Below are 56,193 nucleotides of genomic sequence, written 5' to 3' on the forward strand. Positions count from 1 at the left end.
CACCCTATGGCACTTCGATGCCGCAGAGTGGGCGCCGTCCACAGCATCAATCGCGTCATTCTGACTGCCGGCAGATCACTTCCGGTCAGCACCGATAAACAGACATCCTGAGCCTGCTTCGGCATGTCTCAAAGGTGCCATAAGCGGTCATTCGACCACCTCGTCGGCGATGGCGAGGAGTGCCCGCGGCAGTTCAATCCCGAGCGCCTTGGCCGCCTTCAAATTGACGACAAACTCGAATTGGTGCCGATGCGCGGCAACATGGTGTCGCCGCCGTCTGGACCCAAGAGATCGCGGCCGTGTTCAAGGAACGCGATGTCATCTACCTTGCGGACAACGACAAACCCGGGCGCGACAAAGCTGCCAGGGCGGGACAGGCGCTCACAGGCGTTGCCAGGAGCATTCGCGTTGCGAGCTGCCGGTCTCCGGCCGAGCGATGCGGCCAGCGTGGATATTTCGTTGGGGCAGGATCGTGAGGTGTACCGTGTCGATCATGCCCTGGTTTTTCGAGCCGTTGTTGCCGCGTTCATTCCGGCTCGTGCTGATTGATCCGCCGTGGGAATTTCAAACCTACTCGCGCGCCGGACAAGGCAAGTCGGCGCAGGCACATTACACCGTGATGCCGCTCGACGCGATCAAGGCGCTTCCTGTCCGCGACCTCTGCCAGGACGACGCCATCGTGATGTGTTGGGCCACCATACCTATGCTGCCGGACGCGCTCGCCTGCCTTGAAGCGTGGCGTGTCACGTACAAAAGTAACCTCGTCTGGCGCAAGGTCACGAGGTGCGGGAAGCTGCGTATGGGTTGCGGATTTTGGACGCGATCAATGCACGAGCAGGTGCTGATCGGCACCATCGGAAAGCCGCCACTGATCACGTTTTCCATCGATCTTTGACGGCGTAGCGCGCCAGCACAGCCGCAAGCCGGATGAGCTTTATCAGATGATCGCGGATCGCACGCCGGGTTGGCGGCGCGCCGACATCTTCTCGCGTGAGACGCGCCACGGCTGGCACGCGTGGGGTAGCGAGGCTGGCAAGTACGATGATGAGGTGCGCGGTGCCCCTATCCGTCAGGCTGGCATCAAGCAGCGCCAGGCGGCGCAAAAAGAGGCGATAGGCGAAATGCGATCGGCGGCGGCGGCAATCAATCCCCTGTGCTGATCAGCAAGCGGCATCTTCCCTCCCGTTCCTCTCCGTACAATCTGGTCACATGACCAAATTTAGTCAAGCGACCAATTTTGGGCAAAGATGCTGACATTTTGGGCGTTACGAAGAGGGGAGCGACTGCGGCTATTTGACAGAACTTGGCGCATCACCGAACATCTGGCGCATGAAGACTATGATGACAAAAAGCGAAGTTACGCGCGCACAGATCATCCAGGGAGCGTTGCAAGCTCTGGAGAAGACAGGTGTTCTCGGTACGACCACCAGAAAGATCGCGGCGGAAGCGAATGTCAAACTCGCGACACTGCACTATCATTTCGAGAGCAAGAGCGCGCTCCTCGTCGCGGTGCTTGAAGTGTTGATAGATGAGATTGCAGAACGGCTGCGCGAGGACAGAGCCGGCACGGAGCCCGCATTAGACGAGCGGATCGAAATTCTCATCCGCGGCACTTGGCGCTCAATCACACGGTCGCGCACGCGACAAATCGTCCAGTATGAACTGACGCTCTACGCCCTCCGAGAAGGAGCCCAATGGTTGGCGGATCAACAGTACGAGGCATATCTGCGCCTCTACCGGGACCAACTGGCAAGCAAGTCAGGAAAATCAGAACTGTCACCTCAGGGCTACACAACCCTTGCGCGGTTTATTCTCGCTGGGATCGATGGTCTCATTTTGCAGGAATTGGTCAAGCCGAGCCGTGCTCGTTCGAATCAAGCAATCGAGGCACTCATTTTCGGCACCAAACAGCTTTCTCAACAGCTTTTGTCGTCTGGAGGCAATCGTCAAGTCCTGCTCCGATGACGTGACAGATGGATCGACTCCGGCACGCAACAAACGCACTTACCGACGCTTCGATGACGAAGTCATAGGAGCAAGAAACTGAGCTGCGATGAGAGCGAGGGCGTCGGACCAGGCGGCAGCCCGCAGGGTCGGAGGCGAGCGTAGTCGCAGCACCGCCTTTAAACCCAATCGAAAACGGGGTCTTTGTTCGCGCCCTTGGCGATACTCTGATGCTGTCGCCGCCCGCATTATCAACGAGGAGCAGATTGGTCAGATCGCCAATTCGGACGTTGTGAGATGATGAGGCGTTGACGACGGCGGCCGAGACTCCGCGTTGGGATTTCAGGTGTCCAGCTTTGCTGGCCGTACGTCAGCTTGCGCGGCCGCCAGCGCAGACGGCCATCTCTTGAGTTCTCGCCCACCGAAATTTCCGACATCGGTTTTCGATCGCGACTAGACTTGGCAGCGAAACGATGGACGACCCCGAGAATCCTCGCACCCACGCGACGCACAGATCGCGCCAGCATGATGAGCACCGGGAAGAAAGTCGATTCAGCCCCCGTTTGGACGCCTGCGTCGAAGGGCGGTGGCGCCGACACGACCGCGAGAAAATGGTCCGCCCGAGAGATTTTGCGAAGCTGACGTTTCGGGCTTTTGTCAGCAGTTACAGGTGCCGATGAGGTAGACCTTGACGTTCAGGACTCGGCCGCGGCCCAGCCTTGCCGCATGCCCTTGAGCCCGAACTCATAAACCTCCTCCTCGTTGGGGGAGAAGTCGCGCCACACGCGGGTGGCGGCGGCGAGCGCCGGAACGGCGCGGCCGAAGGCTTCGATCGTCAACCTACCATCATATTCTGCGGCCCTCAGCGCCTTAAAGGTGGGACCCCACGGCACATGGCCCTTCCCCGGGGTGCCGCGGTCATTCTCCGAGATATGGACATGGATCATGTGCCGCTTGATTGTATTTATGGCGGCGACCGGGTCCTTCTCCTCGATATTGGCATGGAATGTATCGTACATCCCTTTGATTGCGGGATGATCGACTTCGTCCAGATAGCTGGCCAACTGATCCATCGTGTTGAGGAAGTAGCATTCGAATCGGTTCACCGCTTCAAGGGCAAAGCTGATGCCATGCTTTCCGGCATGGTCGCCAGCGCGGCGATGAAATTCGATCCCGCGCTTGCGCTCATCCGCCGTGGGCCCCTTTCCGGTGAAGCGACCGAGTTCGGAGTGCATCGGGCCGGCGATGATCGGTCCTCCAAGCGCCTTGGTGCAGTCGATGACCCATTTGGCCCGATCGACCGCAGCCTGCCGCTCCATCTTGTCGTCCGAGAGTGGATCGTGCCCTGCGCCCAACACGCTCGCAGTCGTGACGTCGAGATCCATCTTGGCAAGTTGCTCTCCGAGCCTTGCGTAGGAATCGATCGTTCCTTCGAAGATCGGAACCTCCACGCTATCGTAACCCGCCCTCTTGAGCGCCTTCAGCACAGGCGCGTGTTCGTCGGTGACATGCCCTGTCCAGAGCAGCAGATTGAATCCGTACTTCATTCGTGCCTCCCCATTGAGCTTTCTCACCGCAGGCCAGTTCCGCGGCTCAGCCCCTTGCAGACACCAGCTGCTTCACCATCGCGTTAATCAGGCGCGGCAGGTCATAAGGGAAACGGGCCGTAATCAGGTTGCCGTCGACCACGCAGGGTTCGTCCAGGACCGTAGCGCCAGCGTTTTCGAGGTCGATCTGTATGTTCCACACAGCCGTGGCGCGCTTGCCTTTGAGGATCTTGGCGCTCACCATAACCCATTGGCCATGACAGATGGCGCATGTGGGCTTGCCCGCTTCATACATGGCGCTCACAAGCGCGCGCGCATGTTGGTCCATGCGCAGCGCATCAGGGTTCCAGCATCCGCCCGGCAGGAGCATGGCATCGTAATCCTCCGCCCTAGCTTCATCCGTGTAGCGGTCGATCTTCAGCCAACCTGCGTTTTCCATGAGGCGGATGGCGAGGACATGGGTGGCGCATTGCGGCGGGAAGCGGAGGCCGAGCGTGGGATGAAACTCACCGATGCGGGGCGAGACAACATGAACAGTGGCGCCGTGTTCGGTGAGCCAGCGATGAGCACCCAGAATCTCCACTTCCTCCACGCCATTGGTGCAGCAGATGGCGATGCGCTTGCCCTTGAGCAGACTTGGATTTGTCGGGGGATCAAGCAGGAAGCTCTTGAGCTCGCGGTTCAATTCACCGTCAGCCATCACCAACAATTCCGTCGAAATAGATGGGACCGGCGAAGAGGACATTAGCTGCTGCATGCGGTTGAAGGCAGTGGCTTGGGGAGACGCGCTCATCTTTCATGCTCCTGAACGAGGTTGATTGGCACATTCGCGACTAAAAACATCAGAAAACGATCCGCCTTAGATGCACGGGTCTGCTGGTTGAGGGCGGTTTATCGACACGCATAGAATCCGTGGATGCCTTGAAGGTGCAGGCTCACTCCTTGCGGCGACTCTGCAGCGTGATGAGGCCAGCCAAAGCAGCAGCGATAACCGCAATAGTCCATGTGAAGCTATGCATGTACCAAGGCGTTGCGTTGAGCTGAACTTTGCCTAGCACGGTGTTGGGATCCGGCGGCTTGAGGAAGAATGCGCCGTAGAGATGTGCGACAACGATGGCCGCGAGCAGCACAATGCAGAAGATCATGGCGACGACCATGACCACCGTTACCAGCGAGCGCTTGGGTACACCAGGTTGCGCCAGAGGCAGGAGGTTGTTGACAAGCCCTGCCAGAACGATCAGCCCGCAGCCAACCGTGAAAAGCAAGGTGTTGAACGGCTGAAAAATCATCAGAAGCGCGAACACGCCAAGCCCGATGATGCTGTATTCCAACGTCCGCGCCGCCGTCGGTGTCAGTCCGCCATTGCCTTGCTCGCCATTTCTCATGCGCGCACCGCCTTTCCGTCGTCTGCGAACACGTGGGTTTGTGCGGGATCTGGAACGAGGTGGAGCGCCTCGCCAATCTTCACCCTTTTGTCACGCGGCACGACGACCCGGATGTCGCTGCCCGTCTTGGTGCGCGCGTGAATAAGCGTCTCGGCACCCATTGGCTCAATGAGCTCGGCCATGGCGTCGATCGTGTCCCTGGTGTCCTCGGAGACAACGCTGAAAGCTCGCGGGCGAATTCCCACGGTGACCCTTCCAGTCTTCAGGTTTGCGACCGCGGGATGGACGCTCAGATCGACATCCTGCTCGTCGAAGACCACTTTCGCCTTGCCGTTGCCGTAGCCCTTGAATTGTGCGTCGATCAGGTTCATCTGCGGCGTGCCGATGAAGCTCGCAACAAAGACGTTGGCGGGTTTTGCGAAGACCTCATGTGGGCTTCCCACCTGCTCGATGAGCCCGTCGCGCATGATGGCAATACGGTCTGCCATGGTCAGGGCTTCAAGCTGGTCGTGGGTGACTATGACAGTGGCTTTCGTGAGATTTGACAGCACGGCCTTGATCTGGCCGCGCATGGAGTGACGCAGCTCCACATCGAGCCGCGAGAGAGGTTCGTCGAACAGAAAGCATTTGGGATCCCGAACAATGGCGCGGGCAACAGCGGCGCGTTGCTTCTCGCCCTCCGAAATCTGCCCTGGCAATCGGTCCAGGATATCGCGAAGATGCAAGATGTCAGCCACCTTCCTGACGCGAGCTGCCACTTCCGCGCTCCCAATTGCTTCGCGGTGAAGAGGCATTGCAATGTTCCGCCCAACACTAAGCGCCGGATAGAGCGCATAGAACTGGAAGACCATTGCGATGTCGCGCTTCTCCGGCGGCAGGTGGTTCACGCGCCGCCCTGCAATGACCACGTCCCCTGCGGTGGCGCGTTCGAGGCCGGCAATCGTGCGCAGCGTAGTCGTCTTGCCGCAGCCCGAAGGACCGAGCAGACAAACAGTTTCACCCGCAGCCACGGACAGGTTGGCATCCTTGACGGCAACAAATGTGCCGAACTTCTTGGTGAGGTCGCGTATTTCGATGGTCGACATGATCACTTCCTGACCGTGCCGAACGTGACGCCACGCAGCAGGTGATCCTGCAAAAAGAAGGTGGCAAGGAAAACGGGAACAAGAAACAGGGTTTCAATGGCAGCCAGCAGTGTCCAGTCCGTTCCGCGCCCGCCGGAAGACACGGCCTGGTTCATGGCTACAGGCACGGTGCGTGTATCAGGACCCGTCAGGAGCAGCGCGAACAGGAATTCGTTCCAGGTGAGGATGAGGCCGAAAACAAATGTTGCTGCAAGACCCGCGACAACCTGCGGCAGGCAGATCTTGAAAAACACTTTGATTTCTGACGACCCATCGATACGGGCTGCATCCTCGACATCTGTCGACAACTCATCGAAGAAGCTCTTCATCATCCACACGGTAAATGCGAGATTGAAAGCCGCATAGAGCATGATGATGCCGAGATAGGATCCAGAAAGGCCCACGGCGCGAAACATCAAGATCACCGGAATGATGACGACGATCGCAGGCAGCATACGGGTCGTCAAAATGACGAAGAGATAGGTATCATTGCCCTTGAGCGGATAGCGCGAGAAACCATAGGCGGCCAACGTGCCGATAACGAGGGCAAGCAGGACGGATGCCGACGCGATCACGATGGAGTTGAAGAAGAACCGGTCAAACCCGGTGGACTCCGGCTGGCCACCCGCCGTCATGACGCGGGAAAAGACCGAGGCAAAGTTGTCCAATGTCGGCGTGAAGACAAACTGATCCGGGATGAGACCAAAGAATGAGGTAGGCGAAAGCGTTGGCGGCACTGAAAGCGCCAGCCCCTGCGGCTTGATCGCCGTGAAGATGATGAAGAGGACCGGCAGGAAGTAGATGAAGCTAACAACCGCCACGACCAGCGTGCGGCCCCAGCCCGCCTCCGCGATGCCGCCGACGCTACGAAAGCCGATCCACTCCCAGAAAGAAACTCTGTCTGTCATGGCTCAGGCTTCCCTGTTCTTGGGATTGGCAACGTAGAGATAAAGGTTCGTGAGCACGATCACTATGAAGAGGATGATGTAGGAGATGGCGGCTCCCTCGCTTGTCTTGTTCTGTTCGTTGGCAATGCGGATTAAGTGATAGGAGATCGTCATTGTGTCGTTTCCGCCCTTGGTTAGCACGATCACAAGGTCTGCCAGCTTGAAAGCTTCGATGGTGCGAAACAGCAGCGCCAACATCAGGAGCCCGCGGATATAGGGGAAGGTGATGCTCCAGAAGCGCCGCCAGGCGGAGACCCTGTCGATGGCGGCTGCCTCGTAGAGATATTTCGGCACGGACACGAGGCCCGCCAGCACGAGCAGCATGACGAAGGGCGACCACATCCAGGCGTCGGCAAAAACGATACCGGCCACAGCGCCCGCCTTGCTGTCCATGACGATGAACTGGCCGCCCGCGACGCTATTGATTACATAGCTCAGGATGCCGAAGGTGGGATCATAGTAGTAGGTGAAGAAGACACCTGAGGCCACGACCGACAGCATCATCGGTGTGAGAACCAGAATCAGCAGGTATTTCCGCAGCGGGAACTGCTTGGCAAAAAGCATCGCCAGGAGAAATCCCACGATCATCTGTGCAGAAACTGTGCACACCGCGAACATGGCGGTGTTGATGAGGGCGCTCCAGTTGCCCGGCGCCGCGACCTCGTCGGTCAGAACCTTGATGTAGTTGTTGAGGCCGACGAAACGGATGGATTGCAGGTTCGACTGGTAGGCAAAAAATGAAAGCCCCAGGGACCAAAGCAGCGGAAAGATGTTCATCACGAATAGGACGGCGATGGCGGGCGCGACCAGGAGCCCGCCATAATAGCGACGGCGGTAGGCATTCACCGCGAATGCCGCAGCGACCAAAGCCGACATAGCGCCAACGACCCAGAAGGAACCGGACGCTGGCAGCGTCACCACCGCAAGCGCGGAGACAACAAGTCCCACGAGAACTGCAAGCCGCCAATTGTCGGCCGAAAGCTCAAGAAGAGCCGGTGCAGTCTTGGCAGATCGTATGGTTGACATCAGTTGCATGAAGCTTCCGTGGAAAAGCAATTCCTGTGCGTTGCTGAGCGGCCTCGTGCGATCGCGGTCGGCGTCTGGCCATGTCTTTCAATTGGTCGGGGAAGGAGGACGAAGTCTCTTCCCCGGCCAAGCCTCGCAATTGCGCCGCTCGCAGAGCTCACGCGTCATGTTACTGAATCAGCCCCACCTCCTTGAGCAGGCGCTGCTGGAACTTGGCGATATTGTCCTGAGTCGTCTTGGCATCCTGCCTGCCAGTAATGGCGAGATCATACTGGTCTTGCTGCTGGGTCAGTAACTCGAAGAACTGCGGCACGTGCCACACGTCCTTCTGCCAATCCAGCGAAGGAGCCCAAGCCCTGTTCCAGGGGCGGTAAGTTACGTACTTCGGATCCGAGTACACGGACTTAATGGCAGACTGACCGCCGGCCGCCGCAAACTGGTGCTGGATGTTCGACGACAGCCACCACTTCACGAATTCCACGGCCTCCTTGATTTGTGCGTCGGTCGTCCAGGTGGTCAGCACGAAGGGCTGGCCGCCAATATTGGACCAGCGGACCAGCTTGCCGTCAGCACCTTTGGTTCCCGGCATCATGCCGAACACCAGGTTGTCTGAAACCCTCGAAGTTTTCGGATCAAGTGAGGCTTCGGCAAGGCCAATCCAGTTGACGCTCATGGCCACCTTACCTTGGCGGAACAGCTCATCCGATTTGAAGATGTCCATCGTGCCCGTCTTGGCGAGAGGTGGCATGTATGCGATCAGACTCAGATACTTCTCCAGCGCCTTCACGGCCGCCGGCGAGTTCACAACACCTTCCGCTTTGCTGGTGGGTGCCTGGGTCTCATCCCAGATGTCACCACCCATTTGCCAAATAAAGCCGTTGATCTGCATAGATGAGAAGTCGTAGCTCTTGCCCGCCTGAAACGCGATGCCGTAAAAATCGTCTTCGGCAGGCTTGCCGGCCAGCATCTCGCCCTTCTTGCGGCGAAAGAATTCGCCGACGTTCTTGAAGTCGTCCCAGGTCATGGCGTCGAGCTCTTCGCTCGTGCAGGGAAGTTTCTGGTTGAATTTCGCCATGAAGTTCTTCTGTTCTGCTTCGTGGCAGATAATGTCCTTTCGCGCGAAGTTCACCAGCACATCGGGAAACTGCGGAAAGCCGTAGTAATTTTCCGACTTGTGCGGATAAGTTGAGTAGGAGTTCAGTGCGTTCGGATGGATGTCCTTGAACGTCTTCATGAACTCGGGATCTGCGTTGAGCAGATCGTTGATCTTCCGGAAATAGCCGCCCTCGACGAACGCGCCCAGCCACTGCGAGTCCGACACGATGAAGTTATACTTCTTCTCGCCTGATGTGAGCGACGCATTCACGCGGGTATAGAAGTCTGGCCACGGAATGAAATCCACCTGGAGCTTCACCGTATTGCCGGACTTTGGCTTGTACTGCTCGTCGAAGAACTTCTTCATGATGCGCGTTGGTGGCCAATCCGGCACAGCCATCGTCAGCGTCACATCACCGGCGAAAGCAAATGTCGTTCCCAGCACCAGCGAAGCGGCAAGCCCGGCCGCCATCACTATGCTGTTGATCTCCCTTGTCGCGGTCATCCTGGTTTCCTCCGTTTAGGTTTCATTTTTTCTTTAAATCGCTCGCCTCAGGCCATCGTCCGTCCACTCGAAGCGCGGAAGATGTAGAATTTGCTTGGATCGAGAATAACTGCCGCCTGTTGGCCGGGCTGCAAACCCGAGGCGGCAGATTCCGGCAACACCATGCGCAGCGTTTCACCGCCGGTTTCCACGGATACGATCGTGACGTCCCCCAGCGGCTCAAGCATGGCAATATTGGCCTTGAGGCCTTGCTCACCCTTCCCCGCAAAGCGCACGTCGCTCGGGCGGATGCCGACCACGGCCGCTTCGCCTGCTTCTGCAGCTTGCAGCTTTTTCACGAAAGGTAATGGCCCAATTGCGGATTCGAGGGCGGCGTTGTCTGTGGCCAGTTTGCCCTTGATCATGTTCATGTGGGGCGAGCCGATCTTGCTTGCCACATACAGATCACACGGCGCTTCGAAGAGCTCGTCCGGCGTTCCGATTTGCACCACGCCGCCATCGCGCATCACTGCGATTTCCTCACCCATCGAGAGGGCTTCGAGCTCATCGGGTGTGGCGTAGACGATGGTGAGACCAAACTGGCGGTGAAGGCGCTTCAGTTCCGCCCGCATGTCATGGCGGAGCTTCGCGTCGAGATTGGTCAAAGGCTCGTCCAGCAACAGGATCCTGGGGCGGCGTATTAAGGAGCGACCCAAGGCCACGCGCTGCTGTTCGCCACCCGAAAGCGTATTGGGCTTTCGATTGATCTTCGTGTCGAGCCGGAGCATCGTCGCCGTCTCCTTCACGCGGCGATCGATCTCCTCACGTGGGCGCTTTTCTTCGATCAGCGGATAGGCGAGGTTGTCGTAAACGGTCAGGTGCGGATAGAGCGCGAAGGACTGGAACACCATTGATACGCCCCGCCCCGCAATCGGCTCATGGGTCCAATCCTTGCCAAAAATCTCGACGTGCCCGCGTTCGGGAGCGATGAGACCAGCGATTGTGCGGAGCGTCGTTGTCTTGCCAACGGAGCTCGGCCCAAACAATACGAAGAAACGACCTTCCGCTACCCTGAAGGACAGGTTTTCAAGAGCCCGCACGCGGCCGTATGACTTGCTTACATTTGTCAAACGCAGTGCAGATTTCTCAGACTGCCCCATTGCCATCTCCCAGACCACCGCCGGGCGTGACCTCCGCAAGCACGGTCACTGAGCCGTATTGCTTCGAGAGGTTCGTCGCCTGCAGGACAGGCTCAACTGCCTTCGCTTCGCCGCTTCCGAGCCGCACGACCACTTTTACTCTGTCCGTTGTGACATTCATCGACATCGGGGGCGGCTCAATCGAACGCTGACAGCAGGCGATCGCGAGAGCGTTCTATATGAACGCGCATCGCTTCTTCGGCGGCCGCGGGGTCCGCAGCCGCGAAGGCCGCCAGTATGGCTTCGTGCTCGTCGAGAGCCTCTTCGGTGACACGCGAATGGAACATGAGACGAAAAATGTGAAAGTGGGTGTGCTGGAAAGCGATGGCTTGACGAATGAGTTCGTTCTCAGCGCAGGCCAAGATCTTGTCGTGAAAGTCGGCGTCCTGCCGCGCGAAATTCGAGTACCGCAGGCGTTCGTCCTTGCCTTCCCGGCGGGCCATCATGCCGGCCGCTTCGCGAAGCATCGCCAGCTTCGTGTCGTCCATACGCGCCGCCGCCTTCGCGGCGCCGTAGGGCTCGAGACGCAATCGAAGCTCATAGATTTCGTCAAGCTGGCGCTTCGTGATCTGCGGCGCCGCGCGATAGCCGATCAAGTGCGTCTTCAGCACCAACCCTTCACCCTCGAGCCGACCTAGCGCCTCACGGATAGGCGTTTGCGACACGTTGAATTCGCGGACGAGGCTATCAACGGTGATGCGCGCGCCGGGGGCAATCTTAAGCGACATGAGCTGCGCAAAAATCGCCTCATACACGTCGCCCGCCAGACTGGTGGGGCGATGGATCTGTCCGCTGGCGGCCCCGGTTGCTGAAGGATTGGTGACGTTCATCGATTTCGGTCTGCCTCTTGACACGAGTTGCTTCTAGCAGGATCTTGCCCGATATTCAATCCTATATCATATAGGATTCATGGTAAGGTCGAGCGGGCCAGGCCGTGGGTTGGGCTTGCTCATGGAGCGTACGGCCTTGGAAGAAAACGAATTTCATCATGCCGACGTGCTCGTCGAAGCCGAGCTGACTGGGCACCCGTCGCATGGGCTGCAACGATTACATCATATTCAACGCGGCTTAATGGTCGTGGCGCTCGCAGGTTCAGCGCTCGTGCCTGATATCCGCGGCATGCTCGACGCGGAATTCGTCTGCAAGGGCGATGTCATCCTTGCGATAGATCTGGGCTCCGCTCCGGAATCGGTACCGAGGCTCTCCGGCTATCTGGATCTGGTTCGCGCTGCGCCGCCCATGCAGGCCGGCGCGCCTCTTTGCAGCCCCGGCGACAGCGCGGCCCGCCTTCGCGCCGCGAATGGCTTTGAGAGTGAGCCCCGCCTCTGGAGCGAACTCAACGGTCTCGCACAATTCAATTCGTCCCTCGCCAGAGGATATGCATCATGACCCTGTTCGCCGCCTTGAGGCTGCCCCGCGAGATTCTATTTGGCAAGGGTCAGCGCCACGCGCTTTCCACCGTCGCCGCCAAACATGGGCGTCGAGCGCTCCTATGCACCGACGAGCGGTTCGCCGGCACGGCCGTTTTTTCCGAAATCGTCGCGGGCTTAAAGGCGTCGTCGGTTGAGATTTTTGTTCATGATCGCGTGCAGCCGGACGTGCCGGTCGACACGGTCCGCGTCTGCGTTGAGGAGGCGCGGAGCTTCATGCCCGATGTGGTGATCGGCATCGGCGGCGGCAGCTGTCTCGATCTTGCGAAATGCGCGGCCTTGCTGATCAGCCATGGCGGCAAGCTTCAGGACTACTACGGTGAGTTCAAGGTGCCGGGTCCGATCCTGCCAGTGATCGCCGCGCCGACCACGGCGGGCACCGGTTCGGAAGTGACGCCGGTCGCGGTGATCTCCGATTCTGATCGAATTTTGAAGGTCGGCATTTCGAGCCCGCACCTGATTGCCACCGCTGCGATCTGCGACCCGGAACTGACGATGACGTGTCCGCCGTCCCTGACGGCAATCGCAGGGGCCGACGCCTTGACCCACGCGATCGAGGCCTTCACTGCGGTTAGACGCGGTGTCGCTTCCGACCTGCCGCAGAAACATGTTTTCATCGGCAAGACGGCGCTTACCGATCACTTCGCTCTGCTCGCCATCAAGCTCCTGGGACGCAGTCTCGTGAAAGCCTGCCGCGATGGCGCCGACGAGGACGCGCGGGCGGATGTGATGATGGGCGCTCTGGCGGCCGGCTGCGCGTTCGGAACCGCGGGAACAGCGGCCGCGCACGCGGTGCAATATCCGATCGGCGCCTTAACCCACACGCCGCACGGGCTCGGCGTCGCGACCATGCTGCCTTATGTGATGAATTATAACTGCTCCGCGGCGACAACCGAAATCGCCAAAGTCGGAGTCGCTCTCGGCCTCGAGCGCTCGAGCCGGAGCGACGACGAGATGGCCCGCGCGACGATTGAAGAAATCAGCCGCATATTCGCGGCGATTGGGATCACTCCCACATTGGCCGGTCTCGGACTTCCAGCCGACAAGATTGATTGGACCGCAGAACTCGCCCTCGGCATCGATCGGCTGATCAAGAACAATCCCCGGCCGTTCGACCTTCCCGCGATGAAACGACTGGTGAAAGCCGCCTACGACGGCGATCTCGCCGGCAGCGCCATCTGAGTTCACAGGACCCCTGTCATGAACATGCCCCAGCACACATTCAAGACCGACCTCGAAACTCTCGACCTCCGCGCTTATACGCGCGGCCTCTATATCGACGGCCAATGGCGGCAGGCCGCTGACGGCCGGCTTATCGAGGTGGTCGATCCGTCCACCGAGCGCGTGATCGCCGAGGTTCCCGATGCGGCCATGGTCGACGTCGAGGCAGCGGTGGAGGCCGCCGCCCGGGCGGCGGTCGGCTGGAGGGAGACGCCGCCGCGCAAGCGATCCGAAATTTTGAGGCGCTGCTTCGAATTGATGACCCAGCGTTCGGAAACGCTCGCCGAGCTGATATCGATCGAGAACGGCAAGGCTTTGCGCGATGCGCGCGCTGAGGTCGCCTATGCCGCCGAGTTCTTCCGCTGGAACGCCGAGGAAGCCGTGCGAATCATCGGCGAATTCAGCCTCTCTCCTTCGGGCGCGAACCGAATCATCGTCGACTATCAGCCGATCGGCGTCTGCGTTTTGATCACGCCCTGGAATTTCCCGGCGGCCATGGCGACGCGCAAGATCGCTCCCGCCCTGGCAGCGGGCTGCACGGTTGTTCTCAAGCCCGCGAGCGAGACGCCTCTCACGGCCTACGCGCTCGCTGCGCTGTATGAAGAAGCCGGCGTTCCCCCAGGCGTCGTCAACGTCCTTTCGGTTTCCAATCCTGCTCCGGCCACCACCGCCATGCTGGCGGATCCACGGGTGCGGAAACTGTCGTTCACCGGCTCGACCGGAGTTGGCCGCCACCTCCTCGCCGAAGCGGCCAAGCACGTCATCTCGTGCTCGATGGAACTCGGCGGCAACGCGCCGTTCATCGTCCTCGACGACGCCGATCTCGAGGCTGCGCTCGACGGCGCGATGGTAGCGAAAATGCGCAACGCTGGCGAAGCCTGCACCGCCGCAAATCGCATCTATGTGCAATCCGGCATCCACGACGCCTTCGCCGAAGGGCTTCGAAAGCGCATGACGGCGCTCAAAGTGGGCGCGGGCGTCGAAGCCGCCACCGAATGCGGTCCGATGATCACGAAAAAGGCCGTCGATAAGATCGATCGGCTGGTTCAGAACGCAGTCGCGCGTGGCGCGCGCGTTCTGTGCGGGGGCTCGGTCGGGAGCGGGACGGGATTTTACTATCCTCCGACAGTCCTCTGCGACGTGCCGACCGACGCCGCAATGGCGCAAGAGGAAATCTTCGGTCCTGTGGCGCCGATCTCGCGCTTCGAACGGGAGAGCGAGGCGATCGAGCGGGCTAACGACACGGAATACGGGCTCGCCGCCTACATCTACACTCGTGATCTCGCCCGCGGCATGCGTGTAGCCGCGAAGATTGAAGCTGGTATGATCGCGCTCAATCGCGGCCTCATGTCGGATCCGGCCGCCCCGTTCGGCGGCGTCAAGCAGAGCGGCATTGGACGCGAAGGCGGACAGGGGCATGGCATCGTCGAGTTCATGGAGGCGAAATATCTCGCCGTCACCATGTAGACGGAGGACAGGTGCAGCGCGATCCCTTCAACCGTGACCATGTCGCGCAGTGGGGTAAGAAGCAGAACTGCAGTGGGTCCAGAGCCGTCAGGCTCAGGCCCCTTCGAAGGCAAGAGAGAGGAGATTAGGTGTGCGCACCATCAAGGGACCGGCAATATTCCTGGCTCAGTTCGCCGGCGAAGCTCCTCCTTTTAATACGTTGGACAGCATATCCGCCTGGGCAGCGGGTCTTGGATACAAGGGCGTGCAGATACCTAGCTGGGTTTCCAGCTTTATTGACCTGGAAAAGGCTGCGACGTCGAAAACATATGCGGATGAACTGCGTGGCACAGTCAATCGTCATGGACTCGAGATTTCTGAATTGTCGACGCACCTTCAGGGGCAACTGGTCGCTGTGCATCCGGCCTACTCCAGTGCTTTTGATGGTTTCGCGCCGGTTGCAGTCCATGGCAATTCCTCCGCTCGGACGGCGTGGGCAATTCAACAATTGAAATGGGCCGCAAAAGCCTCCAGCAACCTTGGCCTGAACGCCCATGCAACTTTTTCGGGCGCGTTCGCGTGGCCTTTCATCTACCCCTGGCCGCAACGCCCCGATGGCCTGATCGACGATGCCTTTGGTGAGCTTGGCCGCCGATGGTTACCGATTCTGGATGAGTTCGATCGCAACGGCGTAGACGTTTGCTATGAATTGCATCCGGGCGAGGATCTGCACGACGGGGCAACTTTCGAAATGTTCCTCGATCAAGTAAAGAACCACGTTCGCGCCAACATTCTTTACGACCCAAGCCATTTTGTACTGCAGCAACTCAAGTATCTCGATTTCATCGATATCTACCACCAGCGCATCAAGGCGTTCCACGTCAAGGATGCCGAATTCAATCCAACTGGCAGACAGGGCGTCTACGGAGGATTTCAGTCATGGGTCAACCGCGCCGGACGTTTCCGATCGATCGGAGACGGCCAGGTTGATTTTCGATCAATCTTTTCGAAGCTCACGGCCTACGATTACGCGGGGTGGGCCGTGCTGGAGTGGGAATGCGCGCTGAAGCATCCGGAGGATGGAGCTCGGGAAGGAGCACGGTTGATCTCCGATTACATCATACGGGTAACGGAGCGAGCTTTCGATGACTTTGCAAACTCCGGCATAGACAGGGAAGCAAATCTGAAAATGCTTGGCCTGCGGTCAGATGAGGGCATGTCATGAGAGACGGCGAGACGCGCATCCGATTGGGAATGGTCGGTGGCGGGATCGGAGCCTTCATCGGCTACGTGCACCGAATTGCATCGCGAATTGACGACGATTATGAACTGGTTGCGGGAGCTCTGTCGTCCGATCCTGCCCTGGCTCAAGAATCCGGTAGAAGCCTTGGGCTGGCCGAAGACCGAATATATGCAAGCTTTGCCGAGATGGCGACGAAAGAGGCTGTCCGCGAAGACGGCATTCAGGCCGTCTCAATCGTTACACCCAATCACCTGCATTTTGCGCCGGCCAAGGCATTTCTTGAGGCTGGAATTCATGTGATTTGCGACAAGCCGCTTACGTCAACGCTCGATGAGGCCCGTGCGCTGGCCAAAATCAAGCCCAAGAACGGCGCGAAGTTTCTACTAACGCACAATTACACAGGTTATCCTTTGGTACGACAAGCGCGTGCCATGGTGGCGAATGGTGACCTAGGCAAGATTCGAGTCGTTCAAGTTGAGTATCCGCAAGACTGGCTAACGCGCCCACTTTCAAGCAAGCAGGCGGATTGGCGCACGGATCCTGCTCGTTCAGGACCGGGCGGTGCTATCGGAGACATCGGTACGCACGCCTATAACCTTGCACGATTTGTCACGGGTCTAAAAACGGCGGCTGTCAGTGCGGACCTGTCGACTTTCGTGGAGGGCAGACGGCTCGACGATAACGTGCACATACTGCTACGTTTTGAAGGCAACGCACGCGGGATGCTGTGGGCCAGTCAAGTTGCCGTAGGCTGCGAAAACGGTCTGCAGCTGCGCGTTTACGGCGACAAGGCCGGGCTTGAGTGGCGCCAGGACAATCCGAACCAGATGTGGTTCACCGAATTTGGCAGGCCCAAGCAACTTCTTACGCGAGGCGGCGCCATCTCCGGTGACGCTCCTCCGATTCAGGTTCGACTGCCGAGCGGGCACCCCGAAGGTTATCTCGAGGCGTTCGCCACACTTTACAGCCAGTTTGCTCAGATGATCCGCTCCGGAGACGCTGCCTGTCCCGACCTGCCGTCGCTCGCCGACGGAATTGAAGGAATGGAATTCATCGCCGCCGCCGTCCGATCGAGCCATAATCAGAGCATGTGGACAAGGCTCAGCGACGTGTAAAGCACGAAACCCCGCCTTCAGCCACACGCGCGCCGTTTGGGAGGAAGCCATGGCCGCCATCTATCCCGATCTCGCCGGCAAAGTCGTCCTGGTCACCGGTGGCGCATCCGGAATCGGGGAAGCGATCGTGCGCGGCTTCGCGCGCCAGAGATCGACCGTCGTCTTCTTCGATATCGCGGACGAGGCGGGCATGAGTCTCGCGCGGGAGCTTTCCAGCCAAGGACTTGCCGCTCACTTTGCACATGTCGACGTCACGGATATCCCTGCGCTGCGCGCGGGCATCGCTGAATCCTGCAAGGTCCACGGGCTGATCACGATCCTCATCAACAACGCGGCGCATGACGAACGGCACCCGGCCGATCAGGTGACGCCGGAGTATTGGGACGACCGGATCGCGGTGAACCTCAAGTACCAATTCTTCGCAGCACAAGCCGTGCTGCCGGGCATGAAGGCGGCCCAGCAAGGCGTCATCATCAATTTCGGCTCGACCTCCTGGATGGTGGGACAAGGCGGCATGGCGGCCTACTCGGCGAGCAAATCCGGCGTGATCGGATTGACGCGCTCGCTCGCACGCGACTACGGCCCCTCCAATATCCGCGTGAACGCGATCGCGCCCGGCTGGATCATGACCGAGCGCCAGCTCGAAAAATGGCTGACGCCGGAAAGCGAGGCCGAGCTACTGCGCCGCCAATGCCTGAAGCGGAAGCTCATGCCGGACGAGATCGCGAGATTCACGGTCTTCCTTGCATCCGACGAAGCATCGGCCTGCACCGCGCAGCACTACGTGGTGGATGGTGGCTGGGTATAAATGCGCAGCGAAAGCAAGCGCGGTGGTCACCCGTTCGAAGAGCGAGAGCCTCGTGCCGGTTCATCAGGGCATTGCATCTGACCGGCAGGCTTCAGAGCCGGCCGGCGATCTCAGGGTCCGCAGATCCATGTGCCGGTTCACGTCTTTATACAGCAGGTAGCGCAAGATGCGCCGCCCAGTCTTCGAACCAGACATCTGTTCGACGAGCGCTATGTGTTTATCGACCGCCGTAAGCATCCGCGACTACGCAAGGGAATCACGGCCGAGGAATTTGCCAGGCTGGAGCATGTAGTCGTATCTCTTGGCGGCGGCGGCTTCGTGACACCGGTGAATAGCGCTTTGGCCGCCTCGGAACCTGCGTGTCGCGCGAAACGGCAGACGATTCTGCACCCCACTTGCGCGTGCGGCAGCCTTCAGTTGGGCGGGCATTACGTGGGCCGCGAGATCACCTGACGGAAAGCCATGAGCGGACCTTCCAATCGGGCTATTCTTATCGAACCTTGCTCCCCTTTGCCGTCGATCAAAGGTTTTCTTGGCAAATGTGCCGCCTTGGCGGCACGTCTGCCCTTATTGGATCGATCGCGCTCAAATAAGGCCAATGTTGAGCAACCCCCTTGCCGAGACTAGCCAAGGTAGAACGGGCCCGACAGGTCTTCGGCTGCAACGAAAAATATGCCGCGAGAGGTGATCATGTGCCCCAGCGCAGCGCCGCCGTGTGGACGGGAGCATCCCACAATTCCTTTGCTTGGCCATCGAGCACGGACACGGTGATCGACACGCCAGCCATGTCGAGGGATGTGACGTAGGATCCGGTCAGGAACCGCGCTGCCGTGATCCCCGCACCTTCCAGAATTCGCTTGGCGCTGTTGACCATCAAATAAAGCTCGATCAGCGGCGTTGCGCCGAACCCGTTGACGAGAAGCAGAACTTCACTGCCCGGCTCCGGCGCAAGGTCCTTGAGGATCGCGCCAACGAGTTCCTCGGCAATCGCATCGGCGGAAGCCAGCCGTACCCGGCGTCGGCCAGGCTCGCCATGAATACCGACCCCCATTTCCATTTCGTCGTCGGCCAGCGTGAAGTTCGGCCGCCCCGCCGCCGGCACGGTGCACGGCAACAGCGCCACGCCCATCGAGCGCGTACGCCGGTTGATTTCATCGCCGAGTGCCTTGAGAGCAGCAAGCGGCATTCCGATCTCGGCCGCCGCGCCGACCATCTTTTCCACGATCAGCGTACCCGCGACACCGCGGCGACCGGTCGTGTAGGTCGATCTCTCGACCGCGACATCGTCGTTCGTCACCACGCTTGCAACTTCCCGCCCGGTCATCTCCGCAGCCATGGTGAAATTCATCACATCGCCTTCGTAGTTCTTGACGATGAATAGCACGCCTGCGCCGGTGTCGACGGCCTCTGCAGCCTCGATGATCTGGTCTGGCGTCGGCGAGGTGAAGACCTGGCCGGGACAGGCGGCATCGAGCATACCGCGGCCGACAAAGCCCGCATGCAATGGCTCATGCCCTGAACCGCCGCCCGAAAGCAGGCCAACCTTGCCGGGCTTCAAGGTGCGGCGGCGCACGAATTTGCGTTCGGCACCAAGAAGCAGGATATCCGCATGAGCGGCCGCAAAGCCGTCAAGACTTTCTTCGAGTACCGTATCGGCGCCGTTGATCAGCTTTTTCATAAACGCCCTCCCGTGCCTCATTTTTCTGTCCGGATCAATCCATCAGCCGACGCTCTCGGCGTAGCGCGCGAGCTGCGCCGCAAAATCGATGACGAGTTGTTCGAGCGCGCGGTTCTTCTTGTCGTCGCCGAGATCCGGCACCGTCACCGCGATAGTGCGCGTGCGCGCTTCGCGATGGGATGTGCGCAGGCGGCCGGGATGCGCGCGTCCGTAGGCCTCCAGGAATGCCGCGCGCTCGGCGCCGGACAGATGGCAGACATCGAAGATAATCGCGACATGTTTCGCCGGAATTGGCACCGGATAGGCCGGATTGGTGATCTGGGTCACGAAGGAGCGGTTCTTGCCCAGTGCCGCCGCGAGCTTGAGCCGGGTCCCGGAAGGCCGGTTGTCGAGTACCCGCCGCAGGATGAGCTTGTAGTCGGCGACATTGCTGTCACCAGGCCCGCGGGTATCTTCGCGTGCTTCGTTCGTCATGACCCTACCTTTGCGATCGCCGCCTTGAGCCGCGCTACCGCAACCGGTGCCACCGAAAGGCTCGTCAGTCCGGTCGCAAGCAGCGCCTTCGTCAGGCGGGTGTCGGCGGCAGCGTCGCCGCAGAGCGAGACCTCGACATCGAGCTTGCGTGCGGCCTCGACGGTCCGGGCGATCAACGTCAGCACCGCCGGATGGCCCGCATCGTTGAGGTCGGCGACCGAACCGATATCGCGCGCCGCAGCCATCGTATACTGGGTCAGATCGTTCGATCCGATCGAATAGAACGCAGCGTCGAAATCCTCGGCGCAGAGCGCGGCCGCCGGAACCTCGATCATGATACCGAGCGGCGGCCGGGCGCAAGCGGTCCCTTCCGCCCTGAGCGCCGCGAACTCGGCGTCAAGCATGACACCTGCACGATCGAACTCTCCGGGAACGGCGATCATCGGCAGCATCACTTTCAGTACCCCGTGCACCGCCGCGCGCGACAGCGCCCGCAGTTGCACGCGAAACACCTCCGGTCGCGCAAGCGAGAGGCGAATGCCGCGAAGGCCGAGAAACGGATTGCTCTCACCATCGATCGTCAGGCCCTTGATTGGCTTGTCGCCGCCGGCATCGAGGGTGCGGATCGTCACCGGCCTTCCCTGGGCCCAGTCGAGAATGCGCCGATAGACTGCATATTGCGTGTCCTCGTCGGGCAGGCCAAGAGACGTCTCGAACAGAAATTCGGTGCGCACAAGACCAATGCCGTCGCAGATTGCAGGATCGAGGCCTGCAAGGTCTTCAGGGGCGGCAATGTTGAGCAGAACCGCGATCCGCCGGCCGTCGGCCGTATAGGCAGGCGCAAGCCTGGCGCTCTCGGCGGCGGCCAGCGCAGCGTTCGCAGCCGCCATGCGCTGCTCGAACAGGCGACGCGTTTCCGGCTCGGGATCGAAGATCACGCTTCCTGCATCGCCATCGACCAGTGCCAACGCCGGCGGCTGCCCGTTCCACGACAACGGACCGAGCCCGACGACCATGGGCGCCCCGCGCGCCCGCGCCAACATCGCGACATGCGAGGAAGGTGAGCCCCCGGCCAGCGCGATGGCGCCGCCGTGTGACCAGTCGGCGGCAAGAAAAGCGGAAGGCGTGATGTCGTCAGCCGCCACGATCGAGCCACCGGTAATCCTGGCGACGGTGTCCACGCCGCTCAAATGCGCGAGCACGCGATCGCGGATGTCGACGATATCGGCGGCACGGGCACGGAAATATTCATCTTCGGCAGCGCGATAGCCAGCTATCTCCACGTCGAGTGCCAAGCGCCAGGCATGGTGGGCAGTGATCCCCTCCGAGATGACCTCATATGCCGCATCCGCCAGCGCATCATCTTCAAGCATGGCGACCTGGAATTCCAGAATGTCGGCCACCTCGCCCTGAATCGTCTTGATCTGCTCGGCGATCTCCGCCCTCGCGCCTTCAATTGCCGCCCGCAGTGCCGCCGCCTCCTGCGCGGGATCGTCGCTCGCCGCCCGCCTGACCACAGCCGCAGTCAGCATGGTGACCGGCCCGATCGCGAGACCCGGTGAGGCAGCACGGCCGATAAGATGGATCTCTGCCACCGCGATCAGGCCTCGCCGAAACCGTCATGCACAAGCGCAAGCACGGCAGCAAGCGCTGCCGTGCCATCGGGGCCGGTGATGCGGAAATGCAGCGTCGCTCCCTGCGGGGCCTTGACGCGCATCACCTTTACCGGGCTCTTCGCATCCGTCCAGGGACCGTCCGGCGCAAGCGCGAGTTCGATCTTCGCCGCAAAGCGTTTCGCGCACTGCGTGAGCTTGACCGACGGCCGCGCATGAAGACCGACGGCATTGACGAGAACCGCCGAGGCCATCAGCGGCACGAAGGCGTTAGACGCCCGGCTGGCGTTGACATCATGCATAGAATTCCTCCGCGCTACGTTTGACGGCAGCAAGTGACGAACCGCCCGAGGACTCGGTCGCTGCGATCACGGCGCCCTCCACCACCGGCGCATTGCAGACAACGACGCGCGCACGTCGATCTTCGGCCAGCATCTCTACCGCCATCTCCGAATTCGTCTCCGCCCCGCCAAGATCGACCAGGATCGCCACGCCGGCCGACGACCAGGCCGCCTCGATTGCCTCGAGGATACCGGCGACATTGGTGCCGAGCCCTCCATCGGTATCGCCGCCGGTCCAGGCGAGCGGCACGGCATTGCCTACCATCTGACGCACCATGTCCGCTGCGCCTTCCGCGATTTTGGAGGAATGCGAAACGATGACGATGCCGACATTGCCGGAACTTGAATTGCTCATGAAATTGCCTCGAATTCCAGCGCAGCAACCGCTGCGCTGATCAGGAGGGACGCCGAGCGGGAGCCCGGGTCCATATGACCGATCGATCTTTCGCCGAGGAAGGACGCCCGGCCGCGGGTCGCAAGCATCGGCGTCGTGCGATCGGCGGCCTGTGCCGCCTCGGCCGCAATCGCCCCGGCGTCGCCGCCCCCAGCCAGTACGCCTTGCACCGGCACCAGAACATCCAGCAGGGTTTTCTGTCCGGCTTCCGAACGCCCGCGCGTCTTGACAGCGTTGATCGCCTGGTCGGTGGCCGCGACCAGATCGGCGCGTGCCGGCGCTTCCGGAAGCGCCTTGCCGAGCTCCATGAAGAAAGTGCCGACCAAGGGCCCGGAAGCGCCGCCAACCTTCATGACCAGCGTCATTCCAATCGACTTCAGCATCTCCGGCAAAGATTTGTCCGCGAGGCCGGGCAGTGTCGCAAGCACGGCCTCGAAACCGCGCTTCATGTTCAATCCGTGATCGCCGTCGCCGATCGCCTGGTCGAGGCTGGTCAGTTCCTCGGCGTGTTCGATCATCGATGCTGCGAGCGCCCGCACCAGTTTTTCCCTTGCTGCCCGATCGAGACTCATGCCGCGACCCTCCCGCCATCTGCATCGAAGAACAGCGGCTTGTTGAGGCGAAGCGAGACGATATCCCCGGCGCCGAGCCTCGCTTCGGGGTCGGACAACGTCACGACCGATTGGCCGCCAAGGTCGAGATGGAGGTGGCTCTGATCGCCGAGATGTTCGATCCGCTTGACGGTCGCCTGAACATCGCCGACGCCGCACGCGATCGTAAGGTGCTCGGTACGCGCGCCGACGGTCCTGGCACCGGCCGGCGCTCCGGCAAAGAGAGCCGCCGGCAACAGGTTGATCGCCGGCTGGCCAAGCCGCGCGGCGACATGGGCGTTGATTGGGTTCTCGTAGATCTCGCGTGGTGTTCCTATCTGCAGCAGCCGCCCGCCCTCGATGACGCCGATGCGCGACGCCATGGTCATCGCTTCGGTCTGATCATGGGTGACATAGAGGATGGTCGCGCCGAGATCGGTCTGGATACGCTTGAGCTCAAGCCGCATTTCGCCGCGCAACTTGGCATCCAGCGAGGAGAGCGGTTCGTCCATCAGATAGATCGCGGGCGAACGCACCAGGGCCCGGCCGATCGCGACCCGCTGCATCTGTCCACCCGACAACTGCGTTGCCTTGTTCTCCAACTTGGTTTCGATGTGGAGAAGACGCGCGACCTCGCGCACTTTTGCGCGGATCTCGCCTTCCGGGACGCGGCGGATCGGCGCGCGTAACGCAAAAGCCATGTTCTCGAACACGCTCAGATGCGGATACAGCGAATATTGCTGGAATACGAAAGCGATGTCGCGATCGGCCGGCGCATTGCCGGTCACGTCGCGGCCGCCGATCCGGATCGAACCACAGTCCGGCATTTCCAATCCGGCGATGAGGCGTAATGTCGTCGTCTTGCCCGCCCCCGTCGGCCCGAGCAAGGCAACGAATTCGCCGTCGCCGACGGTCAACGACAGGTCGATGACGGCCTGCGTCTTTTTGAACGCCTTGGAAGCCGCCCTGATCTCGACCTCAGCCATGCGTGCCTCCCTCATGCAACACGGTGCGGACAGCCCTGCCCGACGTCTTGTCGAAGATCGACAGCGTATCGGGCCGGAAGTCGAGCCCGACATTCTCTCCGGTCCGGAACGACACACTGGCAGGCGACCGGGCCTTCAGCGCGCCATAGCGCGTCGTCACGGTCACGATCTGCGTGGTGCCTAGATACTCCGACCCATAGACCTCGCCACGCAGGACGCCGCGATCGGAAAAACGCACATGCTCGGGCCTGACCCCGAGGACGAGATCGCTTTCCGGCAGCGCCTCACGCGCCGCGGGAACGGTGACGTCGCGACCGCCGAGCCGGACTGCCTGCGCGCCGGCTTGCAGGCTGCCGCGGAACGGCAGGAAGTTCATCGGCGGCGAGCCAATGAAGTCCGCAACGAACAGCGACGCGGGCCGGTCATAAATATCGCGTGGGCTCGCGATCTGCTCGACGACGCCGTTGTTCATCACGGCGATCATATCAGCCATCGCCATGGCCTCGAGCTGGTCATGCGTGACATAGACCGTGGTTGCTCCGAGCCGGTCATGCAGCGCGCGCAATTCATGGATCATCGCCTCGCGCATTTCGGTATCGAGTGCGCCGAGCGGCTCGTCCATCAGGAAACATTTCGGCTTGCGCACGATCGCCCGCCCAAGCGCGACACGCTGGCGGTCGCCGCCGGCAAGACCCGACACGGGACGGTCGAGAAGATGCGAAATGCGCAAGATGCGCGCCACCTCCACCACCCGCCAGTCCGCCTCCGCCGCGCCGATGCCCTCGCACTTCAAGGGAAAACCGATGTTTCGCCGAACATTCATGTGTGGATAGAGGGCGAAGAGCTGGAACACGAAGGCGATGTCGCGGGCCGATGCGCGGTTCATCGTGACATCCTCGCCATCGAGCCGGATGGTACCGGCCGTCGGTAATTCCAGCCCGGCAATCATGCGCAGGGTCGTCGTCTTGCCGCAGCCGGAGGGCCCCAACAGGCAGAGGAACTGACCGTCTTCCACGGTGAAGCTGGCTGCCTTGACGGCATGAAAATCTGCGAACGACTTGTCGAGCGCTTCGACTCTTATTTGCGCCATCCGCCCTACTCCCTGACCTTGGAGACGATGGTGAACAGCACTGTGCCGAACAGCGTGGTCGCGAACGACCAGGAATAGAGCGTCAGCGAAACCGGCTGCATCAGCATGACGACGCCCGCGGCAATAATCGTCGTCGCGATGGCTTCCAGCGGACCGCGCCGCAGAATTCTGTCCGCGAGGCTGCGACCCGGCATTGGGGTATGGGCATCGAGGCTCATTTGCGCACCGCTCCAAAGGTGATGCCCCGCAGCAGATGCTTGCGCAACAGCACCGTGAACACGACGATCGGTACCAGAAACAGCGTCGTGCCGGCGGCGACCGCGGGCCAATCCTGCCCGCCTTCCCCGATGATGATCGGAATGAAGGGGGGCGCCGTCTGCGCATTGCCGGAGGTCAGTAGCACCGCGAAGGCGTATTCGTTCCAAGCGAAGATCAGGCAGAAGATCGCCGTTGCCGCGATTCCCGTCGTTGCCTGCGGCAGCACCACCTTCACGAAGGCCTGAAAGCGGGTATAGCCGTCGATCATGGCCGCTTCCTCGTACTCGCGTGGGATCTCGTCGATGAAACCTTTCAGCAGCCAAACGGCAAGCGAGACGTTCACCGAAGTATAGAGCAGGATCATGCCGAGCCGCGTGTCCGACAGCCCGATGGTGCGGTACATTAGATAGATCGGGATCGCGACCGCGATGGGTGGCATCATTCGCGTCGACAGGATGAAGAACAACAGATCGTCCTTCAGGGGCACGCGGAACCGCGAGAAACCGTAGGCCGACAACGTTCCGAGCGCGACCGCGAGCACGGTCGAGCCAAAGGCGATGATCAGCGAATTGACGAAACGCGGCACGTAATTCGACGGTCCGGCGACGACCATATTGCGACTGCGCGCAATGTCGTCGCAAAGCCCTTGCGGCGGTCCAAGCGTGCGGATGAATTCCGGCGTCTGGCGCGAGCGCGTGGTGAAGAGATTGCAGAAGCCTTCGAGCGATGGCGTGAAGAAGACCTTGGGCGGATAGGAGATCGCATCGTCCGGCGACTTGAACGAGGTGAGAACGATCCAGACCAGGGGGATCATCGTGATCACGGCGTAGAGAACCACGAGTGAGCCCGCCAATCGCCTGGTATTGCGCGATGGTTCGACGACGGAATGGGCTGTGTTGGCGATGCTCATCGGCTCTTCACCCGGTTCAGCGCCTTGACGTAGATGTTGGCTAGTCCAAACACCGTCACGAACAAAATGATCGCGAAGGCCGAGGAATAGCCCGTCCTCCAGCTCTCGAAGGCCGCGCGCTTGAGCGTGATCGAGGCGACCTCCGTGGTCGAACCTGGTCCGCCCCCGGTGAGCAAGTTGACCATGTCGAACATCTTGAAGTTCTCGATGCCGCGGAACAGCACCGCGAGCATGATGAACGGCAACGCCATTGGCAGCGTGATCGACCAGAATTGCCGCCATTTCGACGCGCGGTCGACCTCCGCCGCCTCGTAGATGTAGTCCGGAATCGATCGCAGGCCGGCAAGGCAAATCAGCATCACGTAAGGAGTCCACATCCAGGCATCGACGATGACGATTGCCCAGGGACTGAGAGTCACGTCGCCCAGCATCTGGAACGACGATGCGGAGCGGCCGGTGACGAAAGCGACCACATAGTTGAAAAGCCCGATCTGCGGCTGGTAGAGAAACGTCCAGAAATTGCCGACCACGGCCGGTGAAAGCATCATCGGCAGCAGAATGATCGTGGTCCACATGCCGTGGCCGCGGAATTTTTTGTCAATCAGGAAGGCAAGACCAAAGCCAAGCACGGTCTCGATGACGACGGTCCAGAACACGAAATGTGCCGTCACCTGCATCGCCGCCCAGATGTCCGGATCGGTCAGGATCGTCTGGTACCAATCGATCCCCAGCCACTTCACCGGTGCGTTCGACCGATTGGCCCGATAGTTGGTGAACGACAGATAGATGGTCCAGACCAGCGGGAAGATATTAATCGCCAGCAGCAGCACGATCGTCGGGGTAATGAAGAGCCAAGCGAGAGCCTTGTCGGACAAGCCCCGGACACGGCGCACCAAGCCCGGCTGCAGGGGCACAGCGCCGTAGGTGATCCGCGATGAGGCACTCAAATCATTCATGGCGTCGGCTGGTCCTGATGCGCCGCGATCGTCGGCTTCGGAGGAGAGTCCTGGTATTGCGGAAAAGAATGGCCTGGAGCGCGAGCGAACCGCGCTCCAGGCCGCTATCCTAGAACTTCTTGCCCTCTTCCTTGAAGATGGCTTTCCAATCTTTCACCAGCCCGTCGAGCGCTTCCTGAGCAGTCCCCTTGTCGGCGACCACGTAGTCATGCACGCGCTTCTGCTCGGCCTGCAGGAGTTGCGCGTAGGAGGGCTCCGCCCAGAAATCGACCACCATACCCATCGACTTCAGGAACTCCTTGGCGAACGGCGCGCTGTCCGGGAAGCTCGGGTCGTTCAGCACGGATTTGGCGCAGGAATAGCCGCCCAGCGCCCACCACTTCTTCTGCACATCCCCGCCAGCGAACCATTTGATGTATTGCAGCGCTTCACCCTGGTTCTTGGAATAGGAAACGACGGAGATGCCCTGTCCGCCGAGTTGGGTTGCCTGGGTGGTAGCGGCGGGATTGGAGAAGAAGCCGATCTTGTCGCCGCCGACATTGGGGTCCTTGTAGAGACCCGGGAAGAAGGCGAAGAAGTTCATCTGCAGCGCCACCTGGCCGGACTTGAACGCATCAAGACCTTCCGACATGTAGGAGTTGGAAGCACCGGGGGGCGTGCAGCACTTGTAGAGTTCCTTGTAGGCTTCGAGGCCCTTGACGGCACCCGCCGAGTTGACGAAGCCATCCATTGCATACGGCTTGCTGGGGTCCTGATATTTGAAGCCATAGTCGTAGAGATAGTTCGAAACGCCCATGGTGATGCCTTCCGAACCGCGCTCGGTATAGATCGATGCACCATAGACCTTCTTGCCATCGATCTCGCGGCCCTGGAAGAACTGTGCGATGTCGCGCAGCTCATCGAGCGTCTTCGGCACAGCGAGATCGCGGCCATATTTGGCCTTGAAATCCTTCTGCACGTCGGGGCGCGCAAACCAGTCCTTACGATAGGTCCAGCCCACCGCGTCGCCCATGGCCGGCAGCGCCCAATAGTTCGGCGTGTTCTTCGGCCACTGCGAATAACCGACCACGGTGGCCGGCATGTAGTCGTCCATGCTGATTCCTTCCTTCTTGAAGAAATCGTTCAGCTTGACGTACTGGCCGTTCTCCGCGGCGCCGCCGATCCATTGTGAATCGCCGATGATGAGATCGCACAGCGACCCCCGTGAATTGAGTTCGTTCAGAAAGCGATCGGCATAATTGGTCCAGGGCACGAATTCGAACTTCATGCCGATCCCGGTCTTGGCGGTAAAATCCTTCGACAGTTCGACCAGCGCGTTGGCCGGGTCCCATGCGGCCCAACACAGCGTGATGGTTTTACCCTGCGCTTGCGCGGGCGTGGTCGCCGCTCCGATGCAGAGCGCGGCGGCAAGTGCGCCGCCTGCAGCAAAGAGCGCCTTCATGCTATTGTTCATGCGCATTTCCCTCCTGTTGAACCGGCCATCGACATGGCGCGGCGTTCCTGCCCGCTCGAATGCTTCGAGCAGTGCGACACAGTCCTTGACGGGCTAAGTGACTAAACTGACGTTCCCTCGCGCTACCCGGATTCTTAAGGACCGGCAAAGCTCGATTTGTTTAGTAAAACATAAATTACTAAACATTGCAAGCGACCTGTCGCCGGGGCTCTCATGTGGTTTCCCAGCAAGCTCGTGGCGGCCGGACACAACTCACAAAACAATTAGCTCGGACGCTATAGCGGCGGTATCAACTGCGCGCGTCCTGCTGGCGCTCCAATTTCAAAGCAATTTCATTTTGCTTCGCCAATTCAACTTCGGGATGGCGTCGCTCGAACGAGTCGTTCTGTATGTTGGAGCTTTTGACGAAGATCGAAAGCGCGCTGCGCAAATCGGGCACGGCGCCGCTTCCTTGATGAGGCTCCGAGTTGCTACGTTACCAATATGATCGAACGAGAGCTGCGACTTCCGCGGCCGTGGAGACTTAGCTGACTGATGGCTGGCCTGCCTGTACGTGGCATCAAGACGGTCGTTGAGGCCATCGAAGATAGTGGCCCCGGCATCAGGATGTACACCCTGTGCGATCCGGACCGTTGGGAGCTTCCTCCCTTCAGGCCCGGCGCACATATCGACATACATCTGCCTGGCGGCCTCGTCCGCACCTACTCGCGGTGCAACGATCCGGCGGACAACATGCGCTATGTCGTTGCGGTCAAGCGTGAAGCGGACGGCCGGGGTGGATCTATCGCCTTCCACGACCGGCTGAGAGCTGGCGACACACTCGTCGTGTCGCTGCCGCGCGGCGGCTTGCAGCCTGACGGAGCGCCTCACGTGACATTCGTCGCCGGTGGTATCGGCGTTACGCCGCTCCTGTCGGCTGCCAATTACCTCGCGCGGCGCGGCGGAGATTTCACGCTATATGTCGTTGTGCGTGGCGAACCACCGCTCGCCACGATGCTCGCGCCGCATCGCGCGAGCGGCCAAGCAATCGTCTACGATACAGGCGTGTCCGGCCGCCCCCCGCTTGAGGCACTGATCGACGCCGCACCGCGGGAGGCGATGCTCGCGTGCTGCGGGCCACTTGACATGCTGAATGCCTTCGAGCGGGCAACACAAGGCTGGCCGCCCGAACGAGTTCACGTCGAGCGCTTCGTGCCGCCACCGCTACCTATCGATCCCGAGGCCAAGCCCTTCAAGCTGGTCCTTGCGCGCTCGCAGCGCGAGATCGAGGTGGCGCTCGGCGAGAGCATGCTCAACGCACTGCTAAGTGCCGGCATCGACATTCCAGCCTCATGCTGCGGCGGAATCTGTGGTGCGTGCCGTATCGATTGGCTGGAAGGCACGCCCGTGCACCGCGATCGCGTGCTTTCACCGGCCGAGCGTGCGCGAAGCCTCATGGCTTGCGTAGCGGGCTCCGCGGAAGAGCGGCTGGTCGTGGACCTCTAGTAAAGCCCGCGTTCGGCCATCACCTGTGTCTGCCGTTCGTTCTCTTCGCGCGTCAGTCCTTCGACGTGGTCGAGCAGCATTGCTGGGATAGCTCGGCAAGATCGCGCGGTCGATGTGTTTGTCCGGGTTCCTGAGTTCGGAACGCACCAGCGCCTTGGCACAGTGCAGGAATGCCTCCTCGACCGTCACAACCAGTCCGACCTTGGGTGCGCGGTTCTGCATAGCGCTCGGCGTCAGCAGCCGCGCGTCGTCCGTAATACGCGCAGTGCCATTGATGCGTAACGTCTCGTTCATGCCGGGTACGAGAAAGAGAATTCCGATGCGCGGATTGACCAGCAGATTCGACATGGCGTCGAGCCGGTTGTTGCCGACCCGGTGGGGCACAAGAAGCGTGCGCGTATCGAGGATGCGAACGAAGCCGGGCGGATCCCCGCGCGGAGCGGCCCCAAAGGTCTCGCGAATGTCAGTTTTTGGTTGTCTCTGCCGCGGGGAGCCTTTGTAAGACAGGTACGGGAGTCACTGGTCGGTTTTGCGTGAATCGAAGAGGTCCACCACGTCGCCGAGTGTTAGACGCACCAGTAGTGCTGAAAAATTTCGCTCATAAGCTGAAGAGGACTTTTTCAACGGCATCTGCCAACAGGCGACATCGGACAAGAAAAAAGGCCTCCTATCGAGGAGACCGTAGTTAGGCGGTTGTATCCCGGCGAATTGGCCCAATCCTTTTTCGCTGATGACTGGAAATTCTCAGGACCGCTGGAGCGTGTCTCTTGAGGGACCTGGAGCGCAAGGGACAAAATTGGCCGAGCTTCGGAGGCACGATGTCTACAAGACGCCCCGTGTGCCGTGTGGCCCGATCGCAGGACCGAAAGCGAATCGCGCTGCTTCAAGAAATCTAAATATATTACCGATTATCGACGTGCTCTCAATGCCTTGACTTGCCGGTGGTGGTGCTTTGGCGCTATGCCGCAGTGTTCGCCACCCGTGCATGCGACCAAAGGGCCCAAGGTGCAGTTCCTGTTTGCCGACTACGTACTCGACCTTAATCGGCGGGAGCTCACCCGCGGCTCGGCCGCAATTGCAATTGGCCCAAGGGTGTTCGACCTGCTGGTCTACCTGGTGCAAGCCCGCGACCGCGTCGTCACCAGGGATGAACTGCTGGACACCGTGTGGAGCGGGCGCATCGTCTCTGAATCAACGCTCACCAGCCATATCAACGCGGTGCGCAAAGCGATCGGCGATAGCGGCCAGGAACAGCGCCTGATCCGAACGATTGCCCGCAAGGGCCTCCGGTTCGTGGGCGAGGTTGAGGCAAGAGGCCCCGATAGCGCTATCGTCCGAAACGCGGAGCAGGCTAACTCGAATGAGCGCCAGGAGCCGTCTCTTCCTGACAAGCCCTCGGTTGCAGTCCTGCCGTTTCAGAACCTGAGCGGTGATCCCGAGCAGGAGTACTTCGCCGATGGTGTTGTTGAGGACATCATCCTGGCCTTGTCGCGGATACGCTGGCTGTTCGTTATCGCCCGGAATTCGAGCTTCACATACAAGGGCAGGGCCGTGGATGTCCGACAGGTGGGGCGCGAATTGGGCGTGCGATATGTGCTTGAAGGCAGCGTGCGCAAGGTGGCGACAAGGGTGCGCATCACCGGGCAACTCATTGATGCGACCAATGGCGTGCATCTCTGGGCCGAGCGTTTCGAAGGCACCCTCGACGACATCTTTGAACTGCAGGACACGGTCGCCGCAGGCGTCGTTAGTGCGATCGCGCCGCAGCTTGAGCTTGCCGAAATCGAGCGTGCGAGCCGAAAGCCGACCGAAAGCCTCCACGCCTATGACTATTACTTGCGTGGATTGACCAAGTTTCACCTTGCGAGCAGGGCCGGCCTCGATGAGGCATTGCCTCTATTCTACAAGGCGATCGAGCTCGATGCGGAGTTCGCCTCCGCGTATGGAATGGCGGCCTGGTGCTACTACTGGCGCAAGATGAATCGTTGGCTCAACGATCGCGAGGCAGACGGCAACGAGGCTGCGCGATTGTGCCGACACGCCGTGACGCTGGGAAAGAATGACGCGGTCGCTCTGACCAGAGGCGGGCACGCATGGCCTCATTTTGGCGGTGACCTCGAAAGTTGCGTCACCTATGTCGATAGGGCCATGGTGCTCAATCCCAATCTCTCGACGATCTGGTACCTCGGCGGGTACCAACGAATTTCCCTTGGCAGACATGATAATGCGATCGAATATTTCACGCGTGCCATGCGCCTCAGTCCGCTGGATCCGGAGACATTTCAAACGCAGACCGGAATCGCAATGGGGCATTTGTATTCCGGGCGATTTGATGCGGCTGTCGCCTGTTTGGAGATGGCATGGCGGGAGGTACCGAATGTGCTGCGGGTTGCGGCCTTTATGGCCGCAAGCCATGCGCTGGCAGGCCGGGAGGAAGAAGCGCGACAAGCCATGCACCACGTGCGTCGGCTCGATCCCACGCTCCGCATTGGCAAGCTCGATGACTGGCTGCTGGTCCAACCGAGGGATTTCGCGGTAGCAGTGGAAGGTCTGCGAAGAGCGGGATTGCCGGAGTAACGGCACCGCTTGCTCCTGCTTCTACCCCCCGAAAGATCAGAAGATCGAAAAGCCGCGGTCCAACCGGGATGCGTCCGAATCGTCTTTGTGCCTGCCCGCGTCAGACAATAATCCTCAAATGAAATTGGCGCTTCCGCGCGCCGCTTGGACAAATTTCCAAGGTAAATCCAATCGCAATCCAACATGGCTGCAAGGCTTTTCGGCCAGCTTGGGCGCAATCTCCCCTCGCTTTCACAAGCAAGGCCATTGGTGGCCCGAAAGTCGAGGGAAAGTCATGAAGATTGTCATTATTGGCGGTACCGGGCTCATCGGAACGAAGCTCGCGAGCAAGCTCCGTCAGAAAGGCCACGAGGTGATCGCGGCATCTCCCTGTACGGGCGTCAACACGATCACGGGCGAGGGTCTCGACAGGGCGCTTTCGGGCGCCGCGATTGTCGTCGATGTTGCAAATTCGCCCTCCTTCGAGGACCGCGCGGTTCTGAAATTCTTCGAAACGTCAGGCCGCAATCTTCTCGCCGCCGAGGCCGCCGCCTCAGTACGCCATCATGTAGCGCTGTCCGTTGTCGGAGTCGACCGCCTTTCGGAAAGCGGCTACTTCCGCGCCAAGCTGGTGCAGGAAAGCCTGATCAAGGCCTCGAAGATTTCCTACACGATCCTGCGCGCGACCCAGTTCTTCGAGTTCGTCGGCGGGATCGTCGATTCTTCTGCCGATGGACAAATCGTCAGGCTGTCGCCTGCCCTGTTTCAGCCCGTGGCTTCGGACGACGTCGCTGCCGCCCTGGCCGACGTCACGCTCGGCGTTCCGGTCAACGGCATCGTTGAGCTGGCCGGACCGGAACCGTTCACTCTCGATGACTTCGCCCGGCAATATCTGACGGCGACAAAGGACCCCCGCAAGGTCGTCGCCGACATCCATGCTCGCTATTTCGGAGCAGAACTGGACGATCGGTCTCTCACGCCGGGCCAGAATCCCCGGCTCGGCGCCGTGCGTTTCGAGGACTGGCTGGCCGGGCTCCGCCAGTGACGGGCACGACCAAGGCCCACAAATCGATACTGACGACGCCCGGCGCATCGCGAGCAAGACAGGGCCCGCGCGTCTGCTTGCCGTTTCGTCGTGGATAGCGACGAAAAGAACCTGACCATTCCGGATCATGACGACTAGCGGAAGCTTGCTCGTCATACCGCACCCGGCCCCCCTTACACGAGCACAAAACCATGAGTAAGCCGATCTTGCGCGATCCTTCGGAAGATCCGCCGGCCGCGTCTGAGGCGCGCCAGAGCAACTCGCCGATTGCCGATGGGCGTCCTGCCGATGTGGAGATGGCACGCGTGCTCAAGACCGCGCCACTTCGCATGGCTTCCGATCCGTCCAGTGGCGCGATCGCCTATTGGAAGCATGATCCCCTGCACGACGTCGTCGAGCCGATGGCTGATCACGTCATCATGACTTACCCTGCCGGCTCACAGCGGCTGGAGCGGCGCACCGGTAAATCAGCAGCGATTACGACGGCGCGTCCCGGGGTTGTGACGGTCATCCCAGCCGGCTCGACTTCCCGGTGGGACATTCACCAGCCCATGCATGTCGTTCAACTCTACCTTCCGCACAGAACGCTCGAGCGTGTTGCCGGCGAAGCCGGCACGGCCGCTCCCAGCGATCTGCTGGAAAGAACGGGACATCCCGATCTCATTACATCTCGATTACTCCTGAGTGCGGCGGATGTGCTTGAGGGCAGTGAGGCCCTGGACGCCCTGTTCAGGCAGCAGCTAACGGATCTTCTGGCCACGCGCCTCCTCGCTGCGCACACCGGCTCGCCAACCACTTTCCAGCCGACCATGGGGGGCCTCTCGCCCACGGCGCTGCGCCGCGCCGTCGAACGCTTGCGCTCCGACAGCGATGCGGACGTCTCCCTTGCGGCGCTGGCTTCGGATGCCGGCCTGTCACGCTTCCACTTCTGCCGTGCCTTCAAGGAAAGCACCGGGCTTTCGCCGCATGCCTGGCTGCGCCAGCACCGACTCGAGCAGGCCATGAACATGCTGCGCGACACCGACGCGTCGGTCGTGTCGGTCGCCGCCGCGCTTGGTTATGCCTCCCAGACCGCCTTCGCTGCGGCGTTCAGGCGGCTGACCGGAGAAACCCCGAGCGATTGGCGACGACGCTTTCGGTAACAGCAATCGCTCTGCGATGACAGCAATCGCGCTGGCGCAGCCGCAGGACTGGTTCGTTAAGACATCACGGAGCATTCGCCAACACCAGGGAAGACAAGAAAATGGTCAGCAACAAATCCATCAGCCAGCTTGCAACTACTTCGCGCCGGAAAGTGCTCGCAGGCGCGCTCATTTACGCGACTTCGCTCACCGTCCGCCCCTCTTCGGCGACCGGCAAGGAAAAAGACTCTTCGACACTCCCCGCTCAAAGGACTGATCCCATGACCTCCGTCACCACCAAGGATGGCGTACAGATCTTCTACAAGGACTGGGGACCGAAATCCGCCCAGCCCATCGTCTTTCACCACGGCTGGCCGCTGAGCTCCGACGACTGGGAGGCCCAGATGCTCTTCTTCGTCGGCAAGGGTTATCGTGTCATCGCCCATGATCGCCGCGGCCACGGTCGCTCGAGCCAGGTGAGCGACGGCCACGACATGGACCACTATGCCGCCGATGCCGCGGCGGTCGTCGAGCACCTCGATCTTCGCAACGCCATTCACGTCGGCCATTCCACCGGCGGCGGCCAAGCCGCGCGCTACGTCGCGTGTCACGGCAAGGATCGCGTCGCAAAACTGGTCCTGATCAGCGCCGTACCGCCGTTGATGCTGAAGACGGAAGCCAATCCCGGCGGCCTGCCAATCGAAGTGTTCGACGGCCTACGCCAGCAGCTCGCCGCCGGCAGATCGCAGTTCTATCTCGATTTCGCCAGCGGCCCGTTCTACGGCTACAACCGTCCGGGCGCCAAGGCATCGGAAGCAATCATCTGGAATTGGTGGCGCCAGGGCATGATGGGCGGCGCCAACGCGCACTATGATGGGATCAAGGCGTTCTCGGAAACGGACTTCACCGAGGACCTGAAGAGCATCACTGTGCCCACGCTCGTCCTGCACGGTGACGACGACCAGATCGTGCCCGTCGCCGATTCTGCGCCGCTGTCGGCGAAGCTGCTGAAGCGCAGCACTCTCAAAATCTACGAGGGGCTGCCGCACGGTATGTGCACGACCCATGCCGACCTCATCAACGCCGAGCTGCTCTCGTTCATCGCGGCCTAGCGCCTTCGCTTACGTCTTTTCATCGAAAACATTCAAAACCAGGAGCAAACCACATGCGACTAGTCATCATAGGCGCCGGCTTCGCCGGCATGTACGCCGCACTTTCCGCAGCCCGGCTGCGCGACATTCAGGGCGTTTCGCCTGACGATCTCGAAATCGCACTGATCGCACCGGAGCCGACGCTGGTGGTCCGCCCGCGGCTCTATGAGCCGAAGCCGGAAACCCTGACCGCGCCGCTGCTTGACGTCCTCAAGGCGATCGATGTCGACTACATTCAGGGCAGCGCCGAGACGATCAACACCGATGCTCGAACGGTGCAGATCACGACTCCAAAGGGCCCGCGAAAGACTCTGTCCTACGACCGTCTCGTGGTGGCCACCGGCAGCCGCCTCTTCCGCCCCAACATTCCGGGCCTTGCCGATCACGGCTTCAGTGTTGACTCGCTCGATGACGCAATCGCGCTCGACAAGCATCTACACAGCCTGGCCGACCGGCCGGCCATCAACGGGCGCGATACGGTCGTCGTCGCCGGCGGTGGCTTCACAGGCATCGAGGCAGCAACCGAGCTGCCCGCGCGCTTGCGCGAAATCCTTGGCAAGGACGCCAAGACGCGCGTGATCATCGTCGACCGCAACAGTGCGATCGCTCCCGACATGGGCGAAGGCCCTCGCCCAATAATCGAGGAAGCGTTGCGCAAGCTCGGCGTAGAGACCCGGCTCGGGGCCGGCGTCGCCTCGCTCGACAAATCCGGCGTCACCCTGTCGACCGGCGAACACATCGAAACCGAGACAGTGGTCTGGGCGGCCGGCATTCGCGCCGCGCCGTTGACGGCGCAGATTCCGGCCGAGCGCGACAATTTCGGCCGGCTGCTGGTGGATCGCGATCTGCGCGTGCCGGGTGTCGCCGGCGTCTTCGCCACCGGCGATGCTGCGCGGGCCGCATGCGACGACGAAGGCAACTACGCCCTGATGTCGTGCCAGCACGCCACGCGGATGGGCGCCTTTGCCGGCAACAATGCCGTCGCCGAACTCCTGGGCGTTCCGACCAGGCCGTATCACCAGAAGGCCTACGTCACCTGCCTCGACCTCGGCGAAGCCGGCGCTCTGTTCACGCGCGGCTGGGAGCGCAAGGTCGAGATGGTCGGCGACGTCGCCAAGAAGACCAAGCAGGAGATCAATACTGTCTGGATCTACCCGCCCCGCGCCGAGCGCGCCGCGGCGCTCGCATCGGCCGATCCGGAGCGCGTGACCAACCTCTAGACGCCCCAAGCGATGGCGGCCGCGCTCCCCTGGCTGCGCGGCCTGCTCAACCAAGACCGGCCAGAACCAAGACCAACCAGGCGCCTTTACCTTGAAACAGGAGACGAACATGAACCTGCATAACACCTCATACCCCGTTACATCGGGACCCGAAGAGCTCGTTCCGTCGCGCTACGCGCTGAAGGTCGGCGACATTGACGTGCTGGTGGTCAGCGATGGCGTGCTGCCGCTCCCAACCCAAATGTTGGGACACAACGCCGACCCGGCCGACCGCGCGGCCTGGCTGAAAGACATGTTCCTGCCGCAGGACGCGTTCGACTGGGCGCTGAACGTGGTCGTGGTGCGTAGCGGCGGCAAGACCATCCTCATTGACGCTGGACTAGGGTCCGATCCGGACTTGAACTTGCCGCGGGCCGGCCAGTTGATCAAGCGACTGGAGGCCGCCGGCATCGATCTTGGGTCCGTGACCGACCTGGTGCTGACCCACATGCACATGGACCACATTGGCGGGCTGCTCGTCGAGGGGGTGAAGGAGCGACTGCGTAAAGACCTGCGGATCCACGTGGCGGCCGCCGAGGTCAAGTTCTGGGAGTCGCCCGATTTCTCCCACACCTCCATGCCGCAGGGTTTCCCGGACGCGCTTCGGTCGGCCGCCACGCGGTTCGTGAGCGAGTACGGGAGCAACCTGCGGACGTTCGATGAGGAGCACGAGATTGCGCCGGGCGTGGTCGCCCGTCGCACCGGCGGTCACACCCCCGGGCACAGCGTGGTCCGCGTGGCGTCCGGCGGCGACGGGCTGACGTTCGCCGGCGACGCCGTGTTTACTGTCGGGTTCGAGCAGCCCGACTGGCACAACGGTTTCGAACACGACCCCGAAGAGGCGGCGCGCGTTCGGGTCCGTCTTTTGCGGGAGCTGGCTAAGAGCGGCGAGATGCTGGTGGCCACTCACCTGCCGTTCCCGTCCATCGGCCGGGTGGCGGCCGACGGCGACGCCTTCCGTTTCGTACCGGTCTTCTGGGACTACTGACCGCTCGTTGGGCTAAGGCCAAACCAGGGCGCGTTTGAATTCGCGCCCTGGTTCAATACCTCGCAACCACTGAGCCGCTGAAACCGAAGCGGTCGTTTATGCCCGCTTTGGCCAACTTCGAACTTTACAGATGAGTCGAACGAACATGCAGAACGAAAAAGTCATGATCATAACGGGCGGCAGCTCCGGCATCGGTCGGGCGGCCGCGCTCCGTTTCGCCAACCAGGGCGACAAGGTGCTCATCACCGGCCGCCGCGCCGGCCCCGTCGAGCAAACGGTGGCGGAGCATAAGAATATCGCGGGCATCGTTGCGAATACCGCCTCTGCTGAAGACGCCAAGCGGACCATCGCCACGGCGGTCGACAACTGGGGCCGAGTGGATGCGCTCGTCAACAACGCCGGCGCGGGCGCCATCCTTCCGTTATCGGATGCGACAGCCGATCGGATCATAGACATCTTTTCCGTCAATGTGCTCGGTCCGAGCCTGCTGGCCCGCGCCGCCCTTCCTCACCTGAAGGCGACGCAGGGCACCATCATCAACATCTCCTCGACCTTCGGTCACCGGCCGGCGGCGGGACTATCCCACTACGCCGCCAGCAAGGCGGCGCTGGAACACCTGACCCGCTGCTGGGCGCTAGAACTCGCGCCGCTCGGAATAAGGGTGAATGCGGTCGCGGCCGGGCCCACGGAATCTGGCGCCTTGACCGGGATGATGGGCCTATCTGCGGAACAGGCAGAAGCCGTCAAGGAAGACGAGCGCGCACGGATTCCGCTCGGTCGGCGCGGCGTTCCCGACGACATCGCGGAATGGATTGTCCAGCTTGCGGGCCCCGCCTCGCAATGGCTGACGGGCCAGGTTCTCGCCGTCGATGGCGGCTTGGGACTGGCTTAGTTTCCGCGCTGCCAATTGCGGTCCCGACCTAATTTACTTCTCTTTCCGATTAAGGGGCGATAGTTCGGGTGAGTTAGTCTGGGCGCCCAAAGCTGCGGTGAGCCAAAGCCCGTTGTCTGTAAGGGGTCGTTCGCTACAGGGGCGAACGAGTGGCAAGTCCAGCCATGTCCGTAAGTAAATTCAGAGCATTAGCGACTGCGCGTTGGTCATGGCGAGTTGATGGCGCTGCTTGAGAAGTGATTCAATCTCCGAAACCGGAGCCTCGAATCATGCGCTACGAACTCAGCGACTATGAATGGACCGCGATCAAGCCGATGCTGCCCAACAAGTCGCGCGGCGTTCGGCGGGTAAATGACCGTCGCGTGCTCAATGGCATCTTTTGGAGCGAGGCCCGCCTTTCGTCCATTAGCCGACATGCAAAGCGCTGACGCCGAGGTCCGCTTCTGCAATGTGGCCTCACCGATCCTGATCGGGGTGCACCCACTTGTAAGGCGTGACCTCCCGCTGCTCCGTCAACTTGATCATGCGTCAGCCAATGTCGGCTGCGGGTCAAAAGGCGACTTCGCTCGGCGACCGGGCTACTTCCGCTTATCCCCCAAAGCCGACAATACTCGGACAAGCAGGCTGCATTTGCCGCTACATCGGATTCGGATTCCCCTTATGCACGGTCGCCACCTCTCGCCGCCAATGGATCAGTGAAGGTTGAACAGCTCTCTCACTAGCTGTCCAGAAATGATGTTAGCGAATGACAATTTGGTGGGCGGCGGTTCGATTGTCGTGGGTTACTACTCGCCACCACAATTGTTCGTGCAGATGTCGGTAGTTTGGCTGCAACCTTGACCACCCGTTTCTTCTTGGCCTTTGACTTCTGTTCAACGGCAATAACCGTTGCTCGAGAAGTTGTCAGCGCAGATGATTGCACTTGCGCAGGCGGTTCGGCTGGGATTGCCTCCGCGGCCAATGTTGGCGGCGTGTTCGCAAAGCCTAGTATTACCTTCGATGGCCCAAACGGATGCCGAGCTTCAATGCCTTCTGACGCAGCGAACCTACCGTTCTCTTTGTCAGTTTCGCGATCCTCATTACTGGCGTTTTTGCTTTCGAATGAGCACGTAATTCCTTCACGTCGGCTTTGGTATATTCCCGTCGAACAATCTTCTTTGATTTCTTGGCCACTTCGATCTCCTTTGATTCGAGCGGCCTTCTACCACAATAGTTCGACAAGGAAACCGAAGGCGCTGCGCTAGAGCAAGCGCGATTCAGTGTAGCAACGGAGACACACCCTGCGGTAGCTAATGATGTGTCCGTAAGCAGCATCGAAGCTCATCAATACATCTGGCCAGTACAATCGCCTGCGCCTTCAGCCCGTCAAGCACTGGGTCCGTTCGTCCGCCTCCTTCAATCTCTTCTATACGGGCGTTGAAGCTGGCAAGCTCGTCTTCGAGTCCATCGATTTCTTGTTGAGTGAAGACCTGGACCGCTTCCTGGAGTCTTGAGGATGCGTGCAACAACACATGTCGGTGCTGACCCATCGTTTGTCCCCCCAATAACCTCTAATCAGTACTTTGCGCTCCGGGCAGCGGAACTGATTCGATGTCAGCATTGTACTCTGACTCAAGTCGGGTGGCAGTAACGGCTTGTCGCTGCCGGCACAAGGCGCTGCTGTTTGGCTGCCCTAAGTGTCAGGAGAGTTCTTCGCGGCAAGCGGCAACTCGCAACGGTCCGCGAGCCGCGAACTCGCCTAATTCGTGGTCCATCTCGCGCGAACCAGCAGTATGAGCGCACCGACAACGGCTGCAGTTCGGCGATGCGGCAGCCGCGGCGAGACCCGCGAAGGCCAAAGCCCGTGTGTCAGCTCCGCCAATGTCATCTCGTAGAAAGCGCGGCCGGGCGCACCATCAGCCGGAAGCCATTGTGCTTGATTTGGTGAACCCAGAATCGTTTGCAGCCTTCTTCTTCAGCGCTCTCCGCTTTTTGGTTGCGGTCTCGAGTGACCTCAGCGGCTGCAGTTGCGTGTTGAAGGCGCTTTTCAGCAAACTCTCGAGACCGCCCTGATACTCGCATTCGCTAATCCGATCTTTCTCTTTCATCTCCCACCCCTGCTATCAACGGCCTATTGCGCAACACGCTTCCTGACGATCATCCGCGTCGGGAGAAAAGATCGCGCGGTCCGTTGGGGCTGGCAAAAAACGGAGCCGTGCGGGTCATCGCACTACACACTGTTGGAGGATCGGAACGTAGGCAATCAGGCTGCGCTGGTGATCAAAATTAGTTCGGCTCAATATGCAACGCAAGGTTCCTTCGTGGGACGGAGCACGGAGATGCACGAGTTGCGACAGCGCCGCTGCCCGATCAGCACGCCGACGCACTGCAAAAAACGAGTGGCTATCGCGTGGCTCGCTCATCGCGCTGCTGCGGTGCGCTTCTCGCCTTTGGGGCCACAAGCGCATCTACCTTCTACTGATAGGCGGTGCGCGCCTGCCTCTTCGCGTTGGCCGGCTCCTGGCCTCGTTAACCAAGCTAATCACACAGCCATAATCTAGACCGATTCGATCGTGACCCTTTGCGCTCTATCCGCGCAGGAGCGAGCCAAGTGGTTCGGACCGTCGCGCTTGGAATAGTATGTCTGGCCGGGCTGGGTGCGATTGCCGCAGCTGCCAAGCGGCCAGCGCTGCTGCAGCCGGCCGAGATCGTTTTTCCGAAAGTCGCCGGCAGCAAAACCGATCGCTTGCCACTTATTTTCCGTCGGGACACGCACACCGAGAGTGAGAAAGTGGATGTCGTGTACGTTCCACCTGTCGAAGACTTAGCCCCTTCGAACCAGTCAGCGCCTCCATAGAAGGCTGTTGACTCGCCGCCTCCCCGTCTCGTCTCTCGTCATTGGCACGATCCGCATGACCGGAAGTCTTTTTGAGGCGACCAAACAGAAAGCCAGTGCATCAAGGTCGCCAACGAAGAACTCAGCTGGCCGGGTGCCCAAACGGGTTACTGCTGTGAAAGAGCGTCGTTCAGATGGCTTGGATCCGCTGTTGAGAAAGCTGAACCTATCGCCAAAGTGCGAGTAGTGACGTCGGTTCATCGGGCCTACCGCTCAACTACACTTCAAGAACCCAAAGCAGTTGATATTTCAGTAAGCGTCGCCTTTTCGGCGTCACTTACTTGAACGCCACCGATTCCGAATAGACCACCGCCCTCACTGGCCGCTTCAGCGGTGCTCTGACTGATCTGGCGAAGCCAAGCTTTAAACGCAGCTGCATCGTCTGGAGCTTTTGCATCGAGCAGCGCAGAAACCTGTCGTAACGAGCCGATGGCTTTGAGCTTGAGGTCTGATGGCTGACTAGCCGCAAACTTTGCTTTGAGACCGTCTCGCGCGGCGCTTCGTCCCTCGCTGTTAGAAAATTCGGTGACTACGGCCTTTACTAAAGCGTTTGTGTTGGCGCCGGTTATCGCTTGGGTGAGCGCAGTGCCTCCTGCGAACGATTCCTTTAGAAGCCCCCAAAGCCCGCTCGGATCAGCAGCCGTGACGGCCATCCCAGCTATCATTGGGCTTTCCAGCAGCAACGTCCATTCTTCCTTGGTAAAATTCGTCTTGTCAGCCATTGCTTCCTCCGTATGCTACCGCAGAAAAACTCTTGCCGTGCCGCCCATCCCGATCTCGCGCGACGCTCCGTAACTGACATCAATGATTTTGCCGGTTCGACGTGAAGGCCCGCGATCATTGATGCGGACTTGCACAGAACGGCCGTTTGCAAGGTTAGTTACCGTCACATTGCTTCCCATTGGTCTGGTGCGATGAGCAGCTGTCATGGCAAGCGCGTTGAACCGTTCGCCACTTGCTGTCTTGCGCCCGTGGAATCATCTCCATGACCATAGTGCGAAGCACGGCCTTGCTCAGCCGAGGCAGGTGCTGACAAGGCGCACAACAACGCAACAATTATACCTGACCGGATCACATCGATCTCAAAAGGTCGCAAAAATCGTGCACGACCAATCGGCGACGGACAACTTCGTTCCCCGAACGACCGATTGAATGTCAATAGCCGATAGAACATCCACGACACCGCTATGGATCCTCCTATAGGACAAGGAGCCGTCCGCTTAATCCAGGAGGGCGCCACCCTGCGCACTTGACGTTGAGGGAGGCTTGGTTGCATGCCTTCCGAGGAACCGTCCCGGCAGAAAGCCGTTTCCTTTCTGGTGTTCTGTTTCGCCATAGGACATCCTCTTGAGCCAGGTGAGCGAAGACCATGCATCTTCGTGCACCTGGCTGCCTTGAGATGGGCCTCAGCGAAGGACTAGGCCTGTCACTCAACTGCAGGAGTGATCATGGACACCGAAAAAAACGACTCTGAGAAGACCGAGGCAGCCGAGCAGCCGCGTAAGCCGATCGTCGACCAGATGACGGATCTCGCAGCTCAGGCCGCAGGAACGCTGGCCGAAACGGCGGTTAAGGCCGTGGCAAAGCGTGCTAAAAAGGCCGTCGCCAAACGAACGCCCGCACCGGTAAAGAAGGCAGCGAAGGCAGTTTCCCGAGCTGCAAGAACTCCGCAGAAGCGGGCGAAGAAGGCCGCAAAGAAACGAGTGAAGAAAGTAAAGAAGGCCGTTTCCAAAACCGCCAAGAAATCACCAAGAAAAGCTTCGAAGAAGCGATCAAAGAAGAAACAATCAAAGAAGACAAGCCGAAAATCCCGCAGGTAGCTGCGCTGGCGGCTTGTTATTCCTCGGCAGTGTTTCGGCATTTCCAGGCCATCACGGCCGCCATCGATGAGTGCGCGGAGAAGGCGCGGGGTAATTGTGTTGCCCGGGTGCCCAGGCCCTACAACGCACGGTTTGATCAGTCGTAAGACCGTAACACACGAGCGGGCGCGTCTAAGAGATCAAGACGTCAATAGTTGGCTGGCGTACTGGTACCTATATAACCCCGCGGCAAGGATCGGCGGGCGTTCGTAAAACAAAGGCGGCGCCGAGTAAATCTGAGTGGCCAAAATCACAGGAGCGAACCGGCCTCCCAGCACAGTGGGAGTACACGGCGTGTGGTGCAAAGACCTCTTTGAAATTTACGCAACAACTAGGATGTGAATTCCGGATAGCCAAAACCGACGTTTGCGTCGCTAAGGAGGCCACGACGATGCCGATCCCGTGGTACCAGCACCTCGGCTTTGACGGCTGCTCTAGTCACAGTGGTAGATGCACCTTTATTACCAATACCGCGTGAAAGATCTCGACCGTCGGTGGTTCGTTGCGGGATGTTCAGATGTTCGCTGGACATACGAATCTTCAGACCACGCAACGATATATCGAGGCCAATCCGGAAGCGCAGGTTCGGAGCGTTGATCTCGTCTAGGAGATCTGATTCAGGGCTGGATCAGTTTCGCCAAGTCGGGCGCGGTGGTGCCGCGCTGAAACGCCAACAGATCAAGGGACGGGGGCTCGCCACCGGTCAAAATCGACAAGCAAGCATGGGCCTGCCCGCGATGATGGGTCTGATGATTGAACAAATGCAGGAGTATGTCCGCAACGGCTTGGGAGTGGGGCATGCCCGACGTCGTCCTGTAACTGTGGATGCTGGCCAGCGTAGCGTCGTCATACGAATCGACCATGCAGATGAGCCTATCATCTTCAGCTATGCGCGCTCGGGCAAGCTCGGCGCGATCTTCGAACAGGATGGCATTCAGTCGGCTGGGATGGTCGCCCTCCCCAGTCAGTCGTTTCAGCCAGATACGATCCGTCAGCAGCAGATGGTTCAAAGTGCCATGCACACTGGAGAAGAACACGCCAATGTGCAGCCGGTAGGCCTGATCCGACAAATCGAGTGCGGCGGCGTACAAGCGGGCGTTAGCCCACTGGTTATAGGCAGCAAGCTGTTGAAATATACGTTTTGTCATCAGTTTGATCCGGATAGCCGGACGTCAGTATAGCCGGATCGCCACCAAAAGCGGACGGGATGCTGAAAAAATTGAGACCCGCCGGCGCCTGCCAACGGGCCTAGGTCAGCATACGAGGGGGGGCTTACCCTCGCGTGTCGAGAGACACACCAAGATTGGATGCCTTCACAGCGGTCGCTGCGACGGTGCGCTTCAAGGCTCGCGCAATCTTATCTACCCCAGCCTTCTTTTTGGCGAGCCCCTTGAGTTTATGGATATCCGTCGCGGTCCACTCTCGCCGTTCCGGTGTTTTCCTCTTAGCCATTTGCACTCCAAATTTTAGGAGTTGGCCTTCTACCATTCCATTCCGGTTTCGCAAGCTTAACGATCGCTATCGTTAAGTCGTCGTGGTTCCCTTGTCGGTGCCGCTGGTCATCTGCTTGAACTGCTCGGCCGCGGCTCCAAACTGCGACCTTAGGAATTCCGACTGAAGTTGCATCACTTCGCTTGACATCCTTGGCCTGCATAAGCTTGCGAGCGTGGTCAAACGAGGCCTTCAAGTTTGCCTCCGTGATTACTAGAGCCTGCTTGGCGACGTCCGTCATCGGTCCCGGCACCATGGCCACAGAATTGCCGGCCGACTGCATAAAGGATGAGATCGCCTTCTCGGCTTGATCGACGCTTTGTTCGGCGAATTCTCGAACCTGTTGCGGCACTTCCAACTTGAGCTTGGGGTCCATCATACCTCTCCTCGCATTTTCGTACAAAGCGCCGCCGAAACGGTGACCCGATCCTAAGCTTCGGTTCTTGCGTCGTAAATTGAATTCCAGCGCACACCATAGGCTACTGGTATCCTGGCATCTCAGTATCGACGCGATCGTCATAGCATCCCGCTTCCTTCCGACAGGCGAGTACGTGTGGAAATCCCGGTGGACTGAGACACCGGCCGAACATCCGGGTCACTCCGACCTGATGCCTTCCTGGGAATGAACGACTGAAGCAGGCATGGTCGCTAAATTAAGCCTGGCGAGAGACGGAAACGCCTTAGACAGGTACCCCGCTGGTAGGCGTAAATTGTTCTTAAAATTTCCTTGGAGCGAACATGCCTTTCCGGATTTTTTTTGTCCTGCTCTTCACCCAGTTAGTCCCCGTGAGCTGCTCGGCCGGGGACGGAAAGCCCATCAGCATCACTGTGGCAGCCGATCACACCAAGGCCAATGGCCAACCCTGGGACGGAATTCCTGGCCCTGGCGTCGGACGGGGACGGAGCGCTATTCCCCTCCCGAAAACCAATGCGCCACCGGATCTGGCGGTCTGCGTCGTTCGTATGGAAGCGCCTCCCGAATGCAGCATGAGGTATGAAGCCGCTAAGCAATATTCGCTTTGCCAGAACAGCTATGACTGCATTTTCCGGCGCGTGAGCATTCCCGATGGGGCTTTCGGACTGATTATACTAGATCTGGACTTGCAGCGGCACGACCTCGTTGACTTGCTTATACTGACGGCCGGGAAGGCTCTTACGCCTGACGAGCTTGGCAAACTGGAAATCGAGACACGGAGGAGAGCCGACAAGCTGGCGCCCGCGCTTTTCGATAGAGAGAAGCAGCGCAGGTTGAGCAAGATGCTCGTCCTACCGCTCGATCGCTGCGCCGGGGTAAAAGGCTGTATGCTCGTCCAATCCGAAATTCGGGTGAACTGGGCCGAGTGAGCCCCGCCCTGCTCCCACAATTCTAAACTAGATCGCCATGTTACTGTGGGATATCAAGAGCGAGTGCGCGCGCCTACGCGCTGTCGAATAGTCTCAAAAAGATATGCCGCCGGGTTCGAAATACACTGCCCCGGCGGCGCTCTTTCGAACTGGGCCCTGAAATCCCAGTCACCTAGCAAGCCACATGGATATGACGCGGCCTGCCAGTTCACGTTGGCGGGCCCCTTTTCACAAATCGAGGTCCGGCCTTTCGTCTTAGAAATCGGCTCCGATGAAAGCCTAAAAGTTCAACACCCGCACGCTTAGCAGATACCGAAGACCTTCGACCGCCAATCGTTGTTCGGTCGCGTCGGGCTTCTCCGCCCGATAACTTGACACTTTCTCCCGTGCAGCGCGCTCTTCCTCCAGGCTTAAGTTGCCGGAGGTCTGCATTATCCAATCGATGGCTGCATGCATCTGACGCTCCCTAGGGCGCCAATCTGTTTTAGGCCTTCGAATGGCGCCATAATAACAGCTGCCCATATACCTCTAGTCGGGACCAGCCAATCTGGATGCGACTGCGCTAAATTTTTCCGATCCTAAGACTATCGAAGTTGACCCCCCGTTTCGTGCGCGCCTTATCGTTCCTTTTGAGTCTGAGAACCGGCGAGATACACGCTCGAAAGGACTCCTGAATGGCAAAGCACGGCGGCAACATTCCAGATTGGTTGGATGAGCGCCTCCAAGGCTCGTCATACGGCATACCCATGCCACAACGAAAGACGGCCGCAGCGCGGATGACACGCTGCGGCCGCAGTTTAGGGAGGAAACGCCTATGGAGGGCAGCGATAGTTGGGCCATCGAATGGTGCCATAATAACAGCTGCCCATACACTCTAGTCGGGACCAGCCAATCTGGATGCAACTTCTCTTAAAATTTTCCGATTAAGCTCGCTGTCTGCTCCCTGGAGAGCTGACCTCATGGAGGTCACAGCAGCCCCCTACGTCATCGGCGCCGATTTCCAAGACGAACAAGCCGGACCTCGATTTGTAAAAAGGGACCCGCCAGCGTGAACCGGCGGACCATAGGATCGGCGGTCATATCTCTGTGGCACAGTCATTGCTCTCTAACAGGGACTGGATTTCAGAGCCCAGTTTGAGACAAGGCGCCGCTGGGACAACGCATTTCGAGCCCGGCGGCGTATCTATTTGAGATAAACCGCGAGACAAAGGCCATGCGGGCGTTACACCGCATGGCCTTCGCCGGGACTGTCCCGCTCCTCGCATCCGTCGCCACCGAAACAATCGCGGACGGGCCAAGACGTTCCCGCTGACGTTTGCAAAGAGAAACCCGCCGGGTTGAGTCGGCGGGTTTCCTACACGATTACTCCCGCAGAGCCTTGGGGGCGATCCGCGATTGCCGAAAAGGTATACCGCTGCGGTTGATGAATTGCGGACCCGTCTGGCGTGAACCGGTGGCCCCCATGTCGAGATAAGTTCCTGTCAACCAAGCCTGAGGTTTTCGGCGGATTCTTTCCCGCGGTTCGCTACGACTTCGTAGCTCACCTTCGCGCCCTCATTCAGATTGCTCAGGCCTGCTCTCTCGACGGCCGAGATATGGACGAACACGTCCTTGCCGCCAGTGTCGGGCTGAATAAATCCAAAGCCCTTACTCGGGTTGAACCACTTCACTATACCCGTCGCCAAGATCGTTGCCTCCCTAGAATTTGTTGAACGCGCATTCCATGCCAATTAGTTGTCGAAAGCAAGAAGGAACCCCCCGGCGTGAACCGGCGGACTCCTTTCATTCCTCGCCGGCTATCGTGAATTTTGCTGAGGATGTAACATGAACAAGGCGCACCTTAAGCGAGCATAGCACGAATTTGGCCGAGTTACCGTGAACTGGTGGCCCCGCGGCATGAACCGGCGGGCCGCTTAGTGCCTTCAGTTCGCGGTGCAAGCGCGATTAGCTGCATAGAGATTACATTCTGGTCGGCATCCGCCGCCATATAGGCCAGCGTCACCATGTGATCGGCCGGCAGTATCAGCTTGATTACAACGTGCTGATACCTTCGCGACGCAGCAACCTACATGCTGAGCCTGTCTCCCAAGGAACGCGGGCAAGCCGCGGCGGAAGCTCTGCTGCTCGTCGTCGAGCTCGGCGGCCCAACCATGTTATCCAGGATCGGCATCAGGCGCGCATTGAACCGACGGCATGTTCGCGAGTTCAATCCGAAGGGAAAGGAGCCGCACTGGGGCAAGCGCAAGCTGAAGAGAGACCAATGACGACGGTCAGGATATACGTCGATACCAGCAAGGAAGTTGGCGACGTTGATCACGTCAGGGTCTTTGCGAGCCAAGGAGAACGATCCGGAAGGCGTGGCGTTTGAGTATGAGGTTTTGGAGTGAACCGGCTTGGCCGCACGACCGACTTCGAGATGCCGGTGATCTTGGTGCTGGCGATTGTCTGGCAGGTGCTGGGGTCGTTTAGGCGCTGGCCATTGGCCCCTGCCGCTCAACAACCAGGGTGAGCTTCACCTTTAGCACCGGCCCATTGTCATCCCGAACTTCGATTGTCTTGCGTGGCCAGCTCCAATGTTGGGATGACGCCGAACCGCTTTCCTTGCCATGTCCGCGAGCACATAGGCTGCTTCTTCTTGCGCGGCCCGCAAGCGGGGAAGTTCAACACCTTCTATCGCAGGGCGGCGGCAATGACTACCGCGAGCACGATCAGCCAAAAGAGTGCGCCTATGGGTCAAAAGCGCCGTTTTGACTGGCGGCCAGTCACTTCCGGATTTCCCCGATAAACAGACGTTCTGAGCCTGCTTGCCACCGCCGCCGAACCCGGCGGCGGTGGCTGTGATCGGATTGAAGGTCAACGCTTGGGTAGCGACGCCATCACCTCGCCCGCGTCCGCGTCCTCCAGACAAGGCGTGACGGTCAACGGGAGTAGGTCAGACCATTGGGCGACCCAACGATACATGGCCTTTGGATCACTCGATTCGGAGATCGCAAATCCCTGACCGTTCATGCCATGCCAACGCCCCAACATCTTGACGCCCTCGGGTGGTGCGCCACCGGTTTCCAGGAAGCGTGCGACTGCTGCACTGAAAGTGCCTTGAGGTACAGTCCAAGCAATTATGAACTTCATGCGAGCCTCCCATATTTGCATTAATGGGTGAATGTCGCGGCTTCGCCGCTTACGGACGATAGCGCCTACACATCGGATAACAATGGCGAATGAATAGGTCTGCTGCTGGTTCATTCAAGGGCGTTGTTTTGGACGGCAACACACAAGTCGTTAGTCGCTCATGGGAATGTCGCATTGGGGTCAATCGCGTCATTTTGGTCGTCGGCCGACTACTTCCGGTCTTCCCCTGGAAACGGACATCGTGAGGGCCGGTCGCCATGTCTCAAAGGTGCCAACAACGGACATGAGTCAGCGTGGAAGCCGCGGCTCGCAGTCCACCGGCGATGCCGATCACGATTACGGACCATGTCAGCTACAGATTGGAAGCAGCATTTCGGATCCAAGCTTCGATGCTCTGGATGTGAATACTGATCGCTTCTTCGACACTGACATGTTGGTCACGGCTGCTCGTGTTTGCACCAGCAATTGTTAGATCAATATCCACCCACATCGATGCCAGTGTCCCTGCCGGAAGCTCGTCGATTGCTGCACGCCGTTCTGGCCGCCGATCGAGTTCTTCGGGATCAAGCTTTTCAAGCATGTCGACCATCGTTTGATACAGCTTGCCGTATCGCTCGCTCATCTCAAAGAATGGCCCAAGTTGCTGGTGATCGAGATAGTCCTGCACCGTCTCCGAAGTACCATAGAGCCCTGCGGTGTTGGGATGCGGCATCAGATAGGCCGAACGATTCCTCTCCATCCGGCGAGACCCATCGCGCCAATGGATAAATACGGCAGGCAAGCGGCCGATCCGGGTGTACACTGCAACCGCGCTCCCCGAGGAAGCCGCAATCGCCATTTTCCTTCGTCTGCAGGACGGTACCGCCAGCTTCCGTATGGTTTTCGATAAACTGCGTCGTCGAGATGCCGAGATACCGCGCAAGACGCAGGATTTCGTAAGGGCTGACGCGGATCGCCTTGTTGCGGCAACACCGATTGCAGGCATGACAGGCGTAGGAAAACGGACTGTTACGCCCCATGTCGAAATTGACGCGGGAAACCAAATCGCCGTAGGCCATGATGTCGCCTCCTGACGGAATGCGGGATGGCCCCGCGCAAGACGGACTATTGCTTGACCGGGACAGTCCGGATCTTGTCGACGATCTCCTTGGTCAGGTCGGCGCAGGCGCGCATCGGCTCATCTTCCGCGCATTTGACGTCCACGGTCGTTCCACCTTCGCTGTCGATGTCGACCCTGATGCGGCCGGCCTTGCCTTCCCGGCGGGCTTCCTTGCCTTCCCCCTTGCCCTCTCCCTTGCCTTCGCCTTTCCCCTCGGCCTTTCCTTCACCCTTGCCTTCGCCCTTTCCTTCCATTTTGCCTTCGCCCTTTTCCTGGGCGTAGGCGTTGGAGCGCATGCCGAGTGCGACGCCGAGCGCGGCGACGCCGGCCGCAAGAGTCAGGGTGGCGCGGCGCGATACGCCGGTGTGATTTGGATTTGTGGTGTCGTCGTTGCTCATCGTGGTCTCCTCTGGGTGATCGCCCCGGAATGGGCGCGAACGGATTTGGCGGGTGACGCGGGCGTTCACGACGACACCGCGGAAAGAGCGAGCAACGCCAGCAGCAGCGCCGGCGGCATGACGATCAGGCCGAGCTTGAGGAATTGCCAAGCCGCGACATGCTCTCCCTCGCGGCGCAGCGCGATCAGCCACAGGATGGTGGCGAGCGAGCCGGTGACGGAGAGGTTTGGTCCGAGATCGACCCCGATCAGGATCGCGCCGGTGACTTGCGCCGGCACCTGCGCGGCTTGGCTGGTGGTCGCAGCAACCAGCCCCATCGGAAGGTTGTTGACGAGGTTCGATGCGACGGCGACGCCAATGCCGGCGATCCACGATGTGGTCTGCGGCGAAGCCATCGCGGCGTCTTTCAGGGTTCCAGCCAGCGACGGCAGCACGCCGGTCTCGTTCAGCCCTTCGACCAGGATGAACAGCCCCGCCACCAGCGGCAGCACCGACCAGGACACGTCTTTCAGGATCGACATGGGCGACTGCCGGCCAATCAGCAGCACGATGACGGTCACGGCGGCGCTGGCGACGAACGTCGGTAGTCCGAGATCGCGGCCGAGCGCCGACGCGCCGAGCAGCACGACGGCAGTCAGGGCGATGCCGGCCGCCGCGAGTTTGCCGCCAACCGTTAGCGGCGGAATCTGTTCGATGACGGCAACAGCCGCATCGAGGCTGCGGCGCTGCGTCAGCCGCAACGTAATGTAGGTCGCGACGATCGCGGCGACGGACGGCAGCGCGAAGTAGCGTAGCCACTCGGATAGCGGCGGCATCTGAGCGCCGAACACCACCAGGTTGGCGGGGTTGGAAATCGGCAGCACGAAGCTTGCCGCGTTGGCGATGAAGGCGCAGACAAACAGGTACGGCGGCGGTTCGACTTTGGCGGCACGCGTCGCCGCATAGACGGCCGGTGTCAGCACGACTGCCGTGGCATCATTCGACAGCAGAACCGTCACAGCCATGCCGACGACGTAGACGATCAGGAACAGCCGCTTCGCCGAGCCGTTCGACCAACGCACGGCTTGCGCCGCCAGCCAGTCGAACAGGCCTTCTTTGCGCGCCAGCTCGGCCAGCAGCATCATGCCGATCAGGAAGAAGTAGACGTCCATCCCCTTGGCGGCGGCCGCCAGCGCATCGGGCCATGGCAGTAGGTCGAGGAGCACCAGGAGCGCCGCCCCCGCCGCCGCCCAGATGAACTCCGGTAGATTCCATGGGCGCGCGATCACGCCGAAGGTCGCCAATCCCGCGATGCCCCAAGTCGCTGCGGAGACGCCGGCCATCACCGCGCTCCCGCGGTAAGCGCGCCAGCAATTGCCGGGTCCGACGAACGATGCGGCCAGGCGCAGGCGGGCCAACGAGAGCCGCCGGCTCCATCCCGCGCTCTGCAGCTTCATATCGGAAGCGATCTATGACGGCCGCCTCACCGCTCACCGCGATGCAGCTGCCCGCAAGCTTGTCCTCGCTCCTGGTGCCCATCGCGCACTACAGCCGGCTGGCATCACGTTCCTCGGTGTGAAGCACGAAGGATGCACCCAATCGTCATTGCAAGAAGTCGAGGCGATTGCGAAGCTGATCGAGGATCTGCTGATCCATCGCGTCCAGAGAAGCACGACGTCGACAACCCCCTTGACGCTCGGCGACATTCTTGTCGTCGCGCCCTACAACATGCAGGTCAATCTGTTGAAACAGCGCCTGCCGACCGGCACGAAAATTGGCACGGTGGACAAGTTTCAGGGCCAACAGGCGGCGGTCGCGATCCTTTCCATGACGACATCCCGGGGTGAAGACGCGCCTCGCGGGACGGAGTTTTTGTTCAACCGTAATCGTTTCAACGTCGCCATCAGCCGTGCGCAGTGTCTTGCCGTGGTTGTTCATAGCCACGAGCTACTTGAGGGCTCCTGGTTGCGGGCGGACGATTTGCAGCGGCTGAATTTGCTCGCGCACGCTGAGACGGTCGCGAAGCGCGTGTAACATTCGGAATTCTCGGTGGAAAAGCTGGTTCGTATGGATGCGGCATTCGACCAAGAAACAGAAATCGGATTACATCGGGGAAGCGGCGATGTTCGCGGGATAAAAGTACAAACCGGCTCCATGGATCGCTGAATACGAGAGAAATAATGAACTTTAAAGCAACCGCCGCGGAACCCGCGAATGAACCGACACTTCATTGTCCGAATTGCAACCATGAGATTCGGCTGACTGAGTCGCTTGCGGCGCCCCTTATCGAGGAAACTCGTCGCCATTTCCAGCAGCAACTCGCCAAGAAGGATGCGGAGGTTTCTCAGAAATTAGACGCGGTGCGGCGGGAGCGCGAGCAGCTCGCCGAGGCACGTGAGCAAATTGAAGATAGAGTTGCTGAACGACTTGTGGCCGAGCGCAGCCAAATAGCCAGCGCCGAAGCGAAGAAGGCTCGCGAGGCGACCGCCGCGGAGCTACAGGCCAAAGCGGCCGAAACTGCAGAGCTCCGCAGAACATTGGACGCTAACAATGCCAAGCTTGCCGAGGCACAGCAGGCCCAGGCTGAGTTGATGCGCAAGCAACGGGCGCTCGACGAGGAAAAGCGCGAGCTCGACCTCACGATCGAGAAGCGGGTGCAGGCCTCCATCGAAGAGATACGCGCCAAGGCCAAGCAGGAAGCTGACGAGGGGGCCCGGCTTCGAGTGTTGGAAAAGGACCAGACAATTGATTCAATGGCTCGTACCATTGAGGAGCTGAAGCGTAAGGCCGAACAGGGGTCGCAGCAGTCGCAGGGCGAGGTGCTTGAGCTTGAACTCGAGCAACTCCTTCGCGGACGCTTTCCGACGGATCTCATTGAGCCCGTCGGCAAGGGCGAGCTGGGCGCTGACGTCGTCCAACAGGTCAACGGCTCCATCGGCAACGCCGCCGGGATCATCCTCTGGGAATCCAAGCGCACCAAGGCATGGAGCGATGGCTGGCTTGCCAAGCTTCGCGATGACCAGCGCCGCTGTGGGGCCGATATCGCGCTGATCGTCTCGCAGGCGTTACCAAAACACGTCGAACAATTCGACCTTGTCGACGGGGTTTGGATCGCCCACCCGCGCTGCGCCCTGCCGGTTGCAGTTGCGCTCCGTCAAACACTCATCGAAGTCAACAGCTCGCGCCTGGTGCAGCAAGGTCAGCAAACCAAAATGGAGCAGGTCTACGACTACCTAACCGGCACGAAGTTCCGGCAGCGGGTGGATGCCGTTATCGAGAAGTTCAACGACATGCGCGAGGATCTGGATAAGGAGCGCAAATTCATGGGTCGGCAATGGGCCAAGCGCGAGACGCAGATCGTCGCGGTTATAGAATCGACGGTTGGCATGGTCGGAGATCTGCAGGCTATTGCCGGAAAGGCGATGCCGGCGATTCCGAGCCTCGATCCGCCGCTGTTGGAGAACTCGGTCGATGCCGAACGAAAAGCCGGGTGACCGGCCGATATCTGTCCTTGTTCGCGTCATGAGAATGACGAGTAGACTGGGTCCCGCAACAAGCCCCGTCCGCCGCTCTAATCGCATGTGTACTGCTGCGCCACTAGCCGAATTTCCGAAACATAAGCTTCCGAATATGCTCGAAATACGAGAGCAAACCACCCTATAGTCGCGCCAAGCGAATAACAGTCCGAGAAGAAATCGGCAGAAGTTACTGGGCAACCCCGTAATTGTACGGTCGCCAGAGATGCACGCCTTGTAGTGCGCCCGAGCCGACCTAACGGTATATGCCGCATGTTCTATTGGGGGCAGAGTATGTTGGATCGAGATCAATCGGATCATGCGGTTGCAGGGATAAAAGTCTCTTGTACCGTTGCGGACAGCGTCAACGTCGCCTTCTATCAGAATGCTGTACCGATCATCAGGGATCTCGCGGTCGAAAACGCCCTAGGCAGCGACGTAACGGGAATTTCGATCCATCTCACATCGGAGCCGCCATTTCTCACGCCGGGGGTTTGGCGCATCGAGCGCATCGCGGATCAAGCGGTCCACCACATTCGCAGCCTCGAGCTGAAGCTTGATCCCGCCTTTCTTGCCGGAATCAACGCCTCGCGGCGCGGCGAACTTCGCATTCGGGTCGAAGCTGCCGGAACCGTGCTGGCCGAGCAAGCCGTCGAGATCAACTTGCTGCCGCCCTCGCACTGGGGCGGCGTCAATTCAGCGCCGGAATTGCTGGCAGCCTTCGTCAGGCCGACCGATCCCAGCATCGACGTCATCCTGCGCGAAGCTTCCGACAAACTTGCCGCCGCCGGTCGCGACGAGGCCATGGACGGTTACCGCAAGCGCACCAAGGCCCGCGCCTGGGAGATCGCCGACGCGATCTGGGCCGCGCTGGTGGCCCATTCGATCGCCTACGTCCTCCCGCCGAAGAGCTTCGAGCGCTCCGGGCAGATGGTCCGCGGACCGAGCGACATCCTCTCGCGTAAGGTCGGTACCTGCCTCGATCTTACGCTGCTCTACGCCTCGTGCCTCGAGCAGGCGGGCCTCAATCCGGTTCTTGCCCTGACCGAAGGCCATGCATTTGTCGGCATTTGGCTGGTCGACGAGGATTTCTCCGGTCTCGTCATCGACGACCCTCAAATGTTGCGCAAGCGCGTGCAGCTAGAGGAAATGGTCGTGGTCGAGACCACGCTGCTCACAGGCGCGCACCCGGCGCGCTTCAAGCAGGCGGTCGAAGCAGCCAAGAAACTGATTGCCGAGGACGCCGCCTC

General features: G+C 60.2%; 59 protein-coding genes and 2 pseudogenes (1 of these 61 only partly in view). 25 read left to right on the forward strand and 36 right to left on the reverse strand.

All coding sequences use genetic code 11. The features are described 5' to 3' along the window. Positions 1–493 precede the first annotated feature (493 nt). The 3 genes from CQ13_RS46480 to CQ13_RS23660 all read left to right on the forward strand — a co-directional run bounded on the left by CQ13_RS46480 (position 494) and on the right by CQ13_RS23660 (position 1,965). Positions 494–895 carry an MT-A70 family methyltransferase gene (locus CQ13_RS46480; RefSeq protein ID WP_283807517.1) on the forward strand — a complete coding sequence of 134 codons (402 nt, stop codon included), beginning with the start codon at positions 494–496 and terminating at the stop codon, positions 893–895. A gap of 46 nt (positions 896–941) precedes the next feature. Then, entirely contained in the window at positions 942–1,160 is a 219-nt protein-coding gene (locus CQ13_RS46485; protein WP_057845247.1) for a hypothetical protein, read from the forward strand. Between the two features lie 181 nt (positions 1,161–1,341). Continuing rightward, positions 1,342–1,965 (forward strand): TetR/AcrR family transcriptional regulator, encoded by a 624-nt coding sequence (locus CQ13_RS23660; RefSeq protein ID WP_197427411.1) that lies wholly within the window; start codon positions 1,342–1,344, stop codon positions 1,963–1,965. 674 nt (positions 1,966–2,639) lie between these two features. Here CQ13_RS23660 and CQ13_RS23665 read toward each other — a convergent pair. The 9 genes from CQ13_RS23665 to CQ13_RS23710 form a co-directional block, all read right to left on the reverse strand. Beyond that, positions 2,640–3,491: a sugar phosphate isomerase/epimerase family protein gene (locus CQ13_RS23665; RefSeq protein WP_057845249.1), complete on the reverse strand. Its 852-nt coding sequence runs from the start codon at positions 3,489–3,491 to the stop codon at positions 2,640–2,642. A 46-nt stretch (positions 3,492–3,537) separates the two neighbouring features. Beyond that, on the reverse strand, positions 3,538–4,284 hold the full coding sequence (locus CQ13_RS23670; RefSeq protein ID WP_082637602.1) for a type 1 glutamine amidotransferase domain-containing protein: 747 nt from the start codon (positions 4,282–4,284) through the stop codon (positions 3,538–3,540). Between the two features lie 142 nt (positions 4,285–4,426). Next, a complete protein-coding gene (locus CQ13_RS23675; RefSeq protein ID WP_245309279.1) occupies positions 4,427–4,822 on the reverse strand; it encodes a hypothetical protein in 396 nt (131 codons plus the stop codon). Between the two features lie 50 nt (positions 4,823–4,872). Next, a complete protein-coding gene (locus tag CQ13_RS23680) occupies positions 4,873–5,961 on the reverse strand; it encodes an ABC transporter ATP-binding protein (protein ID WP_057845252.1) in 1,089 nt (362 codons plus the stop codon). Between the two features lie 2 nt (positions 5,962–5,963). Next, positions 5,964–6,908: a carbohydrate ABC transporter permease gene (locus CQ13_RS23685; protein WP_057845253.1), complete on the reverse strand. Its 945-nt coding sequence runs from the start codon at positions 6,906–6,908 to the stop codon at positions 5,964–5,966. A 3-nt stretch (positions 6,909–6,911) separates the two neighbouring features. Continuing rightward, on the reverse strand, positions 6,912–8,003 hold the full coding sequence (locus tag CQ13_RS23690) for a carbohydrate ABC transporter permease (protein ID WP_245309280.1): 1,092 nt from the start codon (positions 8,001–8,003) through the stop codon (positions 6,912–6,914). A 139-nt stretch (positions 8,004–8,142) separates the two neighbouring features. Further along, positions 8,143–9,573, reverse strand: coding sequence for an extracellular solute-binding protein (locus tag CQ13_RS23695; protein ID WP_057845254.1), 1,431 nt, complete (start codon positions 9,571–9,573; stop codon positions 8,143–8,145). A gap of 47 nt (positions 9,574–9,620) precedes the next feature. Beyond that, entirely contained in the window at positions 9,621–10,712 is a 1,092-nt protein-coding gene (locus CQ13_RS23700) for an ABC transporter ATP-binding protein (protein WP_063800132.1), read from the reverse strand. Between the two features lie 176 nt (positions 10,713–10,888). Continuing rightward, a complete protein-coding gene (locus CQ13_RS23710) occupies positions 10,889–11,581 on the reverse strand; it encodes a GntR family transcriptional regulator (protein ID WP_057845257.1) in 693 nt (230 codons plus the stop codon). Between the two features lie 136 nt (positions 11,582–11,717). Between CQ13_RS23710 and CQ13_RS23715 the strand changes: the two genes are divergently transcribed. The 7 genes from CQ13_RS23715 (at position 11,718) to CQ13_RS44550 (ending at position 18,467) form a co-directional block, all read left to right on the forward strand. Continuing rightward, positions 11,718–12,140 carry a hypothetical protein gene (locus tag CQ13_RS23715; protein WP_197427412.1) on the forward strand — a complete coding sequence of 141 codons (423 nt, stop codon included), beginning with the start codon at positions 11,718–11,720 and terminating at the stop codon, positions 12,138–12,140. Continuing rightward, on the forward strand, positions 12,137–13,363 hold the full coding sequence (locus CQ13_RS23720) for an iron-containing alcohol dehydrogenase (protein WP_057845259.1): 1,227 nt from the start codon (positions 12,137–12,139) through the stop codon (positions 13,361–13,363). Before CQ13_RS23715 ends, CQ13_RS23720 begins: the two co-directional genes overlap by 4 nt. 18 nt (positions 13,364–13,381) lie before the next feature. Continuing rightward, positions 13,382–14,869 (forward strand): NAD-dependent succinate-semialdehyde dehydrogenase, encoded by a 1,488-nt coding sequence (locus tag CQ13_RS23725; protein WP_057845260.1) that lies wholly within the window; start codon positions 13,382–13,384, stop codon positions 14,867–14,869. A gap of 130 nt (positions 14,870–14,999) precedes the next feature. Continuing rightward, entirely contained in the window at positions 15,000–16,073 is a 1,074-nt protein-coding gene (locus CQ13_RS23730) for a sugar phosphate isomerase/epimerase family protein (RefSeq protein WP_057845261.1), read from the forward strand. Next, positions 16,070–17,206 (forward strand): Gfo/Idh/MocA family protein, encoded by a 1,137-nt coding sequence (locus tag CQ13_RS23735; protein WP_057845262.1) that lies wholly within the window; start codon positions 16,070–16,072, stop codon positions 17,204–17,206. The genes CQ13_RS23730 and CQ13_RS23735 overlap by 4 nt, the downstream gene beginning before the upstream one ends. A 49-nt stretch (positions 17,207–17,255) precedes the next feature. Beyond that, positions 17,256–18,014: an SDR family NAD(P)-dependent oxidoreductase gene (locus CQ13_RS23740; protein ID WP_057845263.1), complete on the forward strand. Its 759-nt coding sequence runs from the start codon at positions 17,256–17,258 to the stop codon at positions 18,012–18,014. A gap of 129 nt (positions 18,015–18,143) precedes the next feature. Then, positions 18,144–18,467, forward strand: coding sequence for a type 2 periplasmic-binding domain-containing protein (locus tag CQ13_RS44550; protein ID WP_197427413.1), 324 nt, complete (start codon positions 18,144–18,146; stop codon positions 18,465–18,467). A 235-nt stretch (positions 18,468–18,702) separates the two neighbouring features. Here CQ13_RS44550 and dhaK read toward each other — a convergent pair whose 3' ends face one another. The 13 genes from dhaK to CQ13_RS43280 form a co-directional block, all read right to left on the reverse strand. Continuing rightward, the gene (gene dhaK, locus CQ13_RS23745) at positions 18,703–19,692 is read right to left on the reverse strand and encodes a dihydroxyacetone kinase subunit DhaK (RefSeq protein ID WP_057845264.1); all 990 of its coding nucleotides are present in this window, start codon (positions 19,690–19,692) and stop codon (positions 18,703–18,705) included. Positions 19,693–19,734: 42 nt separating this feature from the next. After that, complete coding sequence (locus CQ13_RS23750; protein ID WP_057845265.1) at positions 19,735–20,166, reverse strand: hypothetical protein; 432 nt, start codon at positions 20,164–20,166, stop codon at positions 19,735–19,737. Then, the gene (gene ptsP / locus CQ13_RS23755) at positions 20,163–21,761 is read right to left on the reverse strand and encodes a phosphoenolpyruvate--protein phosphotransferase (RefSeq protein ID WP_057845266.1); all 1,599 of its coding nucleotides are present in this window, start codon (positions 21,759–21,761) and stop codon (positions 20,163–20,165) included. The genes CQ13_RS23750 and ptsP overlap by 4 nt, the downstream gene beginning before the upstream one ends. 5 nt (positions 21,762–21,766) lie before the next feature. Then, positions 21,767–22,081, reverse strand: coding sequence for an HPr family phosphocarrier protein (locus CQ13_RS23760; RefSeq protein ID WP_057845267.1), 315 nt, complete (start codon positions 22,079–22,081; stop codon positions 21,767–21,769). Next, the gene (dhaM, locus tag CQ13_RS23765) at positions 22,074–22,475 is read right to left on the reverse strand and encodes a dihydroxyacetone kinase phosphoryl donor subunit DhaM (protein WP_057845268.1); all 402 of its coding nucleotides are present in this window, start codon (positions 22,473–22,475) and stop codon (positions 22,074–22,076) included. Before dhaM ends, CQ13_RS23760 begins: the two co-directional genes overlap by 8 nt. Continuing rightward, a complete protein-coding gene (gene dhaL, locus CQ13_RS23770) occupies positions 22,472–23,086 on the reverse strand; it encodes a dihydroxyacetone kinase subunit DhaL (RefSeq protein WP_057845269.1) in 615 nt (204 codons plus the stop codon). Before dhaL ends, dhaM begins: the two co-directional genes overlap by 4 nt. Beyond that, positions 23,083–24,090 carry an ABC transporter ATP-binding protein gene (locus tag CQ13_RS23775; protein ID WP_057845270.1) on the reverse strand — a complete coding sequence of 336 codons (1,008 nt, stop codon included), beginning with the start codon at positions 24,088–24,090 and terminating at the stop codon, positions 23,083–23,085. Before CQ13_RS23775 ends, dhaL begins: the two co-directional genes overlap by 4 nt. Continuing rightward, entirely contained in the window at positions 24,083–25,180 is a 1,098-nt protein-coding gene (locus CQ13_RS23780) for an ABC transporter ATP-binding protein (protein ID WP_057845271.1), read from the reverse strand. The genes CQ13_RS23775 and CQ13_RS23780 overlap by 8 nt, the downstream gene beginning before the upstream one ends. 5 nt (positions 25,181–25,185) lie before the next feature. Next, on the reverse strand, positions 25,186–25,398 hold the full coding sequence (locus CQ13_RS23785) for a hypothetical protein (RefSeq protein ID WP_057845272.1): 213 nt from the start codon (positions 25,396–25,398) through the stop codon (positions 25,186–25,188). Continuing rightward, positions 25,395–26,348: a carbohydrate ABC transporter permease gene (locus CQ13_RS23790; RefSeq protein WP_057845273.1), complete on the reverse strand. Its 954-nt coding sequence runs from the start codon at positions 26,346–26,348 to the stop codon at positions 25,395–25,397. Before CQ13_RS23790 ends, CQ13_RS23785 begins: the two co-directional genes overlap by 4 nt. Then, a complete protein-coding gene (locus CQ13_RS23795) occupies positions 26,345–27,304 on the reverse strand; it encodes a carbohydrate ABC transporter permease (RefSeq protein ID WP_057845274.1) in 960 nt (319 codons plus the stop codon). Before CQ13_RS23795 ends, CQ13_RS23790 begins: the two co-directional genes overlap by 4 nt. Before the next feature lie 109 nt (positions 27,305–27,413). After that, complete coding sequence (locus tag CQ13_RS23800; protein WP_057845298.1) at positions 27,414–28,745, reverse strand: ABC transporter substrate-binding protein; 1,332 nt, start codon at positions 28,743–28,745, stop codon at positions 27,414–27,416. 301 nt (positions 28,746–29,046) lie between these two features. Next, positions 29,047–29,196, reverse strand: a complete 150-nt coding sequence (locus CQ13_RS43280; protein ID WP_156433836.1) for a hypothetical protein — start codon at positions 29,194–29,196, stop codon at positions 29,047–29,049. A gap of 95 nt (positions 29,197–29,291) precedes the next feature. On the opposite strand from CQ13_RS43280, the gene CQ13_RS23805 reads away from it, so the two are divergent. Then, positions 29,292–30,242: a PDR/VanB family oxidoreductase gene (locus CQ13_RS23805; protein WP_057845275.1), complete on the forward strand. Its 951-nt coding sequence runs from the start codon at positions 29,292–29,294 to the stop codon at positions 30,240–30,242. Here the strand turns inward: CQ13_RS23805 and CQ13_RS41400 are convergent. Next, entirely contained in the window at positions 30,165–30,749 is a 585-nt protein-coding gene (locus tag CQ13_RS41400; RefSeq protein ID WP_082637604.1) for an MSMEG_1061 family FMN-dependent PPOX-type flavoprotein, read from the reverse strand. The two genes, CQ13_RS23805 and CQ13_RS41400, sit on opposite strands and share 78 nt — an antisense overlap. Before the next feature lie 9 nt (positions 30,750–30,758). Continuing rightward, on the reverse strand, positions 30,759–30,896 hold the full coding sequence (locus tag CQ13_RS43285) for a hypothetical protein (protein WP_156433837.1): 138 nt from the start codon (positions 30,894–30,896) through the stop codon (positions 30,759–30,761). Positions 30,897–31,247: 351 nt separating this feature from the next. Between CQ13_RS43285 and CQ13_RS23810 the strand changes: the two genes are divergently transcribed. From CQ13_RS23810 to CQ13_RS41405, 8 genes and pseudogenes are all read left to right on the forward strand, one after another. Further along, a complete protein-coding gene (locus CQ13_RS23810; RefSeq protein ID WP_057845299.1) occupies positions 31,248–32,819 on the forward strand; it encodes a winged helix-turn-helix domain-containing tetratricopeptide repeat protein in 1,572 nt (523 codons plus the stop codon). A 274-nt stretch (positions 32,820–33,093) separates the two neighbouring features. Continuing rightward, positions 33,094–33,843, forward strand: coding sequence for an SDR family oxidoreductase (locus CQ13_RS23815; protein WP_057845276.1), 750 nt, complete (start codon positions 33,094–33,096; stop codon positions 33,841–33,843). 191 nt (positions 33,844–34,034) lie between these two features. After that, complete coding sequence (locus CQ13_RS23820) at positions 34,035–34,985, forward strand: helix-turn-helix transcriptional regulator (RefSeq protein ID WP_057845277.1); 951 nt, start codon at positions 34,035–34,037, stop codon at positions 34,983–34,985. 260 nt (positions 34,986–35,245) lie between these two features. Then, positions 35,246–36,076 (forward strand): alpha/beta fold hydrolase, encoded by an 831-nt coding sequence (locus CQ13_RS23825; protein ID WP_057845300.1) that lies wholly within the window; start codon positions 35,246–35,248, stop codon positions 36,074–36,076. Between the two features lie 53 nt (positions 36,077–36,129). Beyond that, positions 36,130–37,335 carry an NAD(P)/FAD-dependent oxidoreductase gene (locus CQ13_RS23830; RefSeq protein ID WP_057845278.1) on the forward strand — a complete coding sequence of 402 codons (1,206 nt, stop codon included), beginning with the start codon at positions 36,130–36,132 and terminating at the stop codon, positions 37,333–37,335. A 109-nt stretch (positions 37,336–37,444) separates the two neighbouring features. Then, entirely contained in the window at positions 37,445–38,362 is a 918-nt protein-coding gene (locus CQ13_RS23835; protein WP_057845279.1) for an MBL fold metallo-hydrolase, read from the forward strand. 130 nt (positions 38,363–38,492) lie between these two features. Beyond that, on the forward strand, positions 38,493–39,254 hold the full coding sequence (locus CQ13_RS23840; RefSeq protein WP_245309281.1) for an SDR family NAD(P)-dependent oxidoreductase: 762 nt from the start codon (positions 38,493–38,495) through the stop codon (positions 39,252–39,254). 269 nt (positions 39,255–39,523) lie between these two features. Continuing rightward, positions 39,524–39,637 (forward strand): annotated as a pseudogene (locus CQ13_RS41405) (IS5/IS1182 family transposase); the annotation flags it as partial. A 607-nt stretch (positions 39,638–40,244) separates the two neighbouring features. On the opposite strand, the gene CQ13_RS41410 reads toward CQ13_RS41405, so the two are convergent. From CQ13_RS41410 to CQ13_RS46830, 3 genes are all read right to left on the reverse strand, one after another. Then, a complete protein-coding gene (locus CQ13_RS41410) occupies positions 40,245–40,427 on the reverse strand; it encodes a hypothetical protein (RefSeq protein ID WP_197427414.1) in 183 nt (60 codons plus the stop codon). Positions 40,428–42,353: 1,926 nt separating this feature from the next. Then, on the reverse strand, positions 42,354–42,851 hold the full coding sequence (locus CQ13_RS23855) for a hypothetical protein (protein WP_057845283.1): 498 nt from the start codon (positions 42,849–42,851) through the stop codon (positions 42,354–42,356). 15 nt (positions 42,852–42,866) lie between these two features. Beyond that, complete coding sequence (locus CQ13_RS46830) at positions 42,867–43,058, reverse strand: septal ring lytic transglycosylase RlpA family protein (protein ID WP_347337052.1); 192 nt, start codon at positions 43,056–43,058, stop codon at positions 42,867–42,869. Between the two features lie 519 nt (positions 43,059–43,577). Here CQ13_RS46830 and CQ13_RS23860 point away from each other — a divergent pair. Continuing rightward, the gene (locus CQ13_RS23860; RefSeq protein ID WP_057845284.1) at positions 43,578–43,949 is read left to right on the forward strand and encodes a hypothetical protein; all 372 of its coding nucleotides are present in this window, start codon (positions 43,578–43,580) and stop codon (positions 43,947–43,949) included. A gap of 656 nt (positions 43,950–44,605) precedes the next feature. Here the strand turns inward: CQ13_RS23860 and CQ13_RS23865 are convergent. Both CQ13_RS23865 and CQ13_RS23875 read right to left on the reverse strand, forming a co-directional pair. After that, a complete protein-coding gene (locus tag CQ13_RS23865) occupies positions 44,606–45,136 on the reverse strand; it encodes a DinB family protein (protein WP_057845285.1) in 531 nt (176 codons plus the stop codon). A gap of 296 nt (positions 45,137–45,432) precedes the next feature. Next, complete coding sequence (locus tag CQ13_RS23875) at positions 45,433–45,855, reverse strand: hypothetical protein (protein WP_347337053.1); 423 nt, start codon at positions 45,853–45,855, stop codon at positions 45,433–45,435. Positions 45,856–46,217: 362 nt separating this feature from the next. On the opposite strand from CQ13_RS23875, the gene CQ13_RS23880 reads away from it, so the two are divergent. After that, positions 46,218–46,823 (forward strand): hypothetical protein, encoded by a 606-nt coding sequence (locus tag CQ13_RS23880; protein ID WP_057845286.1) that lies wholly within the window; start codon positions 46,218–46,220, stop codon positions 46,821–46,823. Between the two features lie 279 nt (positions 46,824–47,102). Here the strand turns inward: CQ13_RS23880 and CQ13_RS43290 are convergent, their stop codons facing one another. Both CQ13_RS43290 and CQ13_RS23885 read right to left on the reverse strand, forming a co-directional pair. Beyond that, positions 47,103–47,279 carry a hypothetical protein gene (locus CQ13_RS43290; protein WP_156433839.1) on the reverse strand — a complete coding sequence of 59 codons (177 nt, stop codon included), beginning with the start codon at positions 47,277–47,279 and terminating at the stop codon, positions 47,103–47,105. A gap of 1,025 nt (positions 47,280–48,304) precedes the next feature. After that, positions 48,305–48,508 carry a cold-shock protein gene (locus CQ13_RS23885; protein ID WP_057845287.1) on the reverse strand — a complete coding sequence of 68 codons (204 nt, stop codon included), beginning with the start codon at positions 48,506–48,508 and terminating at the stop codon, positions 48,305–48,307. A 384-nt stretch (positions 48,509–48,892) separates the two neighbouring features. Here CQ13_RS23885 and CQ13_RS23890 point away from each other — a divergent pair, with 384 nt between their 5' ends. After that, positions 48,893–49,087 (forward strand): hypothetical protein, encoded by a 195-nt coding sequence (locus CQ13_RS23890; RefSeq protein WP_057845288.1) that lies wholly within the window; start codon positions 48,893–48,895, stop codon positions 49,085–49,087. Between the two features lie 589 nt (positions 49,088–49,676). Here the strand turns inward: CQ13_RS23890 and CQ13_RS23895 are convergent. The 5 genes and pseudogenes from CQ13_RS23895 to CQ13_RS23915 all read right to left on the reverse strand — a co-directional run bounded on the left by CQ13_RS23895 (position 49,677) and on the right by CQ13_RS23915 (position 52,771). Continuing rightward, positions 49,677–49,952 carry a DUF3303 domain-containing protein gene (locus tag CQ13_RS23895; RefSeq protein WP_057845302.1) on the reverse strand — a complete coding sequence of 92 codons (276 nt, stop codon included), beginning with the start codon at positions 49,950–49,952 and terminating at the stop codon, positions 49,677–49,679. Positions 49,953–50,304: 352 nt separating this feature from the next. Continuing rightward, positions 50,305–50,754, reverse strand: coding sequence for a hypothetical protein (locus CQ13_RS23900; RefSeq protein ID WP_245309282.1), 450 nt, complete (start codon positions 50,752–50,754; stop codon positions 50,305–50,307). A gap of 13 nt (positions 50,755–50,767) precedes the next feature. After that, a pseudogene (locus tag CQ13_RS47210) lies at positions 50,768–51,010 on the reverse strand (YkgJ family cysteine cluster protein); the annotation flags it as partial. Positions 51,011–51,056: 46 nt separating this feature from the next. Continuing rightward, positions 51,057–51,449, reverse strand: coding sequence for a hypothetical protein (locus CQ13_RS43295; protein ID WP_063800133.1), 393 nt, complete (start codon positions 51,447–51,449; stop codon positions 51,057–51,059). Positions 51,450–51,514: 65 nt separating this feature from the next. Further along, positions 51,515–52,771, reverse strand: a complete 1,257-nt coding sequence (locus tag CQ13_RS23915) for an arsenic transporter (RefSeq protein ID WP_057845303.1) — start codon at positions 52,769–52,771, stop codon at positions 51,515–51,517. 31 nt (positions 52,772–52,802) lie between these two features. On the opposite strand from CQ13_RS23915, the gene CQ13_RS23920 reads away from it, so the two are divergent. From CQ13_RS23920 to proA, 3 genes are all read left to right on the forward strand, one after another. After that, a complete protein-coding gene (locus CQ13_RS23920) occupies positions 52,803–53,462 on the forward strand; it encodes a C-terminal helicase domain-containing protein (protein WP_082637608.1) in 660 nt (219 codons plus the stop codon). A 146-nt stretch (positions 53,463–53,608) separates the two neighbouring features. Then, the gene (locus tag CQ13_RS23925; protein ID WP_057845292.1) at positions 53,609–54,922 is read left to right on the forward strand and encodes a DUF2130 domain-containing protein; all 1,314 of its coding nucleotides are present in this window, start codon (positions 53,609–53,611) and stop codon (positions 54,920–54,922) included. A 315-nt stretch (positions 54,923–55,237) separates the two neighbouring features. Next, positions 55,238–56,193, forward strand: partial view of an anti-phage protein ProA gene (gene proA, locus CQ13_RS23930; RefSeq protein WP_057845293.1) — the 5' portion only. 5,035 nt of this gene lie beyond the right edge of the window; 956 of the gene's 5,991 nt are visible here — the first part of the coding sequence; its start codon is at positions 55,238–55,240; its stop codon lies beyond the right edge, outside the window.

Source organism: Bradyrhizobium retamae (assembly GCF_001440415.1).
Classification (GTDB): Bacteria; Pseudomonadota; Alphaproteobacteria; order Rhizobiales; family Xanthobacteraceae; genus Bradyrhizobium; species Bradyrhizobium retamae.

What these genes read in the sequence shown, in the direction of transcription:
- CQ13_RS46480 (WP_283807517.1), top strand. Translation starts at nt 494, where the DNA reads ATGCCCTGGTTTTTCGAGCCGTTGTTGCCGCGTTCATTCCGGCTCGTG.
- CQ13_RS46485 (WP_057845247.1), top strand. Translation starts at nt 942, where the DNA reads ATGATCGCGGATCGCACGCCGGGTTGGCGGCGCGCCGACATCTTCTCG.
- CQ13_RS23660 (WP_197427411.1), top strand. Translation starts at nt 1,342, where the DNA reads ATGACAAAAAGCGAAGTTACGCGCGCACAGATCATCCAGGGAGCGTTG.
- CQ13_RS23665 (WP_057845249.1), bottom strand. Translation starts at nt 3,491, where the DNA reads ATGAAGTACGGATTCAATCTGCTGCTCTGGACAGGGCATGTCACCGAC.
- CQ13_RS23670 (WP_082637602.1), bottom strand. Translation starts at nt 4,284, where the DNA reads ATGAGCGCGTCTCCCCAAGCCACTGCCTTCAACCGCATGCAGCAGCTA.
- CQ13_RS23680 (WP_057845252.1), bottom strand. Translation starts at nt 5,961, where the DNA reads ATGTCGACCATCGAAATACGCGACCTCACCAAGAAGTTCGGCACATTT.
- CQ13_RS23685 (WP_057845253.1), bottom strand. Translation starts at nt 6,908, where the DNA reads ATGACAGACAGAGTTTCTTTCTGGGAGTGGATCGGCTTTCGTAGCGTC.
- CQ13_RS23695 (WP_057845254.1), bottom strand. Translation starts at nt 9,573, where the DNA reads ATGACCGCGACAAGGGAGATCAACAGCATAGTGATGGCGGCCGGGCTT.
- CQ13_RS23700 (WP_063800132.1), bottom strand. Translation starts at nt 10,712, where the DNA reads ATGGGGCAGTCTGAGAAATCTGCACTGCGTTTGACAAATGTAAGCAAG.
- CQ13_RS23710 (WP_057845257.1), bottom strand. Translation starts at nt 11,581, where the DNA reads ATGAACGTCACCAATCCTTCAGCAACCGGGGCCGCCAGCGGACAGATC.
- CQ13_RS23720 (WP_057845259.1), top strand. Translation starts at nt 12,137, where the DNA reads ATGACCCTGTTCGCCGCCTTGAGGCTGCCCCGCGAGATTCTATTTGGC.
- CQ13_RS23725 (WP_057845260.1), top strand. Translation starts at nt 13,382, where the DNA reads ATGAACATGCCCCAGCACACATTCAAGACCGACCTCGAAACTCTCGAC.
- CQ13_RS23735 (WP_057845262.1), top strand. Translation starts at nt 16,070, where the DNA reads ATGAGAGACGGCGAGACGCGCATCCGATTGGGAATGGTCGGTGGCGGG.
- CQ13_RS23740 (WP_057845263.1), top strand. Translation starts at nt 17,256, where the DNA reads ATGGCCGCCATCTATCCCGATCTCGCCGGCAAAGTCGTCCTGGTCACC.
- dhaK (WP_057845264.1), bottom strand. Translation starts at nt 19,692, where the DNA reads ATGAAAAAGCTGATCAACGGCGCCGATACGGTACTCGAAGAAAGTCTT.
- CQ13_RS23750 (WP_057845265.1), bottom strand. Translation starts at nt 20,166, where the DNA reads ATGACGAACGAAGCACGCGAAGATACCCGCGGGCCTGGTGACAGCAAT.
- CQ13_RS23760 (WP_057845267.1), bottom strand. Translation starts at nt 22,081, where the DNA reads ATGCATGATGTCAACGCCAGCCGGGCGTCTAACGCCTTCGTGCCGCTG.
- dhaM (WP_057845268.1), bottom strand. Translation starts at nt 22,475, where the DNA reads ATGAGCAATTCAAGTTCCGGCAATGTCGGCATCGTCATCGTTTCGCAT.
- dhaL (WP_057845269.1), bottom strand. Translation starts at nt 23,086, where the DNA reads ATGAGTCTCGATCGGGCAGCAAGGGAAAAACTGGTGCGGGCGCTCGCA.
- CQ13_RS23775 (WP_057845270.1), bottom strand. Translation starts at nt 24,090, where the DNA reads ATGGCTGAGGTCGAGATCAGGGCGGCTTCCAAGGCGTTCAAAAAGACG.
- CQ13_RS23780 (WP_057845271.1), bottom strand. Translation starts at nt 25,180, where the DNA reads ATGGCGCAAATAAGAGTCGAAGCGCTCGACAAGTCGTTCGCAGATTTT.
- CQ13_RS23785 (WP_057845272.1), bottom strand. Translation starts at nt 25,398, where the DNA reads ATGAGCCTCGATGCCCATACCCCAATGCCGGGTCGCAGCCTCGCGGAC.
- CQ13_RS23790 (WP_057845273.1), bottom strand. Translation starts at nt 26,348, where the DNA reads ATGAGCATCGCCAACACAGCCCATTCCGTCGTCGAACCATCGCGCAAT.
- CQ13_RS23795 (WP_057845274.1), bottom strand. Translation starts at nt 27,304, where the DNA reads ATGAATGATTTGAGTGCCTCATCGCGGATCACCTACGGCGCTGTGCCC.
- CQ13_RS23800 (WP_057845298.1), bottom strand. Translation starts at nt 28,745, where the DNA reads ATGAAGGCGCTCTTTGCTGCAGGCGGCGCACTTGCCGCCGCGCTCTGC.
- CQ13_RS23805 (WP_057845275.1), top strand. Translation starts at nt 29,292, where the DNA reads ATGGCTGGCCTGCCTGTACGTGGCATCAAGACGGTCGTTGAGGCCATC.
- CQ13_RS23815 (WP_057845276.1), top strand. Translation starts at nt 33,094, where the DNA reads ATGAAGATTGTCATTATTGGCGGTACCGGGCTCATCGGAACGAAGCTC.
- CQ13_RS23820 (WP_057845277.1), top strand. Translation starts at nt 34,035, where the DNA reads ATGAGTAAGCCGATCTTGCGCGATCCTTCGGAAGATCCGCCGGCCGCG.
- CQ13_RS23825 (WP_057845300.1), top strand. Translation starts at nt 35,246, where the DNA reads ATGACCTCCGTCACCACCAAGGATGGCGTACAGATCTTCTACAAGGAC.
- CQ13_RS23830 (WP_057845278.1), top strand. Translation starts at nt 36,130, where the DNA reads ATGCGACTAGTCATCATAGGCGCCGGCTTCGCCGGCATGTACGCCGCA.
- CQ13_RS23835 (WP_057845279.1), top strand. Translation starts at nt 37,445, where the DNA reads ATGAACCTGCATAACACCTCATACCCCGTTACATCGGGACCCGAAGAG.
- CQ13_RS23840 (WP_245309281.1), top strand. Translation starts at nt 38,493, where the DNA reads ATGAGTCGAACGAACATGCAGAACGAAAAAGTCATGATCATAACGGGC.
- CQ13_RS23855 (WP_057845283.1), bottom strand. Translation starts at nt 42,851, where the DNA reads ATGGCTGACAAGACGAATTTTACCAAGGAAGAATGGACGTTGCTGCTG.
- CQ13_RS46830 (WP_347337052.1), bottom strand. Translation starts at nt 43,058, where the DNA reads ATGACAGCTGCTCATCGCACCAGACCAATGGGAAGCAATGTGACGGTA.
- CQ13_RS23860 (WP_057845284.1), top strand. Translation starts at nt 43,578, where the DNA reads ATGGACACCGAAAAAAACGACTCTGAGAAGACCGAGGCAGCCGAGCAG.
- CQ13_RS23865 (WP_057845285.1), bottom strand. Translation starts at nt 45,136, where the DNA reads ATGACAAAACGTATATTTCAACAGCTTGCTGCCTATAACCAGTGGGCT.
- CQ13_RS23875 (WP_347337053.1), bottom strand. Translation starts at nt 45,855, where the DNA reads ATGGACCCCAAGCTCAAGTTGGAAGTGCCGCAACAGGTTCGAGAATTC.
- CQ13_RS23880 (WP_057845286.1), top strand. Translation starts at nt 46,218, where the DNA reads ATGCCTTTCCGGATTTTTTTTGTCCTGCTCTTCACCCAGTTAGTCCCC.
- CQ13_RS43290 (WP_156433839.1), bottom strand. Translation starts at nt 47,279, where the DNA reads ATGCATGCAGCCATCGATTGGATAATGCAGACCTCCGGCAACTTAAGC.
- CQ13_RS23890 (WP_057845288.1), top strand. Translation starts at nt 48,893, where the DNA reads ATGCTGAGCCTGTCTCCCAAGGAACGCGGGCAAGCCGCGGCGGAAGCT.
- CQ13_RS23895 (WP_057845302.1), bottom strand. Translation starts at nt 49,952, where the DNA reads ATGAAGTTCATAATTGCTTGGACTGTACCTCAAGGCACTTTCAGTGCA.
- CQ13_RS43295 (WP_063800133.1), bottom strand. Translation starts at nt 51,449, where the DNA reads ATGAGCAACGACGACACCACAAATCCAAATCACACCGGCGTATCGCGC.
- CQ13_RS23915 (WP_057845303.1), bottom strand. Translation starts at nt 52,771, where the DNA reads ATGGCCGGCGTCTCCGCAGCGACTTGGGGCATCGCGGGATTGGCGACC.
- CQ13_RS23925 (WP_057845292.1), top strand. Translation starts at nt 53,609, where the DNA reads ATGAACTTTAAAGCAACCGCCGCGGAACCCGCGAATGAACCGACACTT.